The organism is Shewanella sp. SR43-4 (genome assembly GCF_014163845.1).
In the GTDB taxonomy this organism is placed as follows: domain Bacteria; phylum Pseudomonadota; class Gammaproteobacteria; order Enterobacterales; family Shewanellaceae; genus Shewanella; species Shewanella vesiculosa.
In genome coordinates, this window is the sequence record NZ_JACJEB010000016.1 from 57,672 (window position 1) to 109,699 (window position 52,028).

Genomic DNA, 52,028 nt, shown 5'->3' on the forward strand with positions numbered 1-52,028 from the left:
CGTGGTGAACTGGGTAATGCGGCTAAATTAAAACCAAGCCACCTTAAAACGGCTACGCTCAAACGGTTAATTAGCCGTATGTTACATGAGCTAAAAGCGGGTTGTATCGTCAGTCATAAATTTGAACAGGCAATGGAATGTTGTAATTTATTATTACAATGGCATCCAGACGATGTGCATCTTAATCGTGAACGTGCTTTTATTGCCCAACAGTTAGGTTGCATTAAAGTGGCCATGTCGGATTTACAACACTTCATCGATTTGAGTCCGCATGATCCTGTGATTGAACTGGTTAAGATTCAATTAAAGGAACTCAGTCAACATATGCAGGTTTATCATTAATGATTTGATAACCTGCAACCTAAGCAGCTTTGAGTTAACTCAAAGCTGCTTTATTCGCAGTGAACTTCTTGCAAGTTGATTACCAGCGCGCAGCAGAGAAGTTATCATCATCGATTTTCATAACAGCAAAAATAACAACAATAACAATAACAACTAAAAATATAATGTATTTGTAAGGGAGAACTCTACATGTCAACGTCAGCAATGGTGAGCAATGATGCCACCGCCCTGGGTATACTCGCCGTTATTTTAGGTTTTGTTTTTTACACAAGCTCGTCCACTCATCCTTTTTGGCAAAAGTTTTATAAGTACATTCCAGCTTTACTACTGTGTTATTTCTTACCTTCATTATTAAATACCTTTGGTGTGATTGATGGCCATTCATCACAATTGTATTTTGTTGCATCACGGTATTTACTGCCTGCATGTTTGGTATTATTGATTTTAAGTGTTGATTTAAAAGCTATTCTTAGCTTGGGCCCTAAAGCGGTTATTATGTTTTTAACCGGTACGCTTGGGATTGTTATTGGTGGGCCGATTGCATTAATGACAGTGTCGATCATCGATCCATCACTTTTAGGTGGCAATGGTCCTGATGCGGTTTGGCGTGGCATGACAACCTTAGCGGGTAGCTGGATTGGTGGTGGTGCTAACCAAGCTGCAATGAAAGAAATTTATGAGGTTGGTGGCGAGATATTCTCCGTTATGGTGACGGTTGATGTCATCGTTGCCAATATCTGGATGGCCGTGTTGCTCTTTATGGCGTCTAAAGCCAAAGAGATTGATGCCAGAACTGGCGCTGACACCACAGCCATTGAAGCGCTGAAACAGAAAGTCGAAAAGTATCACGCCGAAAATTCGCGCATTCCTTCGCTGCGCGATATTATGTTGATTGTGGCAGTTGGTTTTGGTGTCACTGGTTTTGCCCATTTTGCAGCTGATTTCTTGGGACCGTTTTTCGAAGCTCATTATCCATGGACCGAAGATTATAGTTTAACCTCTAAATTCTTCTGGCTAGTGGTTATTGTGACTACCGTTGGTTTAGGACTGTCATTTACTCCAGTGCGTCATCTTGAAGCGTCTGGTGCCTCTAAAATAGCTTCGGCATTTTTATACATTCTGGTTGCGACCATAGGTTTGCATATGGATGTGTCTAAAATAATGGATACGCCGATTTATTTCTTAGTAGGTATTGTGTGGATGTTAGTGCACGCAGGGTTAATGTTATTAGTGGCTAAACTCATTAAAGCCCCATTATTTTATATGGCAGTGGGTAGCCAAGCCAACGTTGGTGGAGCTGCATCAGCTCCCGTAGTGGCAGCAGCATTTCACCCAGCCTTGGCACCTGTAGGGGTGTTACTGGCAGTATTCGGTTATGCATTAGGTACTTACATGGCTTGGCTATGTGGTCAGTTATTACAAATTGTTGCAGCGTAATGCGCTAAGAGGATCAAATGGATCAAAAAATTATTCAGTTAACTAATCATGTTGAAGTCGCCAACGATAAACCGTTTGTGTTATTTGGGGGCATGAATGTACTCGAGTCACGTGATTTAGCCATGTCGATTGCAGAGCATTATGTGGAAGTGACCCAAAAGCTTGGTATTCCATACGTGTTTAAAGCTTCTTTTGATAAAGCTAATCGTTCATCGGTTAACTCATACCGTGGTCCAGGTATGGAAGAAGGTCTTCGTATTTTTGAAGAAATAAAATCAACCTTCAATGTGCCAATTATCACCGATGTACACGAAATCTATCAGTGTGCACCAGTCGCCGACGTTGTTGATATTATTCAGTTACCGGCTTTTCTTGCGCGTCAAACAGACCTGGTTGTGGCGATGGCGAAAACCGGTGCCGTTATTAACGTTAAAAAACCGCAGTTTTTAGCGCCGCATGAAATGCGTCATATCATTACTAAGTTTAATGAAGCGGGTAATGACAATATTATTTTATGTGAACGTGGCAGTAGCTTTGGTTATAACAACTTGGTTGTCGACATGCTGGGCATGGATGAAATGAAGCAAACGGGTTATCCAGTGATCTTTGATGCTACCCACGCACTGCAACGCCCAGGCGGACGTGCAGACTCTGCTGGTGGACGTCGTGCACAAGCAACTGAACTTGCGCGCAGCGGTATGGCATTAGGGTTAGCAGGCTTATTTATCGAAGCACATCCTGATCCTGATAATGCAAAATGCGATGGCCCATGTGCACTCCCATTGCATTTATTAGAGAAATACCTAACCCAGATGAAAGCGGTTGATGACTTAGTAAAATCATTCGAGTTCATTGATACCAGCAAGTAAATTATTAATAGCATTGGATGACTAATAACTCGATAAGTTGATTATTAATCACTTTAGCACTTTATAAGTGTCTTTTAATCGTCGTAAACAGTAATCTAATTGCCCTTGTATAAGCCCTGACTTTTTACCAAGTTTCAGGGCTTTTTTAGAGCAGTAACCAATATGTGGATCATGTTTACCTTTCTCGCCGCATTCATGCAGGCGTGGCGCAATGCATTTCAAAGCAAGCTGAGTAAAGACGTCAGTGTGGCAGGCGTAACCTTGGCGCGCTTTATTTGGGCTGGTCCCATAGCAGCTGTCTATCTATTTAGTTTGCATCAATATTCCCCTACTGCAATACCCACTTTTAATGCCAGTTTCTGGGGCTTTGTTATTGGTGCTTCATCAATGCAAATTTTAGCCACAGGGCTTATGGTGAAGCTGTTTAAAATGCAGAACTATGCCATAGGTGCTGGGCTAGCCAAAAGCGAAGCCTTAGTAGCCGCTATCCTTGGGGTTATCTTTTTTGGTACTCAATTATCAATACTAGGTTGGATAGGCGTTGTCATCGGCGGTTTGGCAGTCATGTTGCTCAGTAGCAAGCAGGGTTTTAAACAGTTATCACTGAAAACGGTATTGTTAGGGCTTGCATGCGGCAGTGCTTTTGCGTTGACATCCTTATGGGTAAGAGAAGCCAGTTTAACCCTACAAGGGCCATTTACGCATCGTGCAGCCTGGGTATTGCTGTGGGTTATTGGGTTACAAACCATAGTGCTAATTGGTTATTTACTGGCAAAAGATAAATCGACTTTAGCAGCCTTGTGGCAACGACCTAAATTAACCTTAGCCATTAGCGTTTCCAGTTGTATTGGTTCGATTGGCTGGTTTAGCGCAATGTCGTTGCAGGCTGTACCGTATGTGAAAACCTTAGGTCAGGTTGAGGTGTTTTTCACCCTGATTATTGCGACCTTTTGGCTGAAACAGAAAGTGAAAATTAATGATGTTGCCGGATTACTGCTAATCGCTATTGCGGCTATTTTAGTGATGTGGAGTTAATATTATTAGGCTTACTGAGTCGTAAAACTCTCTCGAGGAGAGCTTGATTTTGGGGAACATCAAGCTGATGCGCCTTAGCTTGCTGGCAAATATAGCCATTAATCTCATGAATTTCAGTGGGTCTACCGTGAGCGACATCTTGATACATAGATGAAAAGTTAGCTGAGGTTAACGCAATCACTTGGTATACCCGCGCACTCAGTGCTGCTTTATCTAAGTTGATGCCATCACATTGAGCCACTTGGACTAATTCATCAATAATTGCCGCAATCTGTGCTTGGTATTGAGTCGCGGCTAATTGACCATTAGCACACTGATTTAATGCAGTTAATGGGTTTATGACTGCATTAATCGCCAGCTTTTGCCATAACACGGGTAAAACAGGCTGATGCCATTCAATGGGTTGATGGTCACTGTGCAGATTATTTAGGCGCATCTTTAATGCTGTCGGCATAAGAGGGCCGCTAAAATGCCCCAGTTGGGTTACGCCAAAGCCGCTGTGTTTTACTTGCCACTGATTTTGTTTCAATGCCGCCTGCGATGTTGTGCCTAGGGTCAATCCTTGATGCTTTGCCAATGCAGCAGCCACCGAAAAGTGGGGACCTAAACCATTGTGAAGTAATACAATATGGCATTGAGGAGACAGTTTGGTTAACAAGGGAATAAGTGCTAGTTCAACTTGATAGGCTTTGACACACACAAGCAGTAATTCAACCTGGGCTAAGCGGTTATCTTCGGTGCCCAATATGGTCGCTAATGCTTTATGGCATTGCTGCTTATCGTCAATAAAATCCAGTTTTTGTTGCCGAGTTTGTTTATCTCGGCCAATAAACATCACATCGTCTACTTCTGGCGTTGGCGAGCAGACAGTCAGTTTGTGATACATCAATTGCCCAATTGCACCCGCGCCTAATATGGCAATCAGTCGATGACTATCGTGCGTGGATGATGGTGGCAATAGTGATGTTTTTACCATGTTTTTTTAGCGATTCGCTTTTAATTTACGGTATTTAATCATCGAAAAATGCACTAAATAAAACAGGGCAATACCCGTAAGATCAGCGATAACATCGGCAGCTGATGCGCTACGATAGGGAAGACGTGATTGGATCAGCTCAATCAACACGGCATATGTCGCCAAAGCGCTACACAAAAAATACCAGCGTGGTTTAAAAGCGTAATGAGCTAGGTAAGCAAGCGCGAAAAAGCTACCTAAATGGCCTACTTTGTCCATATGAGCAAAAGTCTGCGGATAACTTGGTTTTGAAAAAACAAGATAGCTTGTCACAATGATGGCGACAACTAAGGCAAGCTTGAAAATATTTTTATAAGTGATCACGAGCGTAATATTGGCCTAGTGAAGCGAGAAGATGGCTAATAATAAGAAACCTACTGAAAATTGTCACTCATTAACCTCTCTGGAAAGTCATAATTGTTATAGTCGAGCCATTTATACTGCTGATAATCGTAAGTTAATCATCGTTAAACTCAGTCTAAATAAGCCCTATAGTGATATTATCAATAAAAATAGCTGCTTGATGATTTTTTGTTAATCAATCACCAGTTAGTCATTAATAACCTCGTGATGACATCTGTGGTCGCACTCCACTATCCCGATAATGACTCCTAGTGTAAAATAGCAAAATATATATGTGATGAACCAAAGAGGAAAGCAAGATGCCATCTATGGATATTGTGTCAGAAGTTGACGAAGAAGAATTACGCAATGCGGTAGAAAACTCCCGCCGTGACGTTGCTGGCCGATTTGATTTACGTGGTAAAGAAATTGACATTGATTTGAAAGACAATGTGGTTACCTTAAAATCGGAAGATGATTTTATTTGTAAGCAATTAGTCGACATTTTGCGCATTCAGCTGAGTAAACGTAACGTCGATCCATCATCAATGGAAGTTGACGACAAAGCGGTTCATAGCGGAAAAACCTTCAGCTTAAAAGTAAATTTTAAACAAGGTATCGACTCACTGATTGCTAAAAAGCTAGTCAAAGCTATCAAAGACAGCAAGCTTAAAGTACAAGCTGCTATCCAAGGTGATTCAGTTCGTATCACTGGTAAAAAACGTGATGACTTACAAGCTGTTATGCGCCTAGCGAAAGAGTCTGATCTTGGCCAACCATTCCAGTTCAATAACTTCAGAGATTAATCCTGAAGACAGCCATTCTGAACAGAAAAAGCCGATATGGGTCACCCTATCGGCTTTTTTATTAAATTAAGCGAATTATTTTTTTAGTTTGTTAGGAATATGACCGAGGCTGTCGCACGTCATGGCATTTTTCCCGCAACAATGGCTGTAAAAATGGTGACGGCAATCTATTTATTCCAATGACCAATATTGAAAAATTGTTTTAAAACGCCCAAGAGGGTAGACATCCATTGCAACAATCCTCATGGATGACTAATCATATACTCGTTCTGAGATGTATCGACATGAAACCAGCATTGTTAGGCGACAGCATGCTGTTTTTCTCTGAACAATATACCTAAATAATATTTGCTGCTTTAACCGCATCAACAAACGTCCTTGAAACGGGGACCTCAAGGTGATTGCTTAGCAACAATGTCATTTTCCTATTTTGTTTATTTACTGATACGATCGCATCACTTGCCACCCACCATGACCTATGAGTTTGTAAGCCAGGAAACCCCTCAAGCTGTAGTAAAGCATCTTTCAGACGCATCAACAGCATGTGACTACCTTTATCGGTATGCACTTTCAAATAGTGATCGTCCATTTCTAAACACAACAACTGGCCACGTTTGTTGATGGGTAATAACGACATAAATTGCTCAATTTGAATACTCTTGGTATCAGTCGTTGAGGCATGCTCTTCAATCACTTTTGTTGATAATTCCAACTGCTGTTGCTGTTGTTTAACATGATTCTGCCACACACTAAAAAAGGTAATAACACCGCCAATCACTAATGTCTTAGGCAGGAAATGAAGAAAGTCATTGATGAGATTAATAGGGGAATTAAAAAATATCATGGTGATTAATGGCACAACTAAGCTCATTAATATACTTGCTATTAAAGATGATATTGCAACACGTAGCCAAGGAGCACTGAACTTCTCAGATAAATATTTATGCCCTAGATTGATTAACGGTGAATAAATAAAATAACCACAAACACACGTAAAAACCCAATAGCTAATCGACATAAAGACCGGCAGCTCATGCATGCCAAACGGTGCTAAAAAACCAATAAAAAGTCCTATAGATATTACAACAAGTAGTTCTCGCAGTAATTTACTTTTATTAAAAGTAAAGTTTACCGATTGATTTTTAGTAGATATTTCACGAATCGCCAATGGTACACATTCCTTTTTAGTGACATCTTACGAAGTTTTTAACCCATTTTACGTAAAGCGGCTGTTGCTTTTCTGATGCCCATTCTATCGTCTATTTAACAAGACGCAACGGTGATACTTCACCAGCATATTCCAATTTAACAAGTCAACGTGCCTGCACAATGACACCATTTGCTAAGGATATAAAAATGAGCATCAACAGCCAGAAAATAAATGTTAACAGCAATAAATTAACCCAAGTCATACTGACCTCAATACTCTGCAGTTCATTGTTTACTTCATCGGTTTTTGCAGCAGATATCTCTTTTGAAATAGAGGGCGTTAACGCTCAACCCAGTAAGATTTACGCACAGCTGTTTAATAGTCAAGACAGCTATTCAAAAGGAGAGGCATTTAGTGCTACTTATCTTCAAGCTAAGCAAGGTATCAATAAGGTCATTTTTACTAATATTCCTGTCGGTCAATACGCTATTCGCTTCTTTCAAGACGAAAATAATAACGGCACATTAGACACCAACCTATTTGGAATGCCATCAGAAGGTTATGGATTTTCAAACAACGCCAAACCTAATTATGGTCCAGTTGGTTATCAAGATGCGGCATTTACCGTAACCGAACAGCAAGATCCTGTGATTAATCAAACCCACATTATCTACTAACATAGGGAGGTGCTAATTATGCAACGTAGACAGTTTTTAAAAAGCATGGCTATAGTCGGTGCATCAAGTGTATTGCCCGCATCTGCAACCTTACTTACCGCACCCGTAGTTCCGGCTATGGTCAATGTTAAACAGTTATTTAATGATGCCTTAGCTGTTCATCCTGAATTGATTGGTTTTGCCAATGTAGAACGTAACTTTGAGCCACAAACACTTTCACTTGAAGGGCGTATTCCAGCAGATTTACATGGGGTATTTTATCGCAATGGCCCAGCAAAACATGAACGTGGAGCCATCCGATATCAACATGCCTTTGAAGGTGATGGCATGTTGCAACGTTTTGAAATAAAAAATCAGAATATCGTCCATCGCGGCCAGTTTATTAACACACCAAAATTTAGCCAAGAGCAACAAGCCCAGCAATTTGTTTATTCTGGCCCTGAGACCAAAATTGCCCATGCGCTACCGGTGGTGACTCCTGACACAGTCAATACCGCCAATACCAATATCATTGCTGTTGGTGATGATCTTTGGGCGCTTTGGGAGGCGGGGTCTCCGACAAAAATAGATCGTGATTCAATGCAATTTCAACAGCAAGTTCATTTAGGAGCAGAGTCAAAATACGCCAATACTTTACAAGGGCTGCCTTTTTCTGCTCATCCAAAAGTGGATCCTAGTGGTGATATTTGGAATTTTGGTTTGCATCCATCAGGTAATATTGTGCTCTATCATTTGGCCGCGAACGGTAACGTCAAAAATGCAGGGGTAATTAACACTCAATATCGTGGCGCAATGCTGCATGATTTCCTCATCACAGACAAGCACCTGTTGATCATTCTGCCATCACTGTTTACTGATAAATCTATTGAAGGACATTTTGAACAAATTAAATACAATACTGACATTCCAATGAGGGTGTTAGTGATTAGTAAGCAGTCATTAACTGTTATCAAGCACTACGAACTTCCAGCGGGGTTTGTATTTCATTATGGAAATGCCTGGGAAGAAATAAATGGCACTATTCATTTTGATGCGAGCTTGTATCCCGACGTGAATGTATTGCATAAGCTGTCTAATGTTATGCAAGGCAAGATTGAACAGGCCAGTACAAAAGCAAAAACAGCGCTGATTACTCTGCACACAGAGGGTCATTACAGTATGCAAATAATGCCAGGTACGAGCGAGTTCCCACGCGTGTGTGATCATGTGGTCGGTTTAAAAAACCACTATTTATACCATCTGTCAGCTAAAACCAATAGCCTATGGAGTGATACATTATCATCTCTCAACACAGATACTGGCGCAGAACAGCATTACCATTTTGGGGAAGATTACTTGGTTGAAGAGCACATTAGTGTTTGCCCAAAAGCGATCGAAAATACCGGCTACTTAATCGGTACCGCACTACATGTACCGACAAAGCGTACTTGTTTGAATATCTTTGCAGTGAATGATTTATCTTCAGGCCCCATTGCAAGAGCATGGCTACCATACCATCTGCCCCTAGGATTTCATGGTAATTTTATGCCGAGCTAAATACCTTCAACATCACCAAACGCCTCGATAACGTTATGCCGTCGTAGTCCATCCACAACCTAGTGGCTTATTCAATTTGAATATCACAGCGGTGAGCTAAAGGAGCTGCGGCGTTAACTACAACACATTTCGTCCAAAAGTAAGCCCGTTGCTTAGATTTGATTGTTTTATTGAGCTCTTACCGGCAGACAAGCATGACGTTAAATTGAAGAGAGAAATTTCCCGTGTAGATGAATCGGCGAGCATCTCAAACCGCGACATTTTGGCGCCGCCCACATGGATGCTTACCGTAAAAATTAATCGCTGGCGTCTCGCTTAATCATCTGCACTAGGCCTGCACTAGGCAGTTAGTTTCAATCACGTCATGGTGCACTTAAGCAATGTTAATTAGGCGAGATTAATCAGACTTGTCATTCTCTTTAGCCAGTGCAGAACCTTGTCACCAAAATCCAACTGAAGTTTGCTAACACCTAACACCTGACAGCCCAAAAAGATAAAGGCAGATTCTGACTCAGAAAGGCTACCAGAATGACCTCAACTAAGTATTACCGAGTTGAGGTTAAATTGATCATAGCGTTGCTAAAGAGGTGGTTTAGCCGCATCTGTTGATACATCAATTGAACCATCTAATGATTGAGCCTGTGCCATCACTTGTAGCTGCGATCGATTAACCAACACCACTAATAACAGCACAGGAAAACCAATCAAACTCGCAGCAATGAAAAAGTTGATATAACCAAAAGCATTGACATATAAGCCTGAAAATCCGGCGATAAATTTTGGAAACAACAACATGATTGAGGATAACAAGGCATATTGTGTTGCGCTATAACCCGTACTGGTTAAACTCGATAAGTAGGCAATAAATGCCGCAGTCGCGATACCAGCACTAAAATTATCCACCGAGATAGCCAAGGTTAAAAATGGCACGTTATAGCCAATATAGGCCTGCCAGGCAAACAACAAATTAGTTACCGCAACTAATAATGCGCCCAAGAATAGAATTTTCATGGTGCCATAACGCATCAGCAATACTCCGCCAAAAGCGGCGCCGACTAAGGTCATGATTAAACCATAGACTTTACTGATAAAAGCGATTTCCTCTTTGCTGAAACCGATATCGACATAAAACACATTTGCCATGATGCCCATGACAATATCGGAGATGCGATAGCATGAAATGAGCAACAAAATCAGAATGGCACTTTTGCCGTGACGTTTAAAAAAGTCAATAAAAGGCAATACGCTAGCACTGTATAACCAGGCTAACGTTCCGGCGATTTTGGCTGGATACTTGGCTGCAAAATCGGCTCTTAGTTGCCGTTCTTTATCGTCAGCGTATTTAGTATCAACCTGAGGTTCTTTGCTGCATAGGGTGGTAATAATGCCAATGCCCATTAACATTGCCATGGCAAAGTACGCTGTTTGCCAAGCTTGTAGATTGTAAGCATCATCACCTGGTGATACCCAAGCTGCTATGGTTAAGGCACCTGCGGTGGCAATGATCATCGCCCCTCGATAACCGACCTGATAGGCTGCTGCGAGTGCTGCTTGCATTTTTTCTGGAGCAGATTCAATTCGAAAAGCATCAATGACAATATCTTGAGTCGCTGATGCGAAGGCGAGTAGTAGCGCGCACAAAGCCAAACGTTCAAGATTAACCACAGGATCGCTGATCGACATACCAAGTATGGCGCCAACTAAGCACAATTGTGCAAACAGCATCCAACCTCGTCTTCTGCCTAAAAAGCGCGTAAATAAGGGCAGAGACATACGGTCGACTAATGGTGACCATGCCCATTTAAAAGCATAGGTGAGTGCTATCCAGCTAAAGTAACCAATGGCGGCTCGGTCAACGCCGGCCTCACGTAACCAAAAGCTCAGCGTCGAAAAGACCAGCATTAATGGTAAGCCGGCAGAAAATCCCAGCAAGAGTAAGATTAATACTCGTTTGTGGTAATAAACCGATAATGCTTCACGGGTACGAGCCAAAAAAACCGACATAAGACAACTGGATAATGGAGAATGGCTCTAGCTTATGTTGCAAGAGGTTTAGGTTCAAGCCATTCTAAAAGATTATTCAGCCAGTTTGAGGTTAAACTAGAATGCAGACCATAATTCAGATAATTGACTTAAGGTCTGATACCTATACAGCTTTGTGGCACATTGCCACCAATATTGATGTAGTCGCAACAGTCATGCACTTGTTGGCGTAAATATTGATTGCCTTTAATGGCCCAACCAGACCAATGATCAAAACAATACAATAAGTGCCAAAACACTTTTTCAGTATCACTGGGTTGCTCAGTTAATTGCTTGGGATTGTTTGATATAAATTGCCACTCTTCTAATACATCCCACATGTACAGTTGTATTTCTTTGTAATCTAATTGATTGTCTAAAAAAGCTTTGCCGTAATAGGCAAGTTGTGGGGCTTTGGTTTCAATGAAATCATTAGCCGTCATAATATTTACGTCCTTGAATATTAGAAGTACGGTGCCAAGAGTTGCGCAGCTAATTGTCTGAAAGAGTAAACTAGATTATAGACGTTAATCTGGCGATTAACGTGATAAGCATTAAAAAAAGAGTCATATTTGTCATTCTATAGTGCTATTTCATTGATTTATAAGCTAGTAAAAATGTAGGGGCTAGGTAGTCGGATGATTATGTCAAACATCCCTTGGTGCTGGTTAATGTCAATCGTGCACTGGTATTGGTATTTGTGCTGGTCCAGATATTTTTGAAACTAAGAATTTTTGAGACTAAGCATTAAGACAATATCGATGGTAATGCGCTTATTACCATCGATAGGTATAGATCAGTCGTGGGAAATTAGCGAGGCAGTAAAGTGGCTTTTTTTAGTATTACGGTTTTTACCGGAAAATCGGGCCAGTTTAGGGTGCTATTATGTTCAGTCGGCATCAATGAAATGGCTTCTAGCACATCCATCCCTTTGGTGACTTCACCAAAAACGGTGTAGCCCCAGCGGCGTTTAGACGGATCTAATTTCTTATTGTCACCCATGTTGAAGTAAAACTGTCGTGTGGCTGAATGGGGGTCATTATCTCGAGCCATGGCTATTGTGCCAAGAGCGTTCGATAAACCATTGCCCGACTCATTTACCACAGGCTTTAGCGAAGGACGTTCTTCTAATTTAGGAGTTAAGCCACCACCTTGAACCACAAATTCGGCGATTACCCGATGAAAAATTGTATTGTCGTATTCACCCTTAACCACATAAGTTAAAAAGTTATCGACTGTAAGTGGCGCACGGGTTCGATCTAACTCAACCACAATTTTCCCCATAGACGTGTCTAACTCTACTTGTGGATATAGGGTGTCTTTTTGAATATCAACTTCAGCATTGGCGCTTATGCTGGCCAATAACAATAAACAAGTGGCTAGCCATTTAAACATAATATGCAATCCTTTTATTGGCATCTTTCGTGACTCATCGCTGCTAAGCCGTGGTCAATTAACGTTGAATAAATTGGTGTAACTCTTCATCGTTAAGAATTTCAGTCGTGAGTTTATCCACTAGCTTGGTGATATCTAATTCAAGCGTGGCAAAATCAGGACTCAATGGACCCTTTAAGTAGCCGTTAGCATTATATGTTTTAGTAAATTCTTGCTGTGAATTTTTAGCTAGTACATTAATCACTAAACGTGTTTTAGATTCAAAACTGAAGGTGGTATCAGTGACATCTGCTAATAAATAATTCAACTGAAATTGCACTGAATTTCGTGCGGCGGGGTCTATGACATAACCAGCTTTTATCATCCCATTACGAAATAACTTGTCCAGTTGTTGGCGGATAGGTTCACTGGCACTCACTAATCTCGGCGTTTTGCCTTTTTCGTTGAAACGTACCACAAAACTGGCTTCGCGGGTGTCTATGGTGTCAACCATTACCGGATAATCAGCTTCAGTTTGTAACTTGACGGGCCCCAATGTGGGATTGAGACCAACATGAGTTGGCTCATAACTCGCACAAGCTGATAGCAATAATGTAGACAGTAAAATAGGGATCAATAACTTCATGAGGCAACAATAACAAGCAAAAGGTAGATAAATGATACCAGAATTTGTCTGGGTTTCCAGCATCGCTAAGGTTATGTTGTTATAAAGATAAATTCACTAATGAACGCCTCGAGGTATATAGCTAAGTCAATAATCAATAACTTGTTTCAGAGGTTCAATTTAGATGCCGACAACAATCTTACGGGGTTGTTGACATTAATCACTGATCAATTCAGGTTAGTATTATGCAACTTAAGTTTGATAAACAACATTATGTAGGTAATGCAATGCAACATAAACAGCCACAATTGGCGCCAGATAAATTGATTAATGCCAATGGCCAGCCTGTATTTGGCATGTTTGATGGGCTTGTTGATTCACTCAACGTTGATCAGTTTGCTTACTCTACGGTAATGGACAAACCTGCATCAGCAGTGGCTAAGCATTTTGATTTTAAGCAGTTCCAATTTGTGAGTATTATCACCCCTCATTATATCGTTGCACTTGCGATTGCGGATATTCGTTATGTTGCTAATGGCTTTTGTTACCTGTATGACATCAAAGCTAATAAACTAACGCAAACACAATGGCTAACCCCATTAGGGCTTGGCTGTAAATTAAGTGACTCACCTAAGCATGGGCGCGCTGAGATTGGCCGGAAAAGCAAAGGAATTGTTATTGATATTGTCGACGGCCAATGGCAAGTCGAGATTAATCTTGCAGACATACAAGCCAATCTGCGTATTCAGCCTGCACCATTGAGCTTACCCATCTGCTTGTGTACCCCAACGGGTTATAACGGTTGGACCTATACTCAAAAGCACAATGGCTTAGCCGTCACTGGACAATTAACCATTCATCATGAACCACAGCCTTTGCAATATGCATTGGCGGGTTATGACTTTTCAGCTGGATTTATGCGCCGCGAAACCAGTTGGCGTTGGGCTTCAATCAATGCTCAAACCGACGATGGTGTTATTGGGCTTAATTTGGCCGCCGGGGTTAACGAAACTGGTCAGACTGAAAATGTAATGTGGATTAATGGTCAACGTCATTTATTGGGTGGTGCACAGTTTGATTTTAATCGTCACTCACAACAAGATGGATGGCATATCACGACTAATGATGGCAATGTCGACTTGCATTTTAGACCATTAAATCAGCGCAGCGAAAAGCTCAATTTAATTTGGTTAAAAAACAACTTTAGACAATACATTGGCTATTTTAGTGGCGTGATTTGCGATAACAATGGTAACCAATATAAGTTAACTAATCAGCTTGGCTTAACTGAAGACCATTTTGCCAAATGGTGATAAATACTAATGGTATCTACGAGGTGAGTGCTTTTTTAGCCTATGGCTTACGGATAACTAGAAACTGGTTACTCACACCGGATAACTAAAAAGCGCTTATTGGAAGCGGTTTACTAAAATGGCTTTGGCGCAACAAAGCGTTGATTTGGCATTAGGCATTAGGCGTAGCGAAGCGCTAGTACAAACCTTGTTAAAATAATAATAAATAGAAATGGATAACAATATGGACATGGATTTACTGATTGCTCACCCTGAGTGGTTATTATTGGTGTTAGCACCGATCTTTTTCGGCTGCATTTTATTGGAGTGGTGGTTTGGCGTTCGCGCCCAGCGATTACCGAGTAATGCTCAATATCGCCCTGCCGAAGTGCTGTGTAATTTTGTATTAGCTGGCATGCATCAAGTGGCGGATATCATTGCAGGCTTATTTATTGCGAAAATCTATTTACACTTTTTCGGCTGGCGTTTATTTGATATGGAAATGAGCTTATTCACTTTTGGTTTATTGCTCATAGCTCAAGACTTTTGTTATTACTGGTTTCATCGCGCTAGTCATCGTATTCGTTGGATGTGGGCGGCGCATGTGGTGCATCACAGTTCAGAAAACATGAATTTCAGCACAGCTTTTAGACAAAGCTTAATGTACCCATTGGCAGGAATGTGGCTGTTTTGGTTACCGCTGGTGGTAATTGGCTTTGATCCTAACTGGGTGGTATTTGCGGTGTTGCTCAATCTAGGGCTGCAGTTCTTTGTTCACACCCAAGCGATTAAGTCGTTAGGGCCATTGGAATGGATTTTTAATACACCGTCCCATCACCGAGTTCATCATGGGCGTAACCCACAATACATAGACAAAAATTATGCGGGGGTACTGATTATATGGGACAAACTCTTTGGTACATTCGAGCCTGAAAATGAAACTGTGGTTTACGGTATAACTAAACCGGTAAACAGCTTTAATCCGTTAGTGGTGACCTTTAGTGAATGGCGCGAGATGTGGGGTGATGTTACCCAAGCCCAATTATCTCTAAAACAACGTTGGCGGATATTGTTTGCACCGCCTGCAACACATCAACAGTCATCAACTAAAACGGATGCTTAAGCTTAGTTAAATAGGCTTTAGGCTCATTTTATCCCACTTTGCTAGCTTTAATAGAGTAGATAAGTGGGATGAGATGGCCTTGATGCTTTAGCTGATATCCTTTGCCTGCCACAAACTCCAAACCCTCGATACAGTTATAAGGACTGTAAGGGTGCTCGTTAAACGCTTCGATGCTGAGGCCCGCCGCAATGAGTGCGCTAATCACTTCACTTATCGGATGTGGCCAAGTGACTACGGTTTCGATTTGGTCGTTATGGTTTTCGGTGTAGGTGACTTCAGCTTCAATATCCGCTTGTAACTGCGCAAAATAGCCATAACCAGACAACACATCATTAAACGGGTGGAACTCAACTAAATGAAACTCACCGCCAGGTCGTAATGCGCCCGCAATGGTTTGGGCCCAGCGAGTTAAATCGGGTAACCAAGCTAACACCCCATAAGAGCTGAATACGATGTCATATTGCTCGGTATTGTGGTCACCAAACTGATAGATGTCATTATTGATAAATGTTGCTGGTAAGTGTAGTTGAGCGGCCAGCTTTTTGGCTGTTTTAATCGACTCGCTAGATAAGTCTACGCCAGTGACATTAGCGCCAAGTCTTGCCCACGATAAACTGTCTTGCCCAAAGTGACATTGTAGATGCAACAGACTTTTATTGTGTACATCACCGACTTGTTCAAGTTCAATGGGGTTTAATGATGACTTGCCTTGGATAAATGCATCTAAGGCGTAAAATGTTGAGTCAAGATGGATTTGTGTTCGCTGGTTCCATGCGTGTTTATTGATCGCTAAATAGTCTTTTGCTTGATTGTCCATTAAATAAAGTCGTCCATTATGATTATTGTCAAATTTTTATATAGCGACCGATCAACTTATTTTATCGCTTGTAAAATGACAAATTTACCATTGGATGCCACAGTCGTGCAGTTTTTAAAAATGCGCTTTATTTTAACGTGGTAGGCTAAATGTCGATTACCGACAATATGCAATAAACCGCCTTTCTTTAAGCGTTTATGTGCGTCGACAAACATTTGCCAAGCGATGTGGTCGGTAATAGCTTCCCCTTGATGAAACGGAGGGTTACATAGCACTAAGTCTGGTTCAACATCTGCGGGCAAGTTACTCAGGCAATCGTCCCAATGGAAAAAAGCTTGTGGCGTTTGTTCTGTTTGTGGTTCTTGGGACTGAGCGTCTAGGGCGTTAGCATGCCAATTATGCTTTGCCGAGGCGATAGCCATATCAGAATCATCGACAAAGTGGATCTGCGCATGTGGATAACATTGCTTTGCATGTAAGCCTAAAATACCGTTACCACAGCCTAAGTCTATGATGTGGTTGAATTCACCTTTGGGCATGTTATCGAGCATAATCCTTGCGCCAATATCGAGCTTATTGGCAGCAAATACATTGGCAAGATTGCTCATCGTCAGTTTCAGTTCATCGACGTTCCAACTCACCGCTTGCGCTAATGAGCGTGGTTTACCATCGCTAATACAGCTGATTACCCGTGTTTTTTTCCACGCTAAACTGGCTGATGCAGGACCTAGATTCTTTTCAATACTGGCGAGCAATGCGGGGTTGATTGACTTGGCTTTAGCACCGATCAGTATTTGGGTTCCCGCTGGAAGCACGGTTGATAAACGCGCAAGTTGCTGGCCAAAGTAATGAAGATTCTTCGGTAATTTCATCAACACTAATTGAATATTGTCTGGCAGAGTATCGCGACTGTTAAACCATTGAATATTAGTCGGTGCCAGTTTGTTGCCTAATAAATTTTGCTGACATCCTAGCAAACTGGTTTTTGCGTCGGTTTCTATTAGTAGCTCACTGTTTGGAGCTTGTGCTGCTAATGCACATGTCAGCGCACCAAAATTATCATTAAGAATCGCGGTTGTGCTTGGGGTTATTTCTGCATCAATGAGGTATTTGATTAGGTATTCATCAGCCGCGTCCCATGCTTGTAAGTTGGATGCTTGTTGGCTTGGATAACGAAAAAGCTCAAGCTCTATACCTGAACAAGCAAATTGGGTTGTCATGACTGTGTTACCTAATAAAAAAGAATATCAATAAAATAGCCCAATATTATCTCAGATAACACCTAGTAGCGCGAGGCTTAGGCTTAAACAAGTTGATAAGAAAAATATGAGTTCAGTTTTACTATTTTATCCGTCAGCTATTCTCGCTAAGGCGATATTGATATTTAAATGCCAAGGGAGATTTTTTATAAAACAAGATGCTAAGAGTACCTCGCTAGGGCAATCAAGCATTATTGGGTAAAAATGTTCATGTTATACCGATGATTGCTATTAATTGTACGGTTAAGTAACATCAATCTATTGACTTAAAATAATGGTTTTCAAGGGATAATGATGAAAGGTGCTGGTGGAACGTCTGGCGGAATAGGTCAGTTCTTTATTGGATTAGTGATGATGTGTGGTGGCTTTTATATGTTATTAAATGCCATAAAAGTGACCAGTTCATTTGGCTTTAGTAGCCATTTATATCAGCTCGGTGGTTTTGGGCTTACCAGTGGTATGGTGATGATCCCATTTATGTTTGGCGTGGGCATTATGTTTTATAATGGCAGAAACATACTTGGCTGGTTACTGACATTTGGCTCATTAGTGGCATTAATTTTTGGCGTAATAAGCTCGATTAATTTTCGATTCTCTTACATGAGTGCATTTGATTTAATTGTTATTTTGGTACTTAGCGTGGGTGGTTTAGGCTTATTTTTACGCTCTTTGAAAGCGATTGAAAAACGCTACCCTGAGTCTTAATCATGTTTGTGGATTGCAATAAATGCGTGTGTTAAATGATATTTGACGATTAACAGCCGCTAGTTTGAACATTTATAATGGGACGAACACTAGTTGAAGTTGCCTGACGGTAACGTAAATAACATGCTGCGGTGCCAGCATCTTCAACAATAACACCATGCCAATATATCCAGGCTCCAGCAAACACGCTGGGGCGTTTGTTCCAATCACCTTGTGGTAGGTTTATTAATAGATCAATCCCCTCAGCACTTCCATCTGGGTAACCATACGCCAGCTTAATATCAACACCATCAACATTAAGTGTCGTTGACGCAAGTCTTTCTACGCCGGCAATAGCGGCTTTGGAATTGGTTAACGTTGCCGCTGACTGCATTGCTGTTTCCATGCCATCCATAGTCGACACGATTGCATCAGTACGTAAATCAATAAATTTACTTGTAGCCACAACAGCTAATATGGCCAAAATAATGATCACGACAACCAATTCTATTAATGTAAAACCGCTTGACGCGCTTAAGCTATTCTTCATTATATTTTTCCTCATATTATTGTTAGTCAAAAGCAGGGCGGGGAGCTTGAAATAACAATATTGGCGCAGTATGTGGCAATATTTTATATGCATAAGGATTTTAATACTGCAGCAAGAAGCCACAAACGCAGCCCAAGTGGGCGGCTACACGGCTTGCATTTTCATCAAATTAGTTTGTTTTAGGGTAATGGCTTATGTCGTATCCCTAAATAAACCATTAAGTTGTTCGTGCCGAACGAATGTTAACTAACAAATTTCAACCAACAAGGTTCAGTACCCGCTTAGCATTATTTTTGCTGAACAATAATCAGGTGTTTTGGGTGCTTGTAGTTAAAGCATCTACAATGTTTTGTTGGTACTATCAGAATATCTTAGTTATTTATGCTGGTTAATACTGTGACGAATTCAACGACTACTGCAACCGCGGCAATTTCTCCTACTAAATCTTCTCCACCGCATCCTGTTCTGCCTTGGATTTTACAGTTTCTATCGCCTTATCGTTTGAAGGTAGTGGCAGCAATAATCTTTTTGTTTATTGGATCGCTAGCATGGCTATCGCTTGGGCAAGGTGTGCGACTGATGGTGGATGAGGGCTTTGTTGCCGATAACGCAGGGCGTCTAAATGAGATTATGTTGTTTATTATTGCGATAACAGCGGTCAGCGGCACAGCGGTTTTTTGCCGATTCTATCTTATGACATGGCTCGGCGAGCGGGTTAGTGCTGATATTCGATTACAGGTTTACAGTCATTTAATCGCGTTATCGCCAGCTTTTTTTGCCACCCAGCGAACTGGTGAGGTGATTTCACGATTTACCGCAGACAGTACTTTATTACAAAGCGTTGTTGGGTCGAGTTTATCAATGGCATTACGTTCAAGTGTCACTGTGATTGGTGGCATTGTTATGATGGCGTTTACCAGTGTTAAATTGACCGCATTAGTTTTATTAGCGGTTCCCTTGGTACTAGGCCCTGTGAGCTTTTTTGGACGAAAAGTAAGGGCTTTGTCACGTAAAAGCCAAGATAGAGTAGGCGATCTAGGTGCTTATATCGATGAAACGTTACATGAGATTCATACCGTTCAAGCGTATACCCATGAAGCTAAAGACCGTCAACTTTTTTCCGACCGTGTTGAGGCGGTAATGGATGTGGCGAAAGGCCGTATCAAGTATCGTGCACTACTTATATCAACCGTGATGTTCTTAAGTATTGCCGCCATTGCCTTTGTGACTTGGATTGGCGCCAAAGACGTTATGTCTGGCAGCATCACTGGCGGGGAGTTGTCTGCGTTTATGTTTTACGCTGTGATGGTCGCAGGTGCTGTAGCGACTATTAGTGAAGTCTTCAGTGAAATTCAGCGGGCTTCTGGGGCGGCTGAACGGTTAGTGGAATTAGTTAACACCCCAATAGACATACCTCAGCAAGCTGTACCAGCGCAATTGGTGCTGCCTGTTAATGGTTTGCTCAGTTTTGATAATGTGAGCTTTGCTTATCCATCGGATCATGGGCAAGACGTGATCCGCCAGCTGTCGTTGACGATTGCTCCTGGTGAGCGGGTGGCATTAGTGGGTCCAAGTGGTGCAGGGAAAAGTACCTTATTCGAATTGATGATGCGCTTTTATCAGCCCAAACAAGGGCGAATTTTATTAGATGGTATTGATATTTCGACGCTATCATTGGCTGATTTACGCCAACAATATGCACTGGTACCGCAAGAGTCGGTGATTTTTGCTATGAACGTACTCGATAACGTGCGATATGGTCGCTTAGATGCCAGTGATGAAGAAGTTAAGCAGGCTTGTATTGCGGCTAAAGCCGACGAGTTTATTAGCGAGTTTACCCAAGGCTATGCAACTTATTTAGGTGAACGTGGTGTGCGCTTATCTGGTGGTCAAAAGCAGCGGATAGCGATTGCTAGAGCGATTTTAGCCGATAGGCCATTACTGTTACTTGATGAGGCCACTAGTGCGTTAGATGCTGTGAGCGAGATAAAAGTTAAGCAGGCGCTTGATTCTCTAATGGCTCAACGTACCACAGTGATTATTGCCCATCGTTTAGCGACAGTGATTAATGCCGATCGGATTTTTGTCATCGATAAGGGGCAATTAGTTGCCAGCGGAACCCATAGCGAATTGATGACCAGTAACGAATTATATCGTGAGTTTGCTAGCTTACAGTTATTAATGGATAACGATGAGCCCGCAATTTAATCAGCTCAGAATTGATTGGCTAATTCGGTATGTTAATCGTTCATCAATAAACTATATGCCTTAGCATCTTGTTTATTGATGAACGGGACGCGGTATTATCGACAAGCATTCACCTTAGGGAGAATGTTCCAAACCACCGATTGCTAATCAAGCTGACTTGCGTAATTCACGACGTAAAACTTTACCTACTGTGCTTTTTGGCAGTTGTTCGGTAAATTCAATAATACGTGGGACTTTATAAGCCGTGAGTTGGCTTCGACAATAATCATTAATTGTCTGTTTTACTGCCTCAATATCCGTTGGCGGCTGTTTTAATACAATCACTGCTTTTACCGCTTCGCCAGAACGTTCATCTTCCACCCCGACGACCGCACACTCTAGCACTAGCTCATGGCTTGCAAGTACGTCTTCAACTTCATTAGGATAGACGTTAAAGCCCGAGACAATAATCATGTCTTTTTTACGATCGACAATGGTGTGATAACCATCAACACTGGCAATACCAATATCGCCGGTTTTGAAAAAGCCATCTTTAGTCATGACGTTAGCGGTTTCTTCGGCTTTATGCCAATACCCTTGCATCACCTGAGGTCCGCGAACAGCAAGTTCTCCTGCTTGACCGATAGCCACTTCATTGTCATCCATATCAAGCACTCGCACTTCAGTGCCCAAAACGGGTTTGCCAATAGTACCAAGACGCTGATGACCAGGTGCATTAAGGCTGACGACTGGTGATGTTTCAGACAAACCATAGCCTTCTGAAATCATACAACCAGTAGTTTGTTGCCACAAATTAGCCGCGGCGCTGGTTAAGGCGGTACCACCTGAAATGGTTATTTTTATTCTACTGAAATCTAAGGCTTTAAATTCGGGTTGATGACATAAACCGACAAATAATGTGTTTAAGCCTGCAAACCCAGTAAAGGGATAAGCTTTCATAGTATTGATCAACCCTGCAATGTCGCGAGGATTAGGGATTAATACTGAGCAACCACCTGATTCAAAATACAGGACTAAATTAACCATAAAAGCATAGATATGATAAATCGGTAATGGCGCGACAAATACATCATGCCCTTCGTTCATGGTGCTGGCAATTCGCGATTTCACTTGGCCTGAGTTGGCTAAAAGGTTGCCATGATTGAGCATAGCACCTTTGGACAAACCGGTTGTGCCACCAGTGTATTGCAGCGCAATTAAGTCATCATGGTTGGGCTTTATTGGGTTATATGGATGTTTGGCACCTTCAGCAAGCACGGCCATAAATTCTACTTTACTAAATGGTGTTTCTGGCTGGCCTTGTGGCTGAATAAGGTCCATTGCATGCGTTGAAATAACTAACTCGATAGCGGTGTTATCGATAACCTTAGTTAATGTTGGTAATAGATCAGATAATACAATTAAGGCTTTAGCCCCTGAGTCATTAAATTGATGAATTAGTTCACGTTCTGTGTACATAGGATTTGTATTCACGAGCACCATCCCCGCGCGAATAACCCCATACGCCGCAATGACAAACTGAGTAATATTAGGCAGTTGGATTGCGACTCTGTCACCCGCTTGCAATGAGGTGCAATGCTGTAAGTAGCTGGCAAAATAGCGTGAATCACGTTCTATTTCACTAAAGGTGGTGCTTTTACCAAGACAAGCATACGCAGTATTGCCAGCGAACTTTTCACACGCTGTTTCGATTAAATCAACAATGGATGAGTATTGATCTAGGTCGAGTGTTGAATCAGCATCATAAGGCATGCTATCTCCTTTTATGTTTGAGTTATTATTATAGAAATCAAACGTCCGTTTAGATTATGTTGACTAACCTACACGGGTCAATATCAATTGGCAAAGCCTCACTGATATTGATTTGAAATTAGCTTGTTCATTTCGGGTAATCCTCTAAAAACTTCTAGGATAAAAATGCAGCTTAAAGTGTAAAATTATAATTACACTTAAGGTTTGTAGTGATTATGTTTAAAATATTTACTTATTGAAAATAATTCGTTTTGTGATGTATGTCACTAAAAATCAAAAGCTTAGACCGTTATTGTGTTGGTTAATCTTTAGCAAGTGCTTATTTATCCCAAAAAGTGTTAGCAATTGTAATTCAATTGTTATAGAAATGTAGTCGGGATAGGGATTATTTCGATAGTGTGACGTGTTTTTTAGCTACTTTTGTAAAAGACATAGTCGACAAACAACAATAATAAGCAGTTGAGAACATAATAATGATGATGCAATCAAAAAAATCTAAATTTGGTATTAGCTCTTTAAGCTTAGCCATTTCATTTGCACTTGCCGGAACGGTAATTAGCTCTCAAGCTTTTGCTGAAGATGAAGAAGCTGTAAACAAAGAAAATGTTGAAAAAATCGCAGTAGTTGGTTCACGTGCTGCACCGCGTTCAATTGGTGATTCACCGGTTCCAATTGACATCATCAGCAGTGATGATTTAAAGAAAAATGGATCAACTGACATGATCGACATGTTAGTGACATCTGTGCCTTCTTTTAACTCTCGTGCGCAACCTATTAGTGACGCAGCAACGCTAGTTCGTCCGGTTAACTTACGTGGTTTACCGTCTGACAGTACGCTTATTTTGGTTAACGGCAAACGCCGTCACCGTGCGTCAGTTATTGCTTTCCAAGGTGGTGGCATTAACGATGGTGCTCAAGGTCCAGATATTTCAGTAATTCCAGGTGTAGCATTAAAGCAAGTTGAAGTATTACGCGATGGTGCTGCAGCTCAGTATGGTTCTGATGCGATTGCGGGCGTTATGAACTTTGTATTAAAAGACGCCTCTGAAGGTGGCTCTATCACCGTCAGTCAAGGTGAATACTACGAAGGTGACGGCGCAGCAACTACTATTGATGGTAACATTGGTTTACCGTTAACTGATGATGGCTTTGTTAACATCAGTGCGCAATATAAAACCGCTGATGCGACTAGTCGCAGTGTACAGCGTCCAGATGCCGCTGCGATTGCCGCCGCTGGCAACACTTCAATTCAAGACCCTGCACAAACATGGGGTAATCCAGAGATTAATGATGACTATACTGTTTTCATAAACTCAGGTTTTGATATTAATGATGACACTCATTTGTATGCTTTTGGTAACGTATCTTCACGTGAAGCAACAGGTGGTTTCTACTATCGTAACCCACATAACCGCGGTAACGTGTATTCCAACGATGGTGGTGAAACATTACTCGTAGGTGCTGTTAATGGCGATCAATCAACTTGTGCGGTTGTGCCAGCTAATGTTCCTAACGTGCTTGATACCCCTGAGTATCAAGCTATGGTCGCCGATCCAAATTGTTTTGCGATGAACCAAATTCGCCCAGGTGGTTATACGCCACAATTTACCGGTAAAATTGAAGACATGTCTTTCTTTGCTGGTGTTAAAGGCGAGTTAGGTGAATGGATGTACGATGCCAGTGCAGGTACAGGCAGTAACAAAGCCAGCTTTGGTTTAAAAAACTCTCTTAATCCATCGTTGGGTTTAGATACACCAACAGACTTTGACACCGGCTCTTACGAGCAAGTTGAAACAACGGTAAACCTTGATTTCTCGCGTTTTGTGACTTTAGGTGGCATTGAAGATATTAGTTTTGCTGCGGGTGCTGAATGGCGTAAAGAGTCATTTGAAATTGGTCAAGGTGATGAAGCCTCTTGGATTGCTGGCCCTTACGCAGACCAGGGTTTCAACATCGGCTCACATGGATTTAAAGGTTTTGGTCCAGAATCAGCTGGTAAAAACGACCGTAGCAACATTGGTATTTATACTGACGTTGAAGCGTATTTAACCGAAGACTTCTTACTAGGTGTCGCACTTCGTTACGAAGATTTCTCTACTTTTGGTGACACATTAAACTACAAGTTAACCGCGCAGTATGTTGCAACGGATGAATTATCGTTCCGTGCTTCACACAGCACCGGTTTCCGTGCACCTACAGTCGGTCAAGAAAACGTAGTCAATACACAAACATCGATTGTTAATGGTGATTTGATTCAGACCTTTATTGCGCCACCAACAAATCCATTAGCGGCTTTCTATGGCGGTGAAGTGCTTAAGCCTGAAGAGTCTGTTAGCTATGCAGCTGGTTTGGTGTATCAATATGAAAACTTGTTCTTAACAGTTGATTACTACAACATTGAAGTCACCGGTCGTATTGCTCAGTCAAGCCAAATTTCGGTTAAAGCAAGTGATTATGATGCATTAAGAGCTGCTGGTGTTGAATTCCCTGAACTGATTTCAGCGGTAACCTTCTATACCAATGACTTTGATACCACCACTCAAGGTGTTGATATTGTCGGTTCGTATACTACTGAAATGCTTTCTGGCGATGCCAAGTTTAGCTTAGCCTATGGTTGGACTGATACTAGTGTTGATAAGTATGATCCAGAAACAACTGATGCAGGTAAAGTTCGTCGTTTAGAAGATGGTATTCCAGCACATCGTGCCACTCTAACGTGGGGCCAAAGCTGGGATGATTTAAGCATGTCTGTGCGTGCTAACTATTTTGGTGAATATTACGCAACACATGCTGATGATACTTCTGATTGGGGTTCTGAGGTTGCTGATGCTGCAGTGACTATCGATCTTGAAGTGAGTTATGCGGTACTTGATAACTTAACGGTATCTGTAGGTGCTAATAACATCTTCGATCAAGAAGCGCAGAAGTTAAAAGATGGCACATTAGGTGAGTTAGGTGGAGTGTACTACGAAAGTGGTCCATTCGATTACAACGGTGGCTTCTATTACGGCCGTGTTAACTATCGCTTCTAATATAAGTTAACTGCCATTGTTGTTAATGGCACAATAACGAAAAAGACTGCTTCGGCAGTCTTTTTTATTTCAAGTATCACAAGGATGATAATTTACTGGGCGACTAGAGATAACGCTTGATAAAGGTCATCGATAATGAGCGCTTTAGGCAACTCAATCCCTTTTGGGTAGCTAGGGCCATACACTTTATTAAACGGCGTACCAGCAACAGCCTGTTGCCCCATGTATTGCTCTATGACCGCATCGGCATGGGTCCAGTTACCTTGCATGAGGATAATATGCTCTTGGTTTAATTGGTTTACGACTTGTTCACGGTGAAGCACATTGGCTTTATTGGTCTGGCAGGGCACACACCAATCTGCTGTGATATCAACAAACACAATATTGCCCTGTGCAACATAAGAGGCAATTTTTTCGGGCTGTAGCGGCTGCCAACGAAGCATTTGGTAAGCTTGATAGTTTTCACCTTTATTAATAAAAGCGAGCACACCAGCAAAACAGATCCCCATAAAAATGAGCATGACAATAATCAGGGGCGGAATCGATTTACCTTTAATTTTAGCCCTGATGAGTAACACCACGGCACTAAAAATAACCAAGAGTAATATCATCATTAATGTCGCCATAGGTTTCCCCTGTAAATACGTTATCATACCCATCCTTATCAGCGGCGCTACACTAGCAGCACATGCTTAACTGGTTGTTAAAATGCATTTTGCACAAATTAGGTGACTACAAGTAAAGGAGTGTTATGACGTTAAGTACTTGGCTGGGATTATTGGCGATATGTTGTTTGGGGGCTATGTCCCCAGGCCCCAGTTTAGCTATGGTGGTTCGGCATACCCTTGGTGGTGGACGATTACACGGTATAGTCTGTGCTTGGGCACATTCAATCGGTATTGGTGTCTATGCTCTGGTAACTCTATTGGGTTTGGCAGCAATATTAAAAGCATCGCCGGTTATTTTTAATACCATCGCGGTAACTGGAGCGATTTACTTAGCTTGGATGGGGATGCAAGCACTTAGGTCTAAAGGCGGAATGCAGCAAAAATTGGCGGCGGGTCAACCCACAAGTCTGTGGATTGCAGCAAGAGATGGTATGGCTATTTCATTATTTAATCCCAAAATACTCCTGTTCTTTTTGGCTTTATTTAGTCAATTTGTATTAGCAGCTCAGACTGCTATTGGCCAAGGTTTAATTGTGTTTACGCCATTAATCGTTGATGGATTATGGTACACCATTATTGCGTTTTTGTTGTCTCATTCTGCCGTGTTGCCTAAGTTACGAAATCAGGCCAAATTAATTGATAGGCTTTCAGGTGTGGTGTTAATTTTACTCGCAATGAGGGTGATTTATACTCTGCTGTAATATCTGAATTTTGCGACTAAATAGTCATCATGATATCGGCTAGGATGAACCGTATTGCTGACGGTGCAAAATGAGTCAGTTATGAACAATAATGCCTAGCAATAATCTGTTAGGCATTATTGTTATAACGCGTCATATGTTGGTTAAACGCCTTTAAACATTTGCACGCTGTCATCGCTTTCTGGCTCTTGTTGCTCTGCAGCAATAGGAGGATTAGCGATGTGATCTTCTAAATTCTCTTTTAACATTGCTTTAAATTCATCAGAAAACCAAGCGAGTGCATGATCTTTTTCCGCAGCAAGATTAGCTGATTTAATCGATGCTTCAAACGCATTAAAACGAGCAGAGGCAAATCTCATTGCGGTACCGACTTTGCCAATATCATTTTCTTGTTGGCTAAGTTGATTGGCTAAGGCAATAAATTGGTCAGCTATTTGATACATTGTTAATTCTGTTTTGGCTTCAGACATCATATCCACTTTGTTGGTGAGTTAATTTTCCAATGAGTGTAACGTCTTTATTTGAAAATTTCAGGTAAAAAATTAGCTATCAGGATTTGAATCTATCAAGACCTCGCCGTTACGCGAATCATAGTATATGGATACCAGTGGTAGTAAATTGTAGTAATAACGGCACTGATCTGGATTGATATATTCAGCTCTATAATCCGATATATCCTTATCTGCACTAATTGAAACACTTGGGCCATCTTGTAATAACGTAGGCCAGACTGAGAGACAGTCATTATTATTATCCAGTCTTGGCGAAGCCTCGTAAGGTGGGTAATTCTGTGCCGGATAACCCCATTGGTTGATATCAAGTTGGCCATCGGTTCCAGCTTGACTGAAAATCGCTAAATTATCTGCCGGGCCAGAATACCCCATGGCTGCCCATTTCATGTGCGCTAGGGTTATTGCTGACGAAAATGCCCCACCAGTGACTTTTACTGTAGCGATTTTAGCATCTCTGCCGATATCAACAAATTTTGGTAAGGCAATCATTGCGATAATCCCAAGTATGATGATAACAACGACGAGTTCAATAAGGGTAAAACCATTTTTAGGGGTGTTTTTGTTATTATGTAATGGCATCATATTAGGCATAAAAGTGATTAATCTGTTGATAGTAAACTAAAGACTGAGCTGTTCACTAATTTATCGCTAATTTTTTGAAGGAATACATTAGATGACTTCCCATTGGCAAACCTTGTTTGAACAACAACAATCACAGCCATATTATCAAGATTTGATGCACTTTATTGCCTCACAAAGGGCCGCTAATAAGGTTATTTATCCACCGGATGATGAAGTGTTTGCTGCTTTTAATTTAACGCCCTTATCAGCGGTTAAAGTCGTGATACTAGGGCAAGACCCTTATCATGGCCCAAATCAAGCTCACGGGCTGTCTTTTTCGGTTAAGAAGGGCATAAAACCACCGCCTTCATTGGCTAATATCTATAAAGAGTTAACCAATGACATTGATGGCTTTGTGATCCCAGAACATGGTGATTTAAGCGCTTGGGCTAAGCAAGGGGTGTTGTTACTCAATACTGTGTTGACAGTAGAGCAGGGGTTAGCTCATTCACATGCTAAAGCAGGCTGGGAGACATTTACCGATAGTGTGCTGAAGTGCTTAGATCAACAAGCATCACCAATCATATTTGTGTGTTGGGGCAATCACGCGATTAAAAAAGGTCGATTGATTACCGCACCTCATCATCATGTAATGAACGGCCCACATCCATCGCCCTTATCTGCTTACCGGGGCTTTTTTGGTTGTCATCATTTTTCAAGTATCAATCAATTATTAATTAACCAGGGTAATAAACCGATAAGTTGGCAAGTGTGATAACAAAAAAGGTGTGAATTGATATTCACACCTTTCTCAATACCGTTAGTCATAAAATCTTGTCATCAGAAAACCACTGTTTATGGTAATTGTTGAGCTCTTGATGATTGCTAACTACTGCGATTAACCGATAAGTGAGCCAATGAAATTAATGCCTGTTTGTAGTCATTATCAGGAAAAACCCCGAGAGCATCAATGGCTTTTTGTGCTTCAGCTTGCGCCTTTTCTTGGGTGTAAACTAATGCACCAGACTCACCCAATGCCACTAATATCTCATCAATAGCTTTAGTACCGTCGCTTTGTTCAATCGCGTCTCTAATCAGCTTTTTAGCAGTATCAGACCCATTTTCCATAGCGTATATCAGCGGTAACGTCGGTTTACCTTCGGCGAGGTCATCACCGATGTTTTTGCCGAGTTCGTCTGAGTTAGCCGTGTAATCAAGTAAATCATCGGTTAACTGAAACGCCGTACCTAGGTATTTGCCGTAATTGGCTAATGCCTGTTCTTGTTCCGGGCTGACATTTGCTAATACGCCGGCTAATTGAGTTGCCGCTTCAAATAATTTAGCGGTTTTACAGTAGATAACCCGCATATAGTTTGCTTCGGTCGTATCGGGATCATTACAATTCATTAACTGTAATACTTCGCCTTCAGCAAGTACATTAGTCGTATGGGCTAAGACTTTAAGCACTTTCATGCTGTCAAGCTCGGTCATCATTTGAAATGAGCGAGTATATAAAAAGTCGCCAACCAGCACGCTTGCACTATTACCGAATAACGCATTGGCAGTTTCACGGCCGCGACGCAGTGTTGACTCATCAACAACATCGTCATGCAATAAAGACGCAGTATGAATAAATTCGATAATCGCAGCGAGTTTTAAATGATGTTCGCCTTTATAGCCAACAGCTCGGGCGGCCAATACAGATAATAACGGACGTAAACGTTTACCACCGCCATTGATTATGTAAAAGCCTAATTGATTAATTAGGGCTACATCAGATTCAAGTTGTTTATATATCAGCTGATTGACTGCTTGCATATCAGTGTCAGCCAGTTGACGAATGGCGTTTAAATCCATAATAGTCTCTGGTTGTTGGGCGACAGGCTTTGCACCCTTAATTAGTCATATCGAATTAGAGCGCATATCTTACAGGATATTAGTGCTATTTTTCAAAGTATGTATTTACACAATTGCGCTTACATTATCCTGATTTCGCGATAGTTTGCTGGATTATTGCCAATTTACCTATAAAATTTAGGCATAGATTAACTCATATATGTTAACTAAATTTTAAAGAAGGCACATTAGCTATTAATGAATAGTGTGCAGTAATAGGGTCTTTTTTATTTGATAGTGAATTAGCACTTGCCGGATGATAATTCTTCGCGTAGAATCCGCGCCCATTGTCATTAAAAGTTTTTTAGCACCTAGTCTCGTCAATAATATGAGTTAGTGTGTTAGTCATTTGGAGTAAAATAGCCATGTATGCTGTTTTTCAAAGTGGCGGAAAGCAACACCGTGTTGCTGAAGGTCATACAGTTCGTTTAGAAAAATTAGAAGTTGCTACTGGTGAAACCATAGAATTCGATCAAGTTTTATTGATCGCTGATGGTGAAACAGTGCATGTTGGTGCTCCTTTAGTTGCTGGCGGTAAAGTCGTAGCTGAAGTAGTTGGCCACGGTCGCGGCGACAAGGTAACTATTATCAAGTTCCGTCGTCGTAAGCATCACGACAAGAAGATGGGCCATCGTCAATGGTTCACCGAAGTTAAAATCACTGCGATTAGCGCATAATTTAGGAGTCTAACTCATGGCACATAAAAAAGCTGGCGGTTCTACTCGTAACGGCCGCGATTCAGAAAGTAAACGTCTTGGTGTTAAACGCTTTGGCGGTGAATCAGTTCTAGCTGGTAACATTATCGTTCGTCAACGTGGTACTAAGTTCCACGCTGGTGTAAACGTAGGTATTGGTCGTGACCATACTTTGTTTGCATTAACAGACGGTAAAGTAAAGTTTCAAGTTAAAGGTCCTAATAATCGTAAGTTTATTAGCATCGAAGCTTAATTCTTTCTAAGCTAGATCTCGAAAGCCCTGCCTATGGTGGGGCTTTTGTGTTTTTTATATCATTAAACTGTTATAGGATAGTTTGATGATTTTGTTTATATGCAGTAGGCGATATCGTGATGAATGCTATCTTCAGCGCTTTCCTGCAAAACTCAGTTATTTGGGTTTATAATTACAGATTAAGTGGCGTCAGGAGTCAGTATGAAGTTTGTTGATGAAGCGAATATTCGCGTAGAAGCAGGTGACGGCGGAAGCGGTTGCGTGAGTTTTAGACGCGAAAAGTATGTCCCAGATGGTGGCCCTGACGGCGGTGACGGTGGTGATGGCGGTAGTGTATACCTACAAGCTAATGAAAACCTTAATACGCTAATTGATTACCGTTTTACTCGTTTTCATATGGCTGAGCGCGGAACCAATGGTCGTGGTCGTGATTGTACCGGTCATGGCGGCAGTGATTTAGTTCTTCAAGTACCTGTAGGTACTCGTGCTATTGACCAAGAAACAGAAGAGTCACTTGGCGATCTTACTTCGCATGGACAAAAGCTTCTCGTTGCTAAAGGTGGTTTCCACGGTCTAGGTAACACTCGTTTTAAGAGCAGTACTAACCGTGCTCCTCGTCAAAAGACCTTAGGCACTCCAGGTGAAGTTCGTTCAATCAAGCTTGAACTTTTATTGCTTGCTGATGTAGGTTTGCTCGGTATGCCAAATGCTGGTAAATCGACTTTCATACGCTCGGTTTCACGTGCAACGCCTAAAGTGGCTGATTATCCGTTCACAACTTTAGTACCAAACCTTGGTGTGGTGAATCCGCGTCCAGGTCAAAGCTTTGTTATTGCCGATATTCCTGGTTTGATTGAAGGCGCTGCAGAAGGTGCTGGTTTAGGTATTCGTTTCTTAAAGCATCTTGAACGTTGTCGCATGTTATTACACATTATTGATATCGAACCTATCGATGGTGTTGACCCTGTCTATTCAGCTCGCGCTATTGTTGGTGAACTTGAGAAGTACTCTCCAAAGCTTGCGGCAAAACCGCGTTGGTTAGTCTTCAATAAAACCGATTTGCTGCTTGACGAAGAGTTACAAGGTAAAATCGATCGCATCGTTAAAGAGCTAGATTGGCAAGGAGATGTTTATACTATGTCTGCTTACAATCGAACCGGAACTGAAGAGTTAAGCATTAAGATGCTCGACTACATCAGAAGTTTACCGGCTATTGTCGAAGAAATAACGCCAGATGCTGATGTTGAATTTAAATGGGATAATTACCATAGCGCAGAAGATGAAGTCGTTAATGAAGATTATAATGATGATTTTGACGATGATTTTGATGATGACGATTATGATGTAGAAGTGATCTATCAACGTTAATAGACTCATTTGAGGATATCGTGTACGAAGATAGCCAAAATGAAATTACCCGCCTTGTAGTGCGTTGTGCGCAACTACTGTTGGCTTATGGTGCTGAGTCTGATCTTGTTGAAGAGATTAGCCAGCGCCTAGGTAAAGCACTCGGTCTTGCTAGCATTGAGATATCAATTTCATCTAATGCATTAGTACTGACCAGCTTAGTACACGGTCGCTGTGTCACGACCACTCGTCGTATTCGTGCTCATGGCATTAATATGACGGTGATTTGTGAATTACAGCGAATTTGTATATTGGCAGAAAAAGGCATTTATGGTGCCAATGAAGTTCGCCGCCGCCTCGCTCATATTACCCCTAAAACTTATCCTGCAATCGCCGTAGTCCCTATGATTGGTTTGTCATGTGCCAGTTTCTGTCATTTATTCGATGGCGACATGATGGCATGTTTAATCACATTTTTTGCCTCGTCGATTGGCATGATGGTGCGGCTTTTTCTAGCATCGCGCCATTTCAATTTATTGGTTAACTTTTCGATTACAGCATTCATTATTACTGTCGTTGCCCAAGCCGGTTATATGTGGCCAATTACCCATACTCCCCAAGTGGCAATGGCCGCAAGCGTATTAATGCTGGTGCCTGGATTTCCGCTGATTAATGCTATTTCAGATATGGTTAAAGGTCATATGAACGTAGGCATTTCTCGCTGGGGTCATGCAACGTTATTAACATTAGCTTCTGTTATCGGTATCACCATCGCCATGCAATTGGGGGGGATTTTCTAATGCTTGAGCTGATTAGTTTGTTATTGCATGACGCTTTTTTTTCCGCGATACCCGCAATTGGTTTTGCCATGGTGTTCAACGTTCCCAAACGATATTTACTCTATTGCGCCCTTGCTGGTGCGATAGGTCACAGTTCTCGAACCTTACTAATGCAATTTTCAATGCCGATAGAATGGGCGACATTTGCAGCCGCTGCAATTGTGGGCGTCGTGACGATTCGGTTTGCAAAGCAACATTTAGCACCACCATTAATGTATGCTGTCGCAGCTATTATCCCTATGGTGCCAGGTACTTATGCATTTAATACCGTGATTGCTCTGATTCAACTGACCGCCCAAAGTCAAGTCAGCCCTGAACTCACTGCACAAGTCATTTTAAACGGCTTAAAAACGGTATTTATTTTAGGTGCGCTTGCCGTTGGGCTAGCGTTACCAAGCTTACTCTACTATCGCACCAGATCGATTATCTAACCACAAGGATTCTGCTTCAATGCGTATTGCAATGATTGCCGCAATGGCCAACAACAGAGTTATCGGCAAAGACAATAAAATGCCATGGCATTTACCGGAAGATTTACGTCATTTTAAGGCGATGACCTTGTCTAAACCTGTGGTAATGGGTCGTAAAACCTTTGAATCAATTGGGCGGCCATTACCCGGTCGACATAATATCGTCATAAGTCGTAACAGCCAGCTGAGTATTGATGGCGTGACCTGTGTTCAAAGCTTTGATGATGCTGTTGCCGCTGCTGGCGATTGTGACGAAATAGTCGTCATTGGTGGTGGTCAGCTTTACCAACAATTATTACCCAAAGCTGATATTTTATATCTTACGTTAATCGATCTTGATGTTGATGGTGACACCTTGTTTCCTGATTGGGATGATGGATCTTGGCAATTACAGAATTCAGTAAATGCAACAAACGACAAAGGATTGCAATATAGCTTTAACACTTTACATAAAAAGTGTTAAATTAGGCGTGTTTAACCCTGAATTAGTTTGACAGCGATCTAAAATATGATCTCTATACATAGCTATATAACTATAAAAAAATAAAGGAGTGTCAGATGCGTCTATTGCCTGTAGCTATCGCAGCCCTGATTGGATCATCTTTTGTATCAGTACCTGCTATTGCCGATACAGATCAATTAGTTGCAAATATTTGTGATTATGTGAAATCAGATGATAAAAACCGCTTACGTAAAAAAATGAAAGAGAGCCGTGTTAAATTACGTAACGTATACTCCAGTATTTCTTGTGATGGCAGCAGTTTATTGCGTACTGCCTACAAGTCGAACGCGGGTAATGTGGGTGAATTTATTGCTAAACGTATGCCATCATCAGATCTTGCTGCTCCAGAAGCTGACGGTAAAGCTATTTTAGATTGGGCTTCTGCCAATGGTTACGATGCAAGCGAAATAACAACAGCGATCAAAGACCGTCTTGGTGGTGGTGCTGAGTCAGATGATTAATCATCTGAGTATGCAGTAACATAAAGCGAACCAGAAATGCCGATAAGTAATTATCGGCATTTTTTATGTCGGTAATTTATGAGCAAATTTAAGAATTTTATTTCGATTAAAGCCCATTTTAGTGTGCTATTTAACCTTGGTTGGGAATATAAACATATATCTAACTCTTCTCAGTCTCGCCAGCTGCATTGATTTGCAATAGGCTACATTGAGTATGAGTATGAGAATTAGTTTGATAAGAGTTAGGCCAAATATTGCTATTAAGCTTTACTGATTCGATCCCTAAACTTCAGTTGCGGTTATTTTTAACTGTTATATGTCCGACTATAGTGGGTTAATCAATGTGATAAACCAGCGCTACCATCGATTAGGGTTAACCTTGCATTTGATATTGATAGCAATAAAAAAGGCCCCAGAGGGACCTTTTATTAATTTGAGCATAATGGTTATCAATTAGACCTTAAACTCGCGTACAGAGGCTTGTAGCTCTTCTGCAAGCATTGCAACTTGATGACTTGATTGTGCAGTTTGATCGGCACCGATTGAGGTTTCTTCTGAAATCGATGCGATATGTTCAAGTTTTTCGGAAACTTGTTGGCTTACGATATTTTGCTCTTGCGCAGCATGGGCAATATGATTACCCGAATCATAGGCTCGGTGAACCGACTTACTGATAGTTTCGAGGGCAATATTAGATTGCTCGTTCTTTTCAACGCAACTGTTGGCTTGACCTCGACTTTGCTCCATTACGGCAACCGCTTCCTGAGTGCCGACTTGTAAAACTTCAATCATTTGCTGAATTTCACTGGTTGAATGTTGCGTACGTGATGCTAAGTTACGAACCTCATCAGCAACAACCGCAAAACCTCGGCCTTGTTCACCCGCTCTTGCTGCTTCAATCGCGGCATTTAGCGCCAGTAAGTTGGTTTGATCGGCAATCCCACGGATTACGTCTAAGATAGAACCAATCGATGCACTGTCTGAATGAACCTTATTAATAACAACTCCGGCTCTGGCGACTTCTTCTGCAAGGGCAATAATGGTATTTTTGCTTTCTTCTGCAAGGGTACGCATGTGCTGGGTTTCATTGTCAGCTTGCTTAATCTCATTGAGTGCTTGATCTGCGCTCATTGAAACTTGCTGTGCACTTGAGCTCAACTCAGTCGTCGCAGCAGCAACTTGATCGACTTGGCTCTTTTGTTCTTGAATACCTATCGTTGTTTGCGAGGTAATGGCAGAGGTCTCTTCAGCTGCAGCCGCTAATTGGTTCGAGCGATCGACAATACCAATAATAAGACTGCGTAGGCTGTCGACTAAGCGATTACAGTTTTTAGCCAATTCGGCAAACTCATCGTGACCTGTGTCATCTAATTTATGAGTTAAGTCACCTGATGCCAATACATTAAGGGCTTTATTGACTTTTTCTAACGAATTAGTCAGTGGTTTAACAACCGCAATACTAACGATAATAGCGACGACAATTGCCATTAATACCACTATTAGGGTTTTAATTGCTGCGGAATCAATAATATCTAACGCCGAATTACTGATGTCACTTGCGAAAGTATCGATTGATTTTGCCAAAACAGTCATCTTCTTGTTGACGTCTTTGGCGGAACTTTGAGTTTCTACAAGCTGTTTAGCCGCGGCAAACTCATGACTTAATTGCTGCTGTTTAAGAGCGATAATTGAGTCATTACCCTTTAGCAAAGTAAATACTTTTGCGCTTTCAGCAGTTAAATCTTCTAAAGTTGAACTGTTTACAACACCGTTACCTTTAGTGTTGATAAAGTCTAATTTGGTCGATGCTTCGCTGACCATGTAATCGAGTTCTTTAATGATTAAGTCATATTTGCTTTGTTCAGTTGTCGCCACTAAATCATAAATTGTGGTAATGATATTGATGAATGTACTATCGATTACACTGGCGGTTGCGGCTAAACTACGTTCAGTTTCGTCCTCGCTAGTTTCTAGATCGATAATATCTAACAGAATCGATGAGGAGTCATCCGCTGCGTTTTCAAGATTACTGCGCATCTTAAGTAACTGTTCTTGTAAAGTAAGCGCACTTAGACGTTCAAGAAGCATCTTTGTGGCATTGGAACCATACAAAGTATAGCTTTTATTTAATGCAGCTAAGGGGGCTGAAAGCTGCGTCTGTTTACTGACTAAGTTGTTTAAGCTACTGAGGTCTTGTTTAAAGGTGTTATCTAAATCTGATAACTGTTTTTTTATGGCAGGAATTTGGGATGAACGAGTACTGTAATAAGCCAGTAGTGCTTCAATTTGTTGCGAGCTTAAGTTTTCACTTAAAATGCTCGTTCTTTCAAGCGCAGGTAAACTGATAGTGTTAAGAATCGTCGCTCCATCTTTAATTCTGTCATTACTCAGCATGGTTACACCACCGAGTACTATCAATAACAGCGTCACCACGGTAAAACCGCCAATGACTCTGGTCGCTACATTAATTTTCATACAGTACTCCGGCTATTATTATTTGATCCTGATTTTTCTGGTGTGTGCTGTTGCATGTCATCATATCGAATTTATTAGAGGGTGATTGTTTCTCAGGCAAGCGTAACAAATTCTACATTTAGTTATCGGCTAAATGCTACTTTAGTTTAACGTTAAACTAACCTTTTTTGGGTAATATTTTCATTCTTTTCAAGATGCCATAATGTGAGGTGCTCTCCCCAGCAACAACCAGTATCTAATGCCAGAATTTTCTGGTTATTTGTTTGCCCCATTAATGCTGCCCAATGTCCGAAAACTAAGGTGTTTTGTGGCACTATTTTCGATGGGAATTCAAACCATGGGCGTAAATCTGATGAGTGTTGTTTGCTGGGCGGTAATTTACACTTAAAATCAAGACTTCCATCTAAGTGCAAGAATCTCATTCGAGTTAAGGCATTGATACAGTAACGTAGCCTAGCTATACCAGCCAGTGCTGGCGACCATTGTTCGGTATCGTCGCTATACATTTTGCCAATTAATTCGCTTAAATAATCATCTTGCTGTAAAGCTATGCTCACTTGTTTTGCTTCATGCTCAGCTATGGTCAAGTCCCATTGAGGGGGAACACCGGCATGCGTCATGATGATATTGTGTTCGGGTAGGGTTCGAATCAAGGGTTGTTGACGAACCCAAGTGACCAAATTATCAATATCAGGTGCATCGAGGAGTTCGTCAAGATGATCGTTGGGATTAGGTCGCTTTAATTTTCCGTGCAAAGCCAGCAGATGTAAATCGTGATTACCGAGCACCACTTTTGCAGAATCTTGTAAAGACTGGAAGAAACGCAGGGTTGCAAGTGACTCAGTTCCTCTGGCAATAAGATCACCTACGGCCCAGAGTTGGTCTTTAGACGGATTAAAAGCCACTTTTTGTAGCAGTAGTTGTAATTCTGAATAACAACCTTGAATATCGCCAACAAAATAGTTAGCCATAAGTTATTGAAATATCCCAGGAACCGCTAGACGAAAAGGTGGGATTGCGACTAAAAAGCGCTCTCCTTTATGATCTTCCATACCATAAAAACCTTGCATAAAACCGACTGGCGTTTCCATTACAGTACCACTGGTATATTGATATGCGGTATTCGGAGCAATGGTCGGCGTTTCGCCCACAACACCAGGGCCTTTGACTTCATTTTTATCGCCGTCAGCGTCGGTGATAATCCAATGACGGTCTTTTAGAGTTACTTTGTTGTCACTCAGATTGATAATGGTTATCGTGTAGCTAAAGAGGTATTTATTATCGGCAACATCAGATTGTTGTTCTAAATATTGGGTATCGACTTTAATTTTTATCGGTGATTCAACTTGGCTCATATTAGATCCTAAAGCAAAAGGGCATGCTCAATACGCATGCCCTTATATTTAATCTTTTTTGTCACACAGAAAATTAGCCATTGTGACGTATTGCTCGACGCTAATTTGTTCGGGCCGCAAACTAGCATCAACTTGTAACGTAGCAAAATCGTCGTCTGACAATAATGTTTTTAAATTATTACGTAATGTCTTACGGCGCATATTAAATGCGGTTGTCACTAAGTGCCTTAATACATCAACATTTTGACATGGCCAAGGCTTGACTGCATAAGGCAATAATCTGACGACTGCAGAATCCACTTTAGGGGCAGGAGTGAAGCTGGTTGGCGGCACTTCTAGTACAGGAACCACTTGGCAATAATATTGTGCCATTACCGTTAAGCGGCCATATGCCTTGTTACCAGGGCTAGCCGATAAACGTAATACGACTTCTTTTTGCAACATAAAATGCATTGTTTCTATTTGTTCAGCAAACTCAAACAAATGAAACATCAAGGGCGTTGAAATGTTGTAAGGAAGATTTCCGAACACTTTCATTTTTTTGCCAGCTTGTTGCAATTGGTTAAAATCAAACTGCAATGCATCACCTTGGTGAATGGTCAGTTTGTCTTTTAGTGTTGGATGATATTGTAGGCGCTTAACTAAGTCGCGATCTAATTCAACAACCGTGAGGTTATCAATCATGTCTGCAACAGGTTCAGTTAAGGCACCTAGGCCAGGTCCAATTTCGACCATCACATGATTATTATCAGGCGCAATAGCCCCTACTATGCTACTAATCACGCCTTGATCAGTTAAGAAGTTTTGTCCAAAACGCTTTCTGGCCGTATGGCCTAAATGTACTTTATTACTCATTAAAATGGGTTACTTACTTTTTGAGGCCAATTCGATGGCTTTGTTTAATGCACAGGTAAAACTGCCGCTATCCGCTTGGCCACTGCCGGCTAATTCTAGCGCGGTGCCGTGATCGACTGAAGTACGGATATAAGGTAAACCTAAGGTGATATTGACCGACTTGCCAAATCCTAATGATTTAAGCACAGGTAATCCTTGGTCATGATACATGGCTAATACCACGTCAGCTTGTTCGAGATACTTAGGTTGGAATAGCGTATCGGCCGGTAAGGGGCCAACTATATCCATACCCTGTTCCCGTAGCTCGTTGAGCGCAGGTATGATGGTATCAATTTCTTCACGGCCTAAATGGCCATCTTCTCCTGCATGTGGATTGAGTCCGCACACATAAATTTTAGGTGAGCCTAAACCAAACTTACTGACTAACTCGCGATGTAAAATGGTAATAATATGATGCAGTCTATCACGGGTAATCGCTTTAGCGACATACGCTAAAGGAATGTGAGTCGTCATCAATGCCACTTGCAAGCCTGGAGCGGCAAGCATCATGACAACATCAGCACAGTTAGCTTGCAGTGCAAAAAATTCGGTATGACCACTAAACGGAATACCCGCTTGGTTAATAATGCCTTTATGCACTGGCCCAGTGACGACGGCGTCGAATTCATTCGACATATTTCTCTCACCGGCGTAACGCAAGGTTTCTACTACATATGCACTGTTTGCTTCATTCAACACACCACATTTAGCTTCTTCAGCTAATGCAAAAGGCGCAATAGTTAATGTCCCTGCAGCTTGAGGTTTTGGTGGTTGTGATGATTGGTAAGGCATAAGTTGCAAGGGTAATCCAAGCATTTTTGCTCGCGTCATGAGCAAATCAGGATCGGCGCAAACAACTAACTCAACAGGCCAAGCCTGTTGAGCGAGTTTGATGACTAAGTCTGGACCAATACTTGCTGGTTCGCCTGGTGTTATGGCAATACGTTTAGTCATTAATTATGCTTAGCCTCGTTTGCTTTCTGGCTCAACGATTTCGATATATGCTTCTGAACGCATTTCGTCTAACCAGGTTTGTAGCTCTTCATTAAACTTACGACGGAAGATTAATTGATGAGCACGGTTGCTATTAAATTGTTCTGTTGCGTCTGTTTTACGGCGAGCTTCAAGTTGGACTATATGCCAGCCATGCGTTGAACGGAACGGTTCACTGTACTGACCTTCTTCAAGGCTTGCTAGAGTTTGTGAAAACTCTGGCACATACATGCTTGGGTCTGCCCAGCCTAATTCACCACCTTTAGCTGCAGAACCTGGATCTTCAGAGTACTGACTGGCTAATTTAGCGAAATCAGCATCACCGGCACGCACTTGAATTAAAAAGTTGGCTAACATCGCTTTAGCACGCTCTTCCGATAAAATCGGTGAGGGCTTTAATAGGATATGGCGTGATTTTACTTCTTCAACTTCTTGAGTTTGTAAGCCACGAGTATCGACTACTTTGATAATATGAAAACCTGACCCTGATTTAATCGGACCAATAATGTCACCTTTCTTAGCTGTACTAACCACTTCAGCAAATAAGGTTGGCATTTCATTGATGTTCATAAAGTCCCAGATCCCGCCTTCTAGCGCTTTTGGACCCGAAGACGATGCAATAGCTGTGCTACGGAAATCATCACCGTCATTTAAGCGTTTAAGCACGATATCTGCACGGCGACTAGCACTTTCAAGTTGTTCACTGGTTGGGTTACTTGGTACTTCAATCAGGATGTGACCAATTTGAAACTCAACATCTTTTAAGCCTTGTTCCTGAATCAGTTTCACTAAGCCGGTAATTTCTTGTGGCGACACCTGAATTCGGCGTTGTACTTGAATACGCTGAATTTCACCTAGGGTGACTTCTTGACGTAACTGTTCCCGATATTGACTAAAGCTAGTGCCTTCGCTCTCAATCGATTGGCGCATCTGTGCAACCGATATTTTCTGCTCTTTAGCAATATTTTCAATTGTTTGGTCTAATTGTAAATCGCCAATTTGCAAACCGATACGTTGAGCTGTTTGCATTTGCAAATGGGTTAAAATGAGGCGTTCTATAACCTGAGTACGCAAGGCGTCATCAGAAGGCAACGTTTGATTAGCCGATTTGGCATTGGCTTTGACTGTGGTAATCATGTTGCTGATTTCACTTTCAAGAATGATACCGTCATTAACTTGTACCGCTACGCGATCTAATGGTATTGGCGCAGCAATACTGGTGTTGCTTATAGCCAGTGCTAGTAATGCAAAAATTATTTTTTTACTGTGTTTCATCCACAAAATCCTTGGCACATTCGATTCAATATAAACTGGCAATAGATCGCCAAAATAAGGTTACTACATCATACTCAACAGCATGTTTGTTGTTATTGGACTATGAGTTTATCGCTAGGTTCAGCAATCTATCACAAAAGATTGTTAATTCCTCAAGTAAAGTGGTTTACGGTAGTTAAATAAGCCTTCATTTAACATGTCGTCGACTCCTAATGGACCCGATCCGCCTAAGCCTTTAATGACAAAGTTTAGATAAACACCGCTCTCAAACTCTTCACGTCCGTCAATGGCGGCTGACAAATCATCATCGTAGTTTGTTTTAATTCGGTAATGGTAACTCAGACGCAATGCCCAGCAACATGACTCATACTGCACGCCTGTATAAGTTTCAATACTACGAGATTCATTAAGGTCATAATAGTAGTTACCAACAAAATATAAGTTGTCACTAAGAGGCCAAGATGTTCTTACGCCTGCTTGAGAAATATCAACTTTATCATTGGTATTGGTATTGAGTAAGTCTGGAACAAAGCGATAGCTTAGCTGTAATAATTTGTCATTACTTGGACGATAATCCAAGGTGACTTCATTCTTTTTATTCTCACCCGTTTGAGTGTCGTGCTGAACCGAACCACTGATAAACCAGTCATTATATAACTGAGCATCGAGTTCTGCTGCTAATACCGACGTCGACTGCGTTGTTTCTTCATATGTATCATCAATGCTGACTTTTGAGTCTTGTAGATACATGATTTGACCTACGCTAAACTTCATTTTTTCGCGGTTAGCTTGGTCAAATAAACGGGTGGTGAAGCCCAAGGTAAACTGGTTAGCATCTGCTACACGATCTAAGCCTGAATATTGGCGATCGCGGAACAAGCCATAATAGTCTTCTTGTAATTGCGCGGTGTCATAAATACCAATATTGGATTGGTCTTCATAGCCGACATAAAGGTATTGAATTTGCGGTTCTAGGGTTTGACGGTATTGTTCGTCAAACATTTGGGTAGCTCGCTCGAAATTAACTTGACCATGTAAACGCGCTTGCGGAATAGTGCGGCTTACGCTGTTATCTAAGGTTGAATCGGGATCGATATTTTGCTGCCAATACTGGGTTTGCAGTAATTTAACTTCACTGGTAAACGAGCCCGCAGGCCCTTGAATTGGCCAGATTAAGCTAGGCACTAAGTGTAAGCGAGTCGCGGTATTGTAGTCATTATCTTGATGACGAAAGTTGGTCAGTTCAGAGTTAAACTTAAAGTCGATAGAGTTAAAAATATCGGCAGCACGATAGTTAAAGTTTAACTGTGGCATCACTTGATAGGGTTTTTCATCTTCACCAAGTACTTTGATATCTTGTACGCGCATATTGAAATCCCAGTTACGTTCAAAATAACTGGCTTCACCAATGCGTGATAACTGGTTGTCGGTTGAACGGTTAACGTCGGAATTTAAATCGTTGAAATAATTGTTATCAGACACATCGGTATAGTCTGATCTGACGCGCCAGTTTTTATTGATGGCCCCTTGATGACTCCAATGATACAAATATCGGTCAGCGTTTGAGGTTAGCTTACTATCATTACTTAAGTATTCGACATTGAACTGGCCGTTTTGTTGCTCACCGGCAAGATAGCGAAATTGAGTTTTGGTATACAACCCACGTGAGGACATGAAATCCGGAGTGAAAGTAAGATCAAACTCTGGCGCAATATTCCAATAATAAGGGGTACTGACTTCCACACCATTCGTGGTACTGGTACTGAAACTTGGGAATAAAAAGCCTGTTTTACGTTTATCAGATACCGGTACTGTCATATATGGAATATATAGCACTGGAATGTCAGCAATACGCAGCTTGGCATTCCAAATCTCACCCCATTCTTCTTTACTGTCAATTTTGATCATGTCCGCTTCAAGCAGCCATGATTCATCACCCGGAGGACAGGTTGAAAAGTTAGTTTTGGTCAGTAATAAATTATTGTCTGACGTAATCTGTAACTTTTCAGCATCGCCATGAACTTGTTGGCCATGCAACCAATACTGTGCGCCTTTTAAGGTGGCGTTATTGGTACTCATTTGAGCTTCTAGTGTATCGGCAGTAACGGTAAATAACTCATCTTTAAATATTAGGTTGCCGTTAGCATTTAAGCGTTGTTGCTTTTGATCTAATACGGCATTGTCAGCCGCAATATGACGAAACCCTTGGCTGAAACTAACATCGCCTGAAAATTCGGCTTGCTCGTTATAAGAAACAGCAGAGTGATCACTAATGATAACAATCTGATCGTCAGAAATACCGGTTAATGCTGCACGATCTTCGAATGAACGAGAAACAGGTGGCGCAACAACGCATTGTAGCGCAGGCGCTTCGGTCGTTGTTGGCTCATCAGCCAACACGATATTTGGGAGTAGGCTTAGTGCCAGAAAATAACGGATCTGCATTGTTGTCAATAATTTATGAATTCTGATTCCGGAAAGTTTTGGAGAGAAAAAGATACTCAGCTAGATGAAACATTCCATTCTTTAGCTGTTTCCAAATGTTATGCTGGCTATAATAAAGCAATTTTTAGTTAAGAGCCATTGAGATGATTTTATCTGACCCAAGATTTGTTGCGTTAAGTAACTGGTTAAACCAATATTTCGGCGATAACGTTGCCATTAGTTTGATCTGTGGTGATGCCAGCTTTCGACGTTATTTTCGTATTCAGTATCAAGGTAAGCATTATATTGTCTCTGATTCGCCCATTGATTTAGTGCCTATCGCGCCTTTTGTGGCGATTGCAAAAGCTTATCATCATGCTGGGTTATTAGTACCCGAAGTACTTGCCACCTGCGATGACTATGGCTTTGTTTTGCAAACTGATGTGGGCGAATTACAACTCTTGTCCGTGCTGAATAAAGCTAATGTGAGCGACTATTATCAGCGCGCATTAAACTTATTACCCATTATTGCATCCGTGACCGAGACCCAAGATGGTCCGCTGGCCGATTATGACGCTGCTTTTGTGAGGCGAGAGTTAGCGATTTTTGTCGATTGGCTTCTGACAGAGCATTTAGATTACTCGTTGACGGACAATGAACAGGCAATGATTGAGTCGACCTTTAATGCGTTAACCGAAAATGTCCTCGCACAGCCTCAAGTCGGTATGCATCGTGATTATCATAGCCGTAATTTACTGATAAATAATCAAGCGTTAGCGGTGATCGACTTTCAAGATGCCGTCTATGGCGCAGTCACTTATGATGCTGTCTCTCTGCTACGTGACTGTTACGTGCGCTGGCCTGACGATATCGTTAATCCGTTGATGAGATATCATTATCAACTGGCAATTGATCATCAATTGATGAGTGACGATGTAACGTTTTCAACTTATCAACAATGGTTTGATTTAATGGGCATACAACGCCACATTAAAGCCGCAGGTATTTTTGCACGTTTATACCATCGTGATGCCAAGCGCGGTTATTTGGCTGATATTCCATTAACCTTACAATACGTTGCTGATATTGGTATGCAGTACTCACAAATTGCTGAATTTAGTCAATGGGTTAATAAGGTGATTTTACCGCGAGTAAACCGTAAAAGTATTGATGAGGCGGTAAGCGAAGCATGAAAGCAATGATTTTGGCTGCGGGGCGTGGAGAGCGTTTACGACCTTTAACCGACACTTTACCTAAACCGTTAGTGAGCGTTGCCAGTAAACCATTAATAGAATATCACATAGAGAAACTTGCTTTGCTGGGGGTGAGTGACATAGTGATCAATCAGGCGTGGTTAGGGCATAAATTACCTGAAATATTAGGCGATGGAAGTCGTTGGGGAGTACAGATCCGTTATAGCGATGAAACCACGGCGTTAGAAACGGCTGGCGGTATCAAGCACGCATTACCATTATTAGGTGATGAGCCCTTTTTAGTCATCAACGGTGATATATTTATCGATTACTTGCCCGATGTCTCGTTAGCTTATCGAAAGGTTATCCAAGCTGAAGCGGACGCGTTTTTATGGTTAGTTGATAATCCAGCTCATCATCCGCAGGGGGATTTTGCTATTGATGTGAATGGCCAATTAACGGTTGATGATGAGCCAAAGTTAACCTTTGCTGGCTTGGGCATTTACCATCCTCGATTATTTATAAACTTACCCGAAGGTAAGCAAGCCTTGGGACCTGTGCTGAAGCAATCAATGAGCCAGCAGCGGATACAAGGTGTGCATTTTAAGGCTTATTGGTGCGATGTCGGGACGATTGAGCGACTAGAACAACTGCAGAGTCGATTACTGGCTCAAGATTAAGGCATGCGAGCGCGCCTAAATGCAAAGCGCGACATATTAATTATTTAACCGTAGTGGAAAACAACATGCGAATTTGGGGTAAAGTTTTTGGGTTTATCATTGGGTTTATGTTTGGGCGTTTCTTTGGGGCTATTTTAGGCTTATGGTTAGGCCATGCTTATGACAGACGCCAAGGCTTAAGCGCGTTAATGCGTAAAGGCGGTGAGCGTCAGGCGATGTTTTTCAATGCTACATTTGCCGTCATGGGCCATGTAGCTAAAGCCTCTGGGCGAGTGACTGAAACCGACATCCGTATTGCGGCCATGTTAATGGATCAAATGAAGTTATCAGGACAATCGCGTATTGATGCGCAAACAGCTTTTCGCCAAGGGCGCCAAGCTGATTTTGATCTGTTACAGCAGCTTGAGTTGTTTCGACAAGCCACTCAAGGCCGAGCTGAGTTAGCGCAGATGTTTTTAGAGATCCAAATTCAAACTGCATTATCTGATGGCGAGTTACATGCCAATGAGAAGCAAATTTTATCCGCTATTGCCAATAAGCTTGGTCTTGCTGCACAACTTGATGTGTTACTGGCTCGTTGGCAAGCTGAATTCAGTCATCATCAGTCGCCGCAAGGTAATAAAATGCCGCTGACTGATGCTTATGTACTCCTCGGCGTATCAGAGTCTGCAAGCGATCAAGACGTTAAGCGTACTTACCGCAAACTGATGAACGAACATCATCCTGATAAGCTTGTTGCAAAAGGCTTACCAGAAGAAATGATGGAGCTTGCCAACACTAAAGCGCAAGATATTCAAGCTGCTTACGAGCGAATTAAAACTTCACGTGGAATGCGTTAGTGATAGGCTCAAAGCCTGTGCACGCTGTTATTAATAGGGCCAAAAATCGATGAAAATAGTGGTATTAGATGGTTACACTCTGAATCCTGGTGATTTGAATTGGCAGGCGCTTGAGGCATTAGGCGAGTGCGATATTTACGACCATACACCACTCGATCAAATCGTTAGTCGCTGCCAAGGTGCGCAAATTGTGCTGACGAATAAAACCCAGTTGAGTGCTGCAACCTTAAAGCAACTGCCCGGATTAATTTATATTGGGGTTCTTGCCACAGGCACCAATGTTGTAGACATGGATGCCGCAACCGCGCAGGGGATTGTGGTCACCAATATTCCTGCTTATGGCCCAGATGCCGTGGCGCAAATGGTGTTTGCCCATATTTTGCATCACCATCAGCAGGTGGCTTTACACGATCACGCTGTTAAAGCTGGACAATGGGCTGCTAATCGGGATTTTTGTTTTAGTTTGAGTCCATTAACCTCGTTAAAAGGATTGACCTTAGGGGTGGTGGGGTATGGCGATATTGGTCAGCAAGTTGCCAATTTAGGTGTGGCATTCGGTATGAATGTCTTGATCACCACCACGCAACCGAAAACGAATTTACCAGCAGCCATTCAATGGTGTCAACGTGACCATTTACTTAAGCAAGCCGATATTATATCGCTACATTGTCCGCTTAATGCGGCAACCAAATATATGATAAACAGTGACAGTTTACGCTTACTTAAACCGGGTTGTTTATTGGTTAATACTGCTCGCGGCGACTTGATTAATGAAATTGATTTAGCCCAATGGCTTAACCATGCTCATGGATTTGCTGGCGTTGACGTGCTATCAACTGAGCCGCCAAGTCATGATAATCCGCTCCTTAGTGCTGCCAATATTACCATTACGCCGCATATTGCCTGGGCAACATTGCAGGCTAGACAAAATCTACTCAACATCGCGGTTGAAAATGTACACCAGTTTCAACAGGGTAAAGTGTTGAATCAGGTTAATGGCTAATGGCTTTTTAATTACCACCAGTAATACGGATATTCGCTTATGTCACTATGGAAAATCTTGTTTGATTTTGTTGATAAAGAACGGACAAAGTTTGATAACGTGCGTCATGATACCCATGCGCTGCAATTTGAGATTGAATCAAATATTCATTTTATCGTTGATGGCTTAGCGCAGGAAATCAGCGCTGCTGATATTATTAAAGGGTTAGAAACTAAAGCGTTTGAACATGCCATGAGCTCAGGTTTACGTATTCGACAAGCTAGACTGAGCGCTAAAACCATTGAGGGTTATAAAGAGTTTGATAAATATCTAGATGAGCCAAGTGATGTGTTGGTGAAAAACCTGTATATGAAAATCACCGTATTACGAAAATTGATCAATGTGGGTAAGTTTGATCAGGAACGTAAACTCAAAGCGCTATTTCGTCTAATGATGTTAGTCCACTTTCATTTAGCCAGTAAGTCACTGCCAAAAGCAAAAAACTAAGTTATCAAGCTAAGGTATACGTTCACTTAAACACTTAAACACTTAAACACAAAAAGCAAAAGCAAAAAATAAGCCGCTGAACGTGTAACAGATTCGGCGGCTTAATTTTGTCTATCAAGTCATTTTGTTGAGCTGTAATTACTTAACTGAGATAAGCGTTATTTAAAATATAACCTTGATATTACTCGCCACTATTTTAGCTTTTTCGACCGCAGCTTCCACCGAGCTATCACGAGCTAATGCAACGCCTAAACGACGGCGACCATCAATATCTGGTTTACCAAACAAACGTAATTGAGTGTTAGCCGGGGCTAACGCAGCCGCGATGCCTTGATAACGAATATTGGTCGAGGTGCCTGTTGCTAAAATCACTGCAGAAGCACTGGGTCCATGTTGGGCAATATTGCTGATTGGTAAGCCCAAAATCGCTCGAACATGCAAAGCAAATTCAGATAAATCTTGGCTGATTAAAGTGACTAAACCTGTGTCGTGTGGCCTTGGTGATACTTCAGAAAAGTACACTTCATCACCGCGAATAAATAGTTCAACCCCAAATAAGCCATATCCACCCAGAGCTTCAACCACACGTTGGCTCATAGCTTGAGCTTTTTGTAGTACATCAGCTGGCATGGCTTGTGGTTGCCATGATTCACGATAATCACCATCTTCTTGTCTGTGGCCAATCGGGTCACAAAAGTGAATGCCATTAACAGCGCTAATGGTTAGCAAGGTAATTTCGTAATCAAATGGAATAAAGGCTTCAACAATCACTCGGCCTTTGCCTGCGCGGCCGCCTTCTTGAGCGTAAGCCCATGCGTGCTGAACAATGTCTGCTGATTTAATCACACTCTGACCTTTACCAGATGAGCTCATCACCGGCTTAACCACACAAGGAATACCAATATCGGCTACGGCTTGTTCAAATTCTGCTTGGGTGTCACAGAAAAAATACTTTGAAGTTGGAATCGCTAAGGTTTCTGCCGCGAGACGGCGAATTCCTTCACGATCCATAGTCAGTTTGGCCGCATTGGCTGTCGGCACGACATGCAGACCTTGTTGCTCTAGTTCTACTAAGGTTTGGGTGGCAATGGCTTCAATTTCTGGAATGACTAAATCAGGCTTTTCAAGCTCAATAACCGCTTTTAATGCCTCAGCATCCAACATGTTAATCACATGAAAGCGATGAGCAATTTGCATAGCAGGCGCATTAGGGTAGCGATCAACCCCAATCACCTCAATACCATAACGTTGCAGCTCAATAGCCACCTCTTTGCCGAGTTCACCGCAGCCTAATAGCATCGCCTTAATCGTGCCTGGAGTATTTGCTGTGCCAAATGTAGTAGGAATCGCCATGATGATGTACAGCCTCTGTGTAGGGATATTTTTATATGCCGAACAGTGTAACGAGATGCGCTATTAAAAAGCCAATATAAAAGTCACTTTATGGCGAAAATAGTACAAATATGACCGTTTTTTGTGATGAAAGATTGTGTTTTTTGACGACAAGTCTAGATTTTGCATGTGTTGTAGCTATGAGTCATGGCACGACAGGATTTACATTATTTGCGATTATTGCTCGGCTTTATGCTTAGGCGAGTTGTGACGTCATATCCTGAGAATGCTCCCTAGTGATAACAAAGGATATTGCTGGTAGCAATGCGCCAGATGACACGCTAATGACTTTGATTAATACGCAAAAAAGGCGCCGAGGCGCCTTTTTGTTTGCATCAAAAAGATTACTTAATTTTTTTGTACTTCACGGTACTGCTCACTTTACCGACTTTAACACGACGGCCATCCATGTTTTTCTCGGCAATCATCTGTGCGCCAGCGTTATCACCGCGTTGTTGCTTTTTGGCAAAGCTACGACGTTTTTCAATTTGCTTAAGCAGCATTTCACGGCTACCCACTTCATAACCTGGTACCGTAACACGGCGAATTTGTTGGCCAATTAATTTTTCAATGTCAGCTAATGTGCGTTCTTCTTCACGGCTTACAAACGAAATTGCCACACCAGTTTTACCTGCACGGCCAGTACGGCCAATACGGTGGACATAATCTTCAGCTAAAAACGGTAAATCGTAGTTAACAACGTATTCAAGGTTTTGAATATCAAGACCACGGGCAGCAACTTCGGTGGCCACTAATACACGAATTTTGCCTTCCACAAATTCACGTAGCGCGCGACGACGACTACCCTGGGCTTTTTCGCCATGAACCACGCCAGATGGAATACCATCTAGATTTAACTCTTTAACTAACTTGTCTGCCGCATCACGGGTCGCGGTAAATACCAACACTTGGCGCCAGTTTTTAGTACCGATAAGTTCAGATAATAATTCACGCTTGCGACGTTGTTCAACAGGGTAGATAACTTGGCTTACGGTAGCTGCTGTGGTGTTTTGTTTATCCACAGTAATTACTTTCGGTTTTTCAAGCATTTCATTCGCTAGCTTTTTCACTTCGGTAGAGAAGGTGGCAGAGAACAACATGTTTTGGCGATTTTTATTTACTGCTTGGAGGATCTTTTTAATATCGGCACTAAAGCCCATATCAAGCATACGGTCGGCTTCATCAAGTACTAAAAACTCAACATTAGATAAACTTAAGTTACACGCCACTATGTGTTCAAGTAAACGACCAGGCGTTGCAACAATCACGTCGGCGCCGCGTTTCAGTTTTTGTGACTGAGTATCTATCTTAACGCCACCATAAATGGTTAATACGGTTAAGTTGAGGTGTTTACTGTAAGCGGTAATGTTATCTGCAACCTGTGCGGCAAGCTCACGAGTTGGTGTAAGAATTAAGGCGCGAGTGTTAGACGGCATCGTTTCTTTTGGGTTATCACACATTCTTTGCAGAATAGGCAGTGCGAAAGCCGCAGTTTTACCTGTTCCTGTTTGTGCGCTGGCCAACACGTCTTCACCACGGCGGATTGCCGGGATCGCTTGTTGTTGAATTGGCGTCATAGATTGATAACCGCACTCAGCGATCGCGCGTAATATTTCTGGGGCGAAGCTAAAAGATTCGAATTTCATGGTGCGGTTCCTGTATGTACATCAAAACAAAGCGATTTAGTTGCGAGAAGTTAATATTATCTGCACAACATCAATCTGGAATATTGGGGCCGATAGCCTTATTTATGGCTGAACTCATGCTTAACTGGGTTGATTAACGTCTTCGGATAGCTGAAAAACATTAAGCTTGAATGATACACCCAATTGAGTGCCATCGATAAGCGGCCGCGGAGTATAACAAACTTTTGTTTAAATCCTGAACTTTATCTGTGTCAAAAGAGAAGATTTTTTAGAACAGAATAGTTTAGATGATATGGATTGATAGTCATGGCAATTACAGCACCTTAAGTGCGTGGCTGCTAACTCGTTTTTGGACAAAAGTGGGTTATAACTTATCTTTTTGTAAATTTTACCCTGGCCAACTAAATTCTTGGCTGGTAGTTGGACTTTCGTCCGAGTAATGCCCAACCTATTGCATATTTACTAGTTTATTTTAGGTCGTTAATTCAATGTTATTAATTGCCTGCCGCAGGCTTTAGTGC

Annotated in this window: 50 protein-coding genes (1 of these 50 only partly in view); 26 read left to right on the forward strand and 24 right to left on the reverse strand. The window is 41.7% G+C overall.

The genetic code is table 11. The features are described from left to right. The 4 genes from H5123_RS16515 to H5123_RS16530 form a co-directional block, all read left to right on the forward strand. Positions 1-342, forward strand: the 3' portion of a protein-coding gene (locus H5123_RS16515; RefSeq protein ID WP_124017828.1) for a tetratricopeptide repeat protein. It extends 447 nt beyond the left edge of the window; 342 of the gene's 789 nt are visible here — the last part of the coding sequence; its start codon lies beyond the left edge, outside the window; it ends in the stop codon at positions 340-342. A 189-nt stretch (positions 343-531) separates the two neighbouring features. Beyond that, positions 532-1,779 carry a DUF819 domain-containing protein gene (locus H5123_RS16520; RefSeq protein WP_124017829.1) on the forward strand — a complete coding sequence of 416 codons (1,248 nt, stop codon included), beginning with the start codon at positions 532-534 and terminating at the stop codon, positions 1,777-1,779. A 17-nt stretch (positions 1,780-1,796) separates the two neighbouring features. Then, on the forward strand, positions 1,797-2,648 hold the full coding sequence (gene kdsA / locus H5123_RS16525; protein WP_124017830.1) for a 3-deoxy-8-phosphooctulonate synthase: 852 nt from the start codon (positions 1,797-1,799) through the stop codon (positions 2,646-2,648). A gap of 162 nt (positions 2,649-2,810) precedes the next feature. Then, the gene (locus tag H5123_RS16530; protein ID WP_124017831.1) at positions 2,811-3,683 is read left to right on the forward strand and encodes a DMT family transporter; all 873 of its coding nucleotides are present in this window, start codon (positions 2,811-2,813) and stop codon (positions 3,681-3,683) included. Here the strand turns inward: H5123_RS16530 and H5123_RS16535 are convergent. Next, entirely contained in the window at positions 3,661-4,659 is a 999-nt protein-coding gene (locus H5123_RS16535) for a ketopantoate reductase family protein (RefSeq protein ID WP_182698675.1), read from the reverse strand. The genes H5123_RS16530 and H5123_RS16535 overlap by 23 nt on opposite strands. Before the next feature lie 6 nt (positions 4,660-4,665). Continuing rightward, positions 4,666-5,022: a VanZ family protein gene (locus H5123_RS16540; RefSeq protein ID WP_124017833.1), complete on the reverse strand. Its 357-nt coding sequence runs from the start codon at positions 5,020-5,022 to the stop codon at positions 4,666-4,668. Between the two features lie 338 nt (positions 5,023-5,360). Between H5123_RS16540 and H5123_RS16545 the strand changes: the two genes are divergently transcribed. Then, positions 5,361-5,846 carry a YajQ family cyclic di-GMP-binding protein gene (locus H5123_RS16545; RefSeq protein WP_182698676.1) on the forward strand — a complete coding sequence of 162 codons (486 nt, stop codon included), beginning with the start codon at positions 5,361-5,363 and terminating at the stop codon, positions 5,844-5,846. Between the two features lie 337 nt (positions 5,847-6,183). Here the strand turns inward: H5123_RS16545 and H5123_RS16550 are convergent, their stop codons facing one another. After that, a complete protein-coding gene (locus tag H5123_RS16550) occupies positions 6,184-7,014 on the reverse strand; it encodes a LytTR family DNA-binding domain-containing protein (RefSeq protein WP_182698677.1) in 831 nt (276 codons plus the stop codon). A 188-nt stretch (positions 7,015-7,202) separates the two neighbouring features. On the opposite strand from H5123_RS16550, the gene H5123_RS16555 reads away from it, so the two are divergent. Together H5123_RS16555 and H5123_RS16560 are read left to right on the forward strand one after the other, a co-directional pair. After that, positions 7,203-7,673 (forward strand): DUF2141 domain-containing protein, encoded by a 471-nt coding sequence (locus tag H5123_RS16555; protein ID WP_182698678.1) that lies wholly within the window; start codon positions 7,203-7,205, stop codon positions 7,671-7,673. Positions 7,674-7,691: 18 nt separating this feature from the next. Continuing rightward, positions 7,692-9,209 carry a carotenoid oxygenase family protein gene (locus tag H5123_RS16560; protein ID WP_182698679.1) on the forward strand — a complete coding sequence of 506 codons (1,518 nt, stop codon included), beginning with the start codon at positions 7,692-7,694 and terminating at the stop codon, positions 9,207-9,209. A 579-nt stretch (positions 9,210-9,788) separates the two neighbouring features. On the opposite strand, the gene H5123_RS16565 is transcribed toward H5123_RS16560, so the two are convergent. From H5123_RS16565 to H5123_RS16580, 4 genes are all read right to left on the reverse strand, one after another. Further along, complete coding sequence (locus H5123_RS16565; protein ID WP_182698680.1) at positions 9,789-11,213, reverse strand: AmpG family muropeptide MFS transporter; 1,425 nt, start codon at positions 11,211-11,213, stop codon at positions 9,789-9,791. Between the two features lie 128 nt (positions 11,214-11,341). Next, entirely contained in the window at positions 11,342-11,674 is a 333-nt protein-coding gene (locus H5123_RS16570; protein WP_124017839.1) for a hypothetical protein, read from the reverse strand. 367 nt (positions 11,675-12,041) lie between these two features. Continuing rightward, complete coding sequence (locus H5123_RS16575) at positions 12,042-12,626, reverse strand: peptidylprolyl isomerase (RefSeq protein ID WP_124017840.1); 585 nt, start codon at positions 12,624-12,626, stop codon at positions 12,042-12,044. A 58-nt stretch (positions 12,627-12,684) separates the two neighbouring features. Beyond that, complete coding sequence (locus H5123_RS16580; RefSeq protein ID WP_124017841.1) at positions 12,685-13,251, reverse strand: YajG family lipoprotein; 567 nt, start codon at positions 13,249-13,251, stop codon at positions 12,685-12,687. A gap of 224 nt (positions 13,252-13,475) precedes the next feature. Between H5123_RS16580 and H5123_RS16585 the strand changes: the two genes are divergently transcribed. Both H5123_RS16585 and H5123_RS16590 read left to right on the forward strand, forming a co-directional pair. After that, the gene (locus tag H5123_RS16585; protein WP_259395684.1) at positions 13,476-14,543 is read left to right on the forward strand and encodes a DUF2804 domain-containing protein; all 1,068 of its coding nucleotides are present in this window, start codon (positions 13,476-13,478) and stop codon (positions 14,541-14,543) included. A gap of 223 nt (positions 14,544-14,766) precedes the next feature. Next, positions 14,767-15,645: a sterol desaturase family protein gene (locus tag H5123_RS16590; protein WP_182698681.1), complete on the forward strand. Its 879-nt coding sequence runs from the start codon at positions 14,767-14,769 to the stop codon at positions 15,643-15,645. 28 nt (positions 15,646-15,673) lie between these two features. On the opposite strand, the gene H5123_RS16595 is transcribed toward H5123_RS16590, so the two are convergent. Both H5123_RS16595 and H5123_RS16600 read right to left on the reverse strand, forming a co-directional pair. Next, positions 15,674-16,462, reverse strand: coding sequence for a bifunctional 2-polyprenyl-6-hydroxyphenol methylase/3-demethylubiquinol 3-O-methyltransferase UbiG (locus H5123_RS16595; RefSeq protein WP_182698682.1), 789 nt, complete (start codon positions 16,460-16,462; stop codon positions 15,674-15,676). A gap of 56 nt (positions 16,463-16,518) precedes the next feature. After that, a complete protein-coding gene (locus tag H5123_RS16600; RefSeq protein WP_182698683.1) occupies positions 16,519-17,682 on the reverse strand; it encodes a methyltransferase in 1,164 nt (387 codons plus the stop codon). A 333-nt stretch (positions 17,683-18,015) separates the two neighbouring features. Between H5123_RS16600 and H5123_RS16605 the strand changes: the two genes are divergently transcribed. Next, positions 18,016-18,426: a hypothetical protein gene (locus H5123_RS16605; protein WP_124017846.1), complete on the forward strand. Its 411-nt coding sequence runs from the start codon at positions 18,016-18,018 to the stop codon at positions 18,424-18,426. Between the two features lie 49 nt (positions 18,427-18,475). Here H5123_RS16605 and H5123_RS16610 read toward each other — a convergent pair whose 3' ends face one another. Next, positions 18,476-18,955, reverse strand: coding sequence for a type II secretion system protein (locus H5123_RS16610; protein WP_182698684.1), 480 nt, complete (start codon positions 18,953-18,955; stop codon positions 18,476-18,478). A 381-nt stretch (positions 18,956-19,336) separates the two neighbouring features. On the opposite strand from H5123_RS16610, the gene H5123_RS16615 reads away from it, so the two are divergent. Then, positions 19,337-21,163, forward strand: coding sequence for an ABC transporter transmembrane domain-containing protein (locus tag H5123_RS16615; RefSeq protein WP_182698685.1), 1,827 nt, complete (start codon positions 19,337-19,339; stop codon positions 21,161-21,163). Positions 21,164-21,310: 147 nt separating this feature from the next. Here H5123_RS16615 and H5123_RS16620 read toward each other — a convergent pair whose 3' ends face one another. Then, entirely contained in the window at positions 21,311-22,915 is a 1,605-nt protein-coding gene (locus H5123_RS16620; RefSeq protein WP_182698686.1) for an AMP-binding protein, read from the reverse strand. Positions 22,916-23,391: 476 nt separating this feature from the next. Here H5123_RS16620 and H5123_RS16625 point away from each other — a divergent pair, with 476 nt between their 5' ends. Beyond that, positions 23,392-25,947, forward strand: coding sequence for a TonB-dependent siderophore receptor (locus tag H5123_RS16625; RefSeq protein ID WP_182698698.1), 2,556 nt, complete (start codon positions 23,392-23,394; stop codon positions 25,945-25,947). 92 nt (positions 25,948-26,039) lie between these two features. Here the strand turns inward: H5123_RS16625 and H5123_RS16630 are convergent, their stop codons facing one another. Continuing rightward, the gene (locus H5123_RS16630; protein ID WP_404948323.1) at positions 26,040-26,600 is read right to left on the reverse strand and encodes a thioredoxin family protein; all 561 of its coding nucleotides are present in this window, start codon (positions 26,598-26,600) and stop codon (positions 26,040-26,042) included. 98 nt (positions 26,601-26,698) lie between these two features. Here H5123_RS16630 and H5123_RS16635 point away from each other — a divergent pair, with 98 nt between their 5' ends. Further along, entirely contained in the window at positions 26,699-27,316 is a 618-nt protein-coding gene (locus H5123_RS16635; RefSeq protein ID WP_124017849.1) for a LysE family translocator, read from the forward strand. 143 nt (positions 27,317-27,459) lie between these two features. Here H5123_RS16635 and H5123_RS16640 read toward each other — a convergent pair whose 3' ends face one another. Next, entirely contained in the window at positions 27,460-27,786 is a 327-nt protein-coding gene (locus H5123_RS16640; RefSeq protein WP_124017850.1) for a DUF3144 domain-containing protein, read from the reverse strand. Between the two features lie 72 nt (positions 27,787-27,858). Further along, the gene (locus H5123_RS16645; protein WP_207891330.1) at positions 27,859-28,410 is read right to left on the reverse strand and encodes a prepilin-type N-terminal cleavage/methylation domain-containing protein; all 552 of its coding nucleotides are present in this window, start codon (positions 28,408-28,410) and stop codon (positions 27,859-27,861) included. A gap of 91 nt (positions 28,411-28,501) precedes the next feature. Between H5123_RS16645 and ung the strand changes: the two genes are divergently transcribed. Then, the gene (ung, locus tag H5123_RS16650) at positions 28,502-29,164 is read left to right on the forward strand and encodes a uracil-DNA glycosylase (RefSeq protein WP_182698687.1); all 663 of its coding nucleotides are present in this window, start codon (positions 28,502-28,504) and stop codon (positions 29,162-29,164) included. Between the two features lie 110 nt (positions 29,165-29,274). On the opposite strand, the gene ispB is transcribed toward ung, so the two are convergent. Continuing rightward, complete coding sequence (ispB, locus tag H5123_RS16655) at positions 29,275-30,246, reverse strand: octaprenyl diphosphate synthase (protein WP_182698688.1); 972 nt, start codon at positions 30,244-30,246, stop codon at positions 29,275-29,277. Positions 30,247-30,650: 404 nt separating this feature from the next. Between ispB and rplU the strand changes: the two genes are divergently transcribed. The 7 genes from rplU to H5123_RS16690 all read left to right on the forward strand — a co-directional run bounded on the left by rplU (position 30,651) and on the right by H5123_RS16690 (position 34,852). Beyond that, the gene (gene rplU, locus H5123_RS16660) at positions 30,651-30,962 is read left to right on the forward strand and encodes a 50S ribosomal protein L21 (protein ID WP_124017917.1); all 312 of its coding nucleotides are present in this window, start codon (positions 30,651-30,653) and stop codon (positions 30,960-30,962) included. Positions 30,963-30,978: 16 nt separating this feature from the next. Further along, positions 30,979-31,233, forward strand: a complete 255-nt coding sequence (rpmA, locus tag H5123_RS16665) for a 50S ribosomal protein L27 (protein WP_011638531.1) — start codon at positions 30,979-30,981, stop codon at positions 31,231-31,233. Positions 31,234-31,434: 201 nt separating this feature from the next. Then, positions 31,435-32,601, forward strand: a complete 1,167-nt coding sequence (gene cgtA, locus H5123_RS16670) for an Obg family GTPase CgtA (RefSeq protein ID WP_124017854.1) — start codon at positions 31,435-31,437, stop codon at positions 32,599-32,601. A gap of 20 nt (positions 32,602-32,621) precedes the next feature. Beyond that, the gene (locus tag H5123_RS16675) at positions 32,622-33,380 is read left to right on the forward strand and encodes a threonine/serine exporter family protein (protein ID WP_124017855.1); all 759 of its coding nucleotides are present in this window, start codon (positions 32,622-32,624) and stop codon (positions 33,378-33,380) included. Beyond that, entirely contained in the window at positions 33,380-33,850 is a 471-nt protein-coding gene (locus H5123_RS16680; RefSeq protein WP_124017856.1) for a threonine/serine exporter family protein, read from the forward strand. The genes H5123_RS16675 and H5123_RS16680 overlap by 1 nt, the downstream gene beginning before the upstream one ends. A gap of 19 nt (positions 33,851-33,869) precedes the next feature. Then, positions 33,870-34,352 (forward strand): type 3 dihydrofolate reductase, encoded by a 483-nt coding sequence (folA, locus tag H5123_RS16685; protein ID WP_124017857.1) that lies wholly within the window; start codon positions 33,870-33,872, stop codon positions 34,350-34,352. Positions 34,353-34,447: 95 nt separating this feature from the next. Further along, entirely contained in the window at positions 34,448-34,852 is a 405-nt protein-coding gene (locus tag H5123_RS16690; protein WP_124017858.1) for a DUF3718 domain-containing protein, read from the forward strand. A 453-nt stretch (positions 34,853-35,305) separates the two neighbouring features. Here the strand turns inward: H5123_RS16690 and H5123_RS16695 are convergent, their stop codons facing one another. The 7 genes from H5123_RS16695 to lptD form a co-directional block, all read right to left on the reverse strand. Then, positions 35,306-37,327: a methyl-accepting chemotaxis protein gene (locus H5123_RS16695; protein WP_124017859.1), complete on the reverse strand. Its 2,022-nt coding sequence runs from the start codon at positions 37,325-37,327 to the stop codon at positions 35,306-35,308. Positions 37,328-37,479: 152 nt separating this feature from the next. Continuing rightward, on the reverse strand, positions 37,480-38,298 hold the full coding sequence (locus H5123_RS16700) for a symmetrical bis(5'-nucleosyl)-tetraphosphatase (protein WP_182698689.1): 819 nt from the start codon (positions 38,296-38,298) through the stop codon (positions 37,480-37,482). Between the two features lie 3 nt (positions 38,299-38,301). After that, positions 38,302-38,682, reverse strand: a complete 381-nt coding sequence (apaG, locus tag H5123_RS16705) for a Co2+/Mg2+ efflux protein ApaG (RefSeq protein ID WP_124017861.1) — start codon at positions 38,680-38,682, stop codon at positions 38,302-38,304. Positions 38,683-38,730: 48 nt separating this feature from the next. Further along, positions 38,731-39,537 carry a 16S rRNA (adenine(1518)-N(6)/adenine(1519)-N(6))-dimethyltransferase RsmA gene (gene rsmA / locus H5123_RS16710; protein WP_124017862.1) on the reverse strand — a complete coding sequence of 269 codons (807 nt, stop codon included), beginning with the start codon at positions 39,535-39,537 and terminating at the stop codon, positions 38,731-38,733. 9 nt (positions 39,538-39,546) lie between these two features. Continuing rightward, positions 39,547-40,530 (reverse strand): 4-hydroxythreonine-4-phosphate dehydrogenase PdxA, encoded by a 984-nt coding sequence (gene pdxA / locus H5123_RS16715; protein ID WP_124017863.1) that lies wholly within the window; start codon positions 40,528-40,530, stop codon positions 39,547-39,549. A gap of 9 nt (positions 40,531-40,539) precedes the next feature. Next, positions 40,540-41,844 (reverse strand): peptidylprolyl isomerase SurA, encoded by a 1,305-nt coding sequence (gene surA, locus H5123_RS16720; RefSeq protein WP_124017864.1) that lies wholly within the window; start codon positions 41,842-41,844, stop codon positions 40,540-40,542. A 144-nt stretch (positions 41,845-41,988) separates the two neighbouring features. Then, positions 41,989-44,289 carry an LPS assembly protein LptD gene (gene lptD, locus H5123_RS16725; RefSeq protein ID WP_182698690.1) on the reverse strand — a complete coding sequence of 767 codons (2,301 nt, stop codon included), beginning with the start codon at positions 44,287-44,289 and terminating at the stop codon, positions 41,989-41,991. A gap of 143 nt (positions 44,290-44,432) precedes the next feature. Between lptD and H5123_RS16730 the strand changes: the two genes are divergently transcribed. The 5 genes from H5123_RS16730 (at position 44,433) to H5123_RS16750 (ending at position 48,469) form a co-directional block, all read left to right on the forward strand. After that, positions 44,433-45,461 (forward strand): aminoglycoside phosphotransferase family protein, encoded by a 1,029-nt coding sequence (locus H5123_RS16730; protein ID WP_182698691.1) that lies wholly within the window; start codon positions 44,433-44,435, stop codon positions 45,459-45,461. Continuing rightward, positions 45,458-46,141: an N-acetylmuramate alpha-1-phosphate uridylyltransferase MurU gene (murU, locus tag H5123_RS16735; RefSeq protein WP_182698692.1), complete on the forward strand. Its 684-nt coding sequence runs from the start codon at positions 45,458-45,460 to the stop codon at positions 46,139-46,141. Before H5123_RS16730 ends, murU begins: the two co-directional genes overlap by 4 nt. Positions 46,142-46,206: 65 nt before the next feature. Next, entirely contained in the window at positions 46,207-46,980 is a 774-nt protein-coding gene (djlA, locus tag H5123_RS16740; protein WP_124017868.1) for a co-chaperone DjlA, read from the forward strand. 49 nt (positions 46,981-47,029) lie between these two features. Beyond that, on the forward strand, positions 47,030-47,983 hold the full coding sequence (locus H5123_RS16745) for a D-2-hydroxyacid dehydrogenase (protein WP_182698693.1): 954 nt from the start codon (positions 47,030-47,032) through the stop codon (positions 47,981-47,983). Between the two features lie 39 nt (positions 47,984-48,022). Then, positions 48,023-48,469 carry a hypothetical protein gene (locus tag H5123_RS16750; protein WP_124017870.1) on the forward strand — a complete coding sequence of 149 codons (447 nt, stop codon included), beginning with the start codon at positions 48,023-48,025 and terminating at the stop codon, positions 48,467-48,469. A gap of 162 nt (positions 48,470-48,631) precedes the next feature. On the opposite strand, the gene purT is transcribed toward H5123_RS16750, so the two are convergent. Together purT and H5123_RS16760 are read right to left on the reverse strand one after the other, a co-directional pair. Next, the gene (gene purT / locus H5123_RS16755) at positions 48,632-49,822 is read right to left on the reverse strand and encodes a formate-dependent phosphoribosylglycinamide formyltransferase (protein ID WP_182698694.1); all 1,191 of its coding nucleotides are present in this window, start codon (positions 49,820-49,822) and stop codon (positions 48,632-48,634) included. Positions 49,823-50,205: 383 nt separating this feature from the next. After that, positions 50,206-51,507 (reverse strand): DEAD/DEAH box helicase, encoded by a 1,302-nt coding sequence (locus tag H5123_RS16760; RefSeq protein ID WP_124017872.1) that lies wholly within the window; start codon positions 51,505-51,507, stop codon positions 50,206-50,208. Positions 51,508-52,028 lie beyond the last annotated feature (521 nt).

Bases quoted from the DNA above. Each gene is read 5' to 3' on its own strand.
- H5123_RS16520 (WP_124017829.1), top strand. From the start codon at position 532: ATGTCAACGTCAGCAATGGTGAGCAATGATGCCACCGCCCTGGGTATA.
- kdsA (WP_124017830.1), top strand. From the start codon at position 1,797: ATGGATCAAAAAATTATTCAGTTAACTAATCATGTTGAAGTCGCCAAC.
- H5123_RS16530 (WP_124017831.1), top strand. From the start codon at position 2,811: ATGTGGATCATGTTTACCTTTCTCGCCGCATTCATGCAGGCGTGGCGC.
- H5123_RS16535 (WP_182698675.1), bottom strand. From the start codon at position 4,659: ATGGTAAAAACATCACTATTGCCACCATCATCCACGCACGATAGTCAT.
- H5123_RS16545 (WP_182698676.1), top strand. From the start codon at position 5,361: ATGCCATCTATGGATATTGTGTCAGAAGTTGACGAAGAAGAATTACGC.
- H5123_RS16555 (WP_182698678.1), top strand. From the start codon at position 7,203: ATGAGCATCAACAGCCAGAAAATAAATGTTAACAGCAATAAATTAACC.
- H5123_RS16560 (WP_182698679.1), top strand. From the start codon at position 7,692: ATGCAACGTAGACAGTTTTTAAAAAGCATGGCTATAGTCGGTGCATCA.
- H5123_RS16565 (WP_182698680.1), bottom strand. From the start codon at position 11,213: ATGTCGGTTTTTTTGGCTCGTACCCGTGAAGCATTATCGGTTTATTAC.
- H5123_RS16570 (WP_124017839.1), bottom strand. From the start codon at position 11,674: ATGACGGCTAATGATTTCATTGAAACCAAAGCCCCACAACTTGCCTAT.
- H5123_RS16575 (WP_124017840.1), bottom strand. From the start codon at position 12,626: ATGTTTAAATGGCTAGCCACTTGTTTATTGTTATTGGCCAGCATAAGC.
- H5123_RS16580 (WP_124017841.1), bottom strand. From the start codon at position 13,251: ATGAAGTTATTGATCCCTATTTTACTGTCTACATTATTGCTATCAGCT.
- H5123_RS16585 (WP_259395684.1), top strand. From the start codon at position 13,476: ATGCAACTTAAGTTTGATAAACAACATTATGTAGGTAATGCAATGCAA.
- H5123_RS16590 (WP_182698681.1), top strand. From the start codon at position 14,767: ATGGACATGGATTTACTGATTGCTCACCCTGAGTGGTTATTATTGGTG.
- H5123_RS16595 (WP_182698682.1), bottom strand. From the start codon at position 16,462: ATGGACAATCAAGCAAAAGACTATTTAGCGATCAATAAACACGCATGG.
- H5123_RS16600 (WP_182698683.1), bottom strand. From the start codon at position 17,682: ATGACAACCCAATTTGCTTGTTCAGGTATAGAGCTTGAGCTTTTTCGT.
- H5123_RS16605 (WP_124017846.1), top strand. From the start codon at position 18,016: ATGAAAGGTGCTGGTGGAACGTCTGGCGGAATAGGTCAGTTCTTTATT.
- H5123_RS16610 (WP_182698684.1), bottom strand. From the start codon at position 18,955: ATGAAGAATAGCTTAAGCGCGTCAAGCGGTTTTACATTAATAGAATTG.
- H5123_RS16615 (WP_182698685.1), top strand. From the start codon at position 19,337: ATGCTGGTTAATACTGTGACGAATTCAACGACTACTGCAACCGCGGCA.
- H5123_RS16620 (WP_182698686.1), bottom strand. From the start codon at position 22,915: ATGCCTTATGATGCTGATTCAACACTCGACCTAGATCAATACTCATCC.
- H5123_RS16625 (WP_182698698.1), top strand. From the start codon at position 23,392: ATGATGCAATCAAAAAAATCTAAATTTGGTATTAGCTCTTTAAGCTTA.
- H5123_RS16630 (WP_404948323.1), bottom strand. From the start codon at position 26,600: ATGATAACGTATTTACAGGGGAAACCTATGGCGACATTAATGATGATA.
- H5123_RS16635 (WP_124017849.1), top strand. From the start codon at position 26,699: ATGACGTTAAGTACTTGGCTGGGATTATTGGCGATATGTTGTTTGGGG.
- H5123_RS16640 (WP_124017850.1), bottom strand. From the start codon at position 27,786: ATGTCTGAAGCCAAAACAGAATTAACAATGTATCAAATAGCTGACCAA.
- H5123_RS16645 (WP_207891330.1), bottom strand. From the start codon at position 28,410: ATGATGCCATTACATAATAACAAAAACACCCCTAAAAATGGTTTTACC.
- ung (WP_182698687.1), top strand. From the start codon at position 28,502: ATGACTTCCCATTGGCAAACCTTGTTTGAACAACAACAATCACAGCCA.
- ispB (WP_182698688.1), bottom strand. From the start codon at position 30,246: ATGGATTTAAACGCCATTCGTCAACTGGCTGACACTGATATGCAAGCA.
- rplU (WP_124017917.1), top strand. From the start codon at position 30,651: ATGTATGCTGTTTTTCAAAGTGGCGGAAAGCAACACCGTGTTGCTGAA.
- rpmA (WP_011638531.1), top strand. From the start codon at position 30,979: ATGGCACATAAAAAAGCTGGCGGTTCTACTCGTAACGGCCGCGATTCA.
- cgtA (WP_124017854.1), top strand. From the start codon at position 31,435: ATGAAGTTTGTTGATGAAGCGAATATTCGCGTAGAAGCAGGTGACGGC.
- H5123_RS16680 (WP_124017856.1), top strand. From the start codon at position 33,380: ATGCTTGAGCTGATTAGTTTGTTATTGCATGACGCTTTTTTTTCCGCG.
- folA (WP_124017857.1), top strand. From the start codon at position 33,870: ATGCGTATTGCAATGATTGCCGCAATGGCCAACAACAGAGTTATCGGC.
- H5123_RS16690 (WP_124017858.1), top strand. From the start codon at position 34,448: ATGCGTCTATTGCCTGTAGCTATCGCAGCCCTGATTGGATCATCTTTT.
- H5123_RS16695 (WP_124017859.1), bottom strand. From the start codon at position 37,327: ATGAAAATTAATGTAGCGACCAGAGTCATTGGCGGTTTTACCGTGGTG.
- H5123_RS16700 (WP_182698689.1), bottom strand. From the start codon at position 38,298: ATGGCTAACTATTTTGTTGGCGATATTCAAGGTTGTTATTCAGAATTA.
- apaG (WP_124017861.1), bottom strand. From the start codon at position 38,682: ATGAGCCAAGTTGAATCACCGATAAAAATTAAAGTCGATACCCAATAT.
- rsmA (WP_124017862.1), bottom strand. From the start codon at position 39,537: ATGAGTAATAAAGTACATTTAGGCCATACGGCCAGAAAGCGTTTTGGA.
- pdxA (WP_124017863.1), bottom strand. From the start codon at position 40,530: ATGACTAAACGTATTGCCATAACACCAGGCGAACCAGCAAGTATTGGT.
- surA (WP_124017864.1), bottom strand. From the start codon at position 41,844: ATGAAACACAGTAAAAAAATAATTTTTGCATTACTAGCACTGGCTATA.
- lptD (WP_182698690.1), bottom strand. From the start codon at position 44,289: ATGCAGATCCGTTATTTTCTGGCACTAAGCCTACTCCCAAATATCGTG.
- H5123_RS16730 (WP_182698691.1), top strand. From the start codon at position 44,433: ATGATTTTATCTGACCCAAGATTTGTTGCGTTAAGTAACTGGTTAAAC.
- murU (WP_182698692.1), top strand. From the start codon at position 45,458: ATGAAAGCAATGATTTTGGCTGCGGGGCGTGGAGAGCGTTTACGACCT.
- djlA (WP_124017868.1), top strand. From the start codon at position 46,207: ATGCGAATTTGGGGTAAAGTTTTTGGGTTTATCATTGGGTTTATGTTT.
- H5123_RS16745 (WP_182698693.1), top strand. From the start codon at position 47,030: ATGAAAATAGTGGTATTAGATGGTTACACTCTGAATCCTGGTGATTTG.
- H5123_RS16750 (WP_124017870.1), top strand. From the start codon at position 48,023: ATGTCACTATGGAAAATCTTGTTTGATTTTGTTGATAAAGAACGGACA.
- purT (WP_182698694.1), bottom strand. From the start codon at position 49,822: ATGGCGATTCCTACTACATTTGGCACAGCAAATACTCCAGGCACGATT.
- H5123_RS16760 (WP_124017872.1), bottom strand. From the start codon at position 51,507: ATGAAATTCGAATCTTTTAGCTTCGCCCCAGAAATATTACGCGCGATC.